This is a genomic window from Acinetobacter sp. NigerLNRRAM0016 (assembly GCF_054112845.1).
On record NZ_JBSYVT010000015.1, the window covers coordinates 1 to 57,671 of the forward strand.

The window sequence follows — 57,671 nt, forward strand, 5'->3', positions numbered from 1 at the left end:
CCCTGCGCTTCTCACTCATTTTATGCTAAATCTGATGAATACAAAAATTATAAGCTGAGATTTTATGAAAGTAACAAACATATTTGATTCACTTCCGCATGATTTAAATAAGGAGGTTTTCGAAGAACTAGTCTGTTCTTCTGTAGTCAGAATTGAGCGTATCGTATCAAGAGGGCAAAGTTCACCTGATGAAGGTTGGTATGATCAAGAGGAAAATGAGTGGGTCATAGTTATGAAGGGGAGTGCCTGTTTGGAATTTGAGGATGGTTCTAAAAGTAATTTATCCGCTGGCGATTTTATTAATATTCCAGCGCATATCAAACATAGGGTGCTTTGGACAGATTCTCAACGGATTACAATCTGGCTTGCAGTCTTTTATTCTTCCTAATAACTCCGAATAGACTTAAAAGATTCGACTTCGACATGTGAAGTACCCTGAGTTTGTAGAAACAACTTATCGCAGACTTACTTGGTATAAATATTTAAGGTTTAAGCATTAGCGGCCCTGCCAATATCACCTCATTTATCTACTTTAAATTACTCAAGTAATAGTCTGCTTAGCCTTATACATATTATTTAATTGTTAATTTGGGGGCACAGTGATGATAAAGAGAACTGCTGATTACATAAATTATAGATAAAACTTTGTATGATTTTTAATAAAACTATGCTATAAAATTATAAAGCGGCATAAAAATTGCTTATATTTTATGATTAATAATGAGTAGGGTTGTATGAAGTTATCGGTTGGACTTAAAGTTGCGAACTCATTGTCATTGACACCTCAATTGCAACAAGCCATTCGTTTGCTTCAATTATCAAGTTTAGAGTTAGAACAAGAAATTCAAATTCAACTCGACAGTAACCCATTATTAGAAAAAGTAGAAGAGCAAAATAGTGTCGAAAGTTTATCGAACTTAGAAAAAGAACAAGATAATAGTGATTTAACCAATGAATTAAATGCAGATCATTTGCCTGACGACTTACCTGTAGATACCGATTGGGATGATGTCTATACCCATCAATCAACCAGTTTAGGCAGTGCTGAATTTGAAGAGCGAGAGGATAATCGCCAAGGACATCTCGGTTTAAAAGAGCATATGCTGGAACAGATTAATCTGCTGCATTTCTCTCAAATTGATCGTTTAATTGCTTACTGCATCATTGATTCTTTAGATGATAAAGGATTTTTAGATGTAGAAATTTCGGAAATTACTTCGTCTGTTCAGCATCTTTTAGAAAGTATGGAGTATGACGAAGAAATCGAAGATGATGAAGTACTTGTAGTCTTAAAGCATATTCAGCGTCTTGACCCGATCGGGATTGGTTCACGAAATCTGGCTGAATGTTTAATGGTGCAACTGGAAAGCTTACCGGTACAAACGGCTTATCGAAATGAGGCGATTGTTCTACTAAAACATTATGAGCTGTTGATTTCGAATGAACTCGCCAAGTTACTTAAACAAACAGGTCTAAATACTGACCAGTTAAAGTCTGCTGTGAATCTATTAAAAACCTTAAAAGCACATCCAGGACTGGAATTTGAAGACAAGGATTCTGATTATCAAATTCCTGATGTGGTGGTCATGAAACGTAATGATCATTGGCAAGTTCAGTTGAATCCAGATGTAATGCCAAAGCTAAGAATCAACTCTTTCTATGCCAATATGATTCGTCGGGCAGATCAAAGCGATGAAAATCAATATTTGCGTAATCAAATGTTGGAAGCTAAGAATTTTATTAAAAGTGTTGATGAACGACACAAGACTTTGCTGAAAGTGGCCTCTTGTATTGTCGAGCATCAAAAAGCATTTTTAGAGATCGGAGCTGAAGGCATGAAGCCTTTGGTGCTGCGTGATATTGCGGAAGAAGTGGAGTTGCATGAGTCGACCGTTTCGCGTGTAACGACCAATAAATATATGTTAACCCCGCGCGGTTTATTTGAGTTGAAATACTTTTTCTCAAGCCATGTGGGAACGACTTCTGGTGGTGAAGCATCTTCAACTGCGATTCGTGCAAAAATTAAAAAAATGATTACTGAGGAAAATGTACGTAAGCCTTTGTCAGATAATGCGATTGCGAATATGTTGAAGGAAGAGGGGATTGATGTGGCTCGACGGACGGTGGCAAAGTATCGTGAATCGTTACATATTCCGTCATCTTCAGAGCGAAAAGTCTTGATCTAAAATTTAAAGTATGACTATTCTAGAGATTCATTATGACGAAATAATGAATCTCTTTTTTTATTTTAAAGGATGGTTGAAATGATTTAATCAGATTGTGCAGATTCTTTTTCTGGCTGTGAAGCATTTCGGCTGTACCTTTGCTAATCCTAAAGAAGGTGAGGGATAGAATTATGCAAATAACAATTCGTGGTCATCATTTAACTATCACCCCTGCAATTGAAGAAAATATTCGTGAAAAATTTGCCCAAATGACGAAGCATTTAGATCAAGTTAACAGTATGCAGGTGAAGCTGTCTAAAGATCATCAAATTGATAAACATTCTAAAAAAGGTAGTGCGAATCATATTGCGGAAGCTATTATTCGTTTACCTGGTATAGAGTTGTTCGCACAGGCCACGGCAGATGATATGTACACTTCAATTAAAAAATTAACGGAAAAATTAAAACGACAATTACATAAACATCGTGAATTACAAATGGATCATGCACCAGTTTTAGCTTAATCTGGATTCCGATCAGAGGAGGTTTTGATAAACCTCCTTTTTTTATCTATAAAAATTGTGCGATGACTGCTGTATTTTACTTGATTTATAGTAAAATGGCGGGTTTTACACCATTGGTCCTGTATTGAGGTCTTTGTCATGAATAGTGAACAGCTCACTGAAATTTTAAAAGCTGCTTTTCCTGAAGCTGAAGTTGCAGTTAGTGGGCAAGCTGGCAAGTTTGATCTTCGAATTGTTGATGATCAGTTTGAAGGTAAGCGTCCTGTTGCGCGTCAACAGACTGTTTATGCTCCCTTGAACTCTTATATAGCCAGTGGTGAAGTGCATGCTGTGACCATCCGCGCAATGACAAAAGAAGAATGGCGCAAAGCAAGCCTTTTTGGAGCTTAAGATTTAATGGATAAATTTTTAATTCAGGGTGGTACCAAGCTCGAAGGTGAAGTTCGAATTTCAGGTGCAAAAAATGCTGCACTGCCTTTGCTTGCCGCCATGATTTTGGCTGACTCTCCAATTACATTAACCAATGTCCCGCATTTAAAAGATGTAAATACGTTGGTGAAGTTGATTGCAGGCTTAGGCATCACAATGACTTATGAAGGTGATACGGTTACTGCGGACACCTCGACTTTAGACAACCAGTTTGCACCTTATGAATTGGTTAAAACCATGCGTGCATCCATCTTAGTGCTGGGTCCTTTGGTTGCTCGCTATGGTAGTGCGAAAGTTTCCTTACCGGGCGGTTGTGCAATTGGTTCACGTCCAGTAGATCAGCATTTAAAAGCTTTAGAAGCATTGGGTGCTGAAATTGAAGTTGAAAATGGTTATGTTCATGCCAAAGTCGACGGTCGCTTAAAAGGTGGCGAAGTTGTCTTTGATATGGTGACCGTGGGTGGTACTGAAAATATTTTAATGGCGGCAGTTTTAGCTGATGGTGTTACCACCATTCGTAATGCCGCACGTGAACCTGAAATTACCGATCTTGCGAAAATGCTGATTAAGATGGGTGCAAAAATTGAAGGTTTGGATACTGATACCTTGATCGTGACGGGCGTAGAAAGCCTACATGGCTGTGAATATGCAGTCGTTGCGGATCGTATCGAAACAGGTTCATATTTGGCTGCCGCTGCGATTACGGGTGGACGTGTGAGAACCACACATACCGATCCATCTTTGCTTGAATCTGTCCTAGACAAGTTCGAGGAAATGGGCGCAGAAGTAACCCGTGGTGATGACTGGATTGAACTGGATATGATGGGCAAGCGTCCGAAAGCCGTCAGTTTCCGTACCCTACCACATCCTGAATTTCCAACCGACATGCAAGCACAGTTGATGGCTGTAAATGTGATTGGTCGTGGATTTGCGACAATTTCTGAAACGATTTTTGAAAACCGTTTTATGCATGTGCCTGAATTGTCTCGTATGGGGGCAAATATTGAAGTTGAAGGCAATGATGCAATTGTGACAGGTGTTGAAAAACTTTCTGCTGCACCAGTAATGGCAACAGATTTACGTGCATCTTTTTCTTTGGTATTGGCGGCATTGGCTGCTGAAGGCGAAACCTTGATTGACCGTATTTATCATATTGATCGCGGTTATGAAGAGGTTGAAGCAAAATTACAAGGTTTAGGTGCTCAAATTAAGCGAGTAAGTGCATGAGTGACATGAGAAACGATGATCCTAATTTCAACGTAATGGGTAATTTTGATCATGGTTTAACATTGGCATTAAGTAAGGGGCGTATTCTCAAGGAAACTTTACCTTTACTTGAAACAGCGGGTATTAATTTACTCGAAGATCCTGATAAATCACGTAAATTGATTTTTCCTACCACACATAAACAAGTCCGTATCTTAATTTTACGTGCTTCTGATGTGCCGACCTATGTGGAAAATGGGGCAGCGGATTTAGGTGTTGCGGGTAAAGATGTTCTGATGGAACATGGGGCACAAAATGTCTATGAACCATTAGATCTTAAAATTGCCAACTGTAAGTTGATGACCGCAGGTAAGGTTGGTATGGAACGTCCGAAAGGCCGTCTGAAGATTGCCACCAAATATGTTAACTTAACCCGTCAATACTATGCCAGCCTAGGTGAGCAAGTCGACGTGATTAAGCTGTATGGCTCTATGGAACTTGCACCTTTGGTGGGTTTAGGTGATTACATTGTTGATGTAGTGGATACAGGAAATACCTTGCGTGCCAACGGCTTAGAGCCATTGGAAGAAATTTGCAAAGTGTCTTCGCGTTTGATCGTGAATAAAGCCAGTTTTAAACGTAAACAAGCCTTGTTAAATCCAATTCTTGCGCAGTTAGAAACAGCAGTTGAAGATCGTCAAAAGGCCAAACAAGCCTAATTAAAACGATATTCTAAAACCGTCCTTTGGGGCGGTTTTTTTATTTTATTAGAATTAGAATAAAATCATGAAGTCAAAATAACTGGCTTAATTAGCTATGAATGGTTGAACGCCACAGAATTTTTTATTGATCAAAGTCATTTCTGATGGGACTAAGTTGAATTGCTGATGTTATCTTGCCCACAACCTCATGGAAACAAGGTAAACTAACGCTTTCTAACTCAAACCTTGTGGGTAAATTGATGCGACGTTTATCGACTCAAGATCAAAACTTCAAGCAAGCTTTTGCTAACTTGTTAGCTTTTGAAACTGTAAGTGATCCTGAACTTTTAAAAACCGTAGACCAAATCATCGCTGATGTCCGTCAGCATGGTGATGCTCATGTTCTTAAACTTACCCAGCAGTTCGATCGACATCCAGCGCATCAATTTTCAGATCTAGAACTGACCCAAGCAGAACTAAAAACAGCATTTGAAGGCTTAGACTCGGAAGTGCGAGAAGCACTTGAGTTTGCGGCAGAACGTATTCGTGAATTTCACCAAGCGCAAAAACAAGAAGGCTGGACTTATGTTGATGCTTTAGGTAATACACTTGGGCAAAAAGTTACGCCTTTAGATCGCGTGGGGATTTATGTTCCAGGTGGTTTAGCCTCTTATCCATCTTCAGTGTTGATGAATGCGGTGCCTGCACATGTGGCGGGTGTGCCTGAAATTATTATGGTGGTTCCCGCGCCGAATGGTGAATTAAATCCATTGGTGCTCGCGGCTGCTTATTTAGCGGGAGTGACGCGTGTATTTACCATTGGTGGTGCACAAGCGGTTGCTGCTTTGGCCTATGGTACAGAAACCATTCCTTGCGTAGACAAAATTACTGGTCCTGGTAACCGTTTTGTAGCTGCTGCAAAGCGTGCGGTGTTTGGTCAAGTCGGCATTGACATGATTGCGGGTCCTTCAGAAATTCTAGTTTATGCTGAAGGCGAGAATGATGCAAAATGGTTGGCGATGGATGTCTTGTCTCAAGCCGAGCATGATACGGTTGCACAAGCCATCTTTATCACCCCAGACGAACAGTTGCTGAATGATGTGGCCCGAGCTGTCGAAGAGCATTTGGCCGTTTTACCAAAAGCTGAAATTGCGCGTACTTCGATTGCAAATCGTGGTGCATTGGTCTTGGTTAAAGATCGCCAAGAAGCGATTGATTTGATTAATCAGGTAGCGCCAGAGCATTTAGAGTTGTGCTTGGATGAAGCACAAGAGATGTCTGAAAGCATTCGTCATGCAGGCGCAATTTTTATGGGTAGATATACCCCAGAAGCCATTGGTGACTATTGTGCAGGTCCGAACCACGTCTTACCAACATCGGGTACGGCACGCTTTTCGTCTCCACTCGGTGTATATGATTTCCAAAAGCGCTCAAGTCTGATTATGTGCTCTCAAGCTGGGGTCAAACCTTTGGCGAAAACCGCGGATATCTTGGCACAACAAGAGAATCTGGATGCCCATGCTCGCTCGGCACGTTATCGCTACCAATAATCCAATTACATGTGTATATGCTTAGCTGGTGAGTTGTATTGAATACATCTGAGCTAAGCTTATCACACCCCGAATATCTCAGTTTGGGATAGGTTTTCACCTTTCCCAAATCTTCTTCAAAGAGAGGAAGACTTACGCCAGTAAGTTGAAAAAAAGAGATTAATAATGTCTACAATTACAACAGCACAAATGCGTTTTTGGAGTCCTGAAGTACGTGAGTTAGAACCTTATGTACCAGGTGAACAACCAAAAATTCAAAACTTATTAAAATTAAACACCAATGAGAATCCTTATCCACCATCTCCTAAAGTGGTGGAGGCAGTACAAGCGGTTTTAGCCAATTCTGCGGATGCATTGCGTTTATATCCTGATCCAGATGCTTCGGCTCTAAAACAGGCGATTGCAAAACAACAGCAGGTGGATGCTGCTCAGGTCTTTGTAGGCAACGGTTCAGATGAAGTTTTGGCGCATATCTTTAAAGCCTTTTTTATTCAAGAACAGCCAATTCTTTATCCTGATATTACTTATAGTTTTTATCCGGTGTATAGCCAGTTCTTCGGGGTGAAAACGCAAGTTCTCCCTTTAAATGATGACTTTGAAATTGTCGTTGAAGATTATAAGCAAGCCAATGGCGGCATTATTATTACCAATCCAAATGCACCGACCAGTATTGCCTTGGGTCTAGTAGCGATTGAAGAAGTATTGCAAGCCAATCCGGATTCGGTGGTGGTGATTGATGAAGCCTATGTCGATTTTGGTGCTGAATCTGCTGTGAAATTGGTGGAAAAGTATGAAAATTTGGTGGTCTGTCAAACCACATCTAAGTCACGCTCTTTGGCGGGGTTACGTGTTGGTTTTGCGATTGCCCAACCGCATTTGATTGCTGCTTTAGAAGCCGTGAAAAATAGCTTTAACTCATATCCGATGGATCGTTTTGCGATTGCAGCCGCAGTGGCTTCATTTGAAGATCAGGCTTATTTTGAACAGCAATGTGAAAAAGTGATCAGTAGCCGTGAAAAATTGGTGAGTGAACTACAAGCGATTGGTTTCGTGGTGTTGCCATCTAAAGCCAATTTTATTTTTGCATCCTTACCGGGTAAAGATGCGGGTGAATTGGCAGCTGAATTGCGTGCCTGTGGCATTATTGTGCGTTATTTCAATAAGCCACGGATCAATCAATTCTTGCGTATTACTATTGGAACAGATGAGCAAAATCAGCGTTTGGTTGAAACCTTGAAGCAAGATATTCTGCCTTAAGACTCCGTTTTCTGCCATGTATTGAGTAAATTCAACATGGCAGAAACCTTATCGAAACATTCCTGATATTCTGCATCACAGTTCGAGGCAATAGTGATTCCACCGCCTGCCCACAAAGAAATCTCTTGTTGATATTTCTGAATAGAACGAATCAGAATATTCCATGAACCCGTTCCATCAAAATTAAAATAACCCATCGAGCCACAATATGCACCGCGTGGTGCACCTTCTAGTTCTTCAATAATTTGCATGGCCCGAATTTTGGGTGCGCCTGTAATGGAACCACCTGGCAGAGCCGCGAGTAACACATCCAAGGCTTTTACCTCAGGTTGAAGTGTTGCAGTGACTTCACTGACCATATGATGCACTTGATTAAAGGATTCAATGGCAAACAATTTGGGGGTTTTGACGCTTCCCGTTTCGGCATACACACTTAAATCATTACGCAGTAAATCTACAATCATCACATTTTCAGCCTGATCTTTGGCGGAATGCTGTAATTGTAATTTGGATTGCAGATCTTGCTCTTGATCTGCGTAGCGCGGCATGGTGCCTTTAATCGGTTTGGTGACCAGTTGCCGCTCGGCAAGAAACTCAATAAATAGCTCAGGTGAACAACTGAGTAGCTCGAATGCTTCTGTTTTTAAATAGCCAGAATAAGGCGCATCGGTCAGTTGCCAGAACTCTTGGGCTACAGAAAGTAAGCCACCTTTAGCTTGTCCAACAAACTCTTGAGTCAGGTTAATTTGATAACAATCACCTGCTTTAATATATTCCTGAACTTGTGCAAAAGCAGTTTGATATTGTTGCTTATTCCATCGTGCTTGGCAGGGTTGAGTCAGTTGTAATGGAGCTGTTTTAGGCCAAGCCTCTAACTTACTTTGAATCAAGTCATAGATGTGATCTGCTTCAGGTTCATCGCTATAAAAATACCAACCATCCTCTGTCAATTTTAAATAGCTTTTAAATAAACCCAGCCAAAAAGATGGTTGATCTTTTGAGTGAATTTTCACTTGCTGCGCGCTGGCATAGTCATAACTGACAAAGCCCATGACACCACCACAAAAACCAGCAGTATTTTCCAGAGAATGCTCAGTTTGCTCGAAATTCAGATGCGATTGAATTGCAAGATATTCGTATACATCATTCCTTTGATACGTGTGACGAATACCTTGTTGGACATATTCAAATTGCAGGGGGAGAAATGCAATCACGGGCGCTGAATTATTTTTTAAATAAATTAAATGAGGCAAATCATCAAGGCGAGCAAGAATTTCTTGAGCATTAAGATTTTGATCAGAAATAACTTTTTTGAAAAAAGAGGGGGTGGTCATACGCTTAGGAAAAGCTGGCATTAAAACTATATTTTACATTTTACTCGAATGTGAATGAAACAACACGGTAAATACCGTTTGTCGGTAAGATTCATATTGCGACCAACAGCAGTTGAACAAAAAATAACAGACATATAACGTTGTCAATGCCAACGGATCGCTCAAGGAAAAATGTTGCGCTGTCGAAAAACAAATAAAACAGCGGGTACATCGAGTGGTTGACATTAAAGAAAAATAATACTCTTGGGAGAGTGGAACATGAAAAATTTGACTAAACTTGTTTTAGTTTCTTCGATGGCTATTAGCGCGAATGCGATGGCTATGCAAGCAATGGATGATGCTGCATTAAGCGCGGCAACAGGTCAAGATGGTTTAAATATCGGTATTGGCATTTCTAAAGTTGAAATTGAAAAACTCTTCATTCATGACAATGATGGTTTGGCAACGGCAGCTTTGGGTGGTACTTCTACTGCGGGTGCAATTGTGATTAAGGGCAATGCTAAAACGGGTGATGCCAATGAAACCAAAGGTATTGTGATTGGTGCGAACTATGACAATGCTGGCGCCTACTTACTTGCTTCACGTAACTTGGCAGATTTAACGATTGATACTGATGCAGGTACGACGGGAACTGGGGGGGCATTCCTTAACATTGGTGCACAAGTTTCTGGTTTAGATATCAAAATTGGTGAAATTGGGGTAACAGGTTCAGGTGCTCTTCCAACTGCAGCTTCAACTGACATTCGTCGTGGTGGAGATGATGCAAACTACAACGCGATCTTGTCTGGTTTATCTTTAAAAACGGGTCCAATGTCAGCCAATATTCAATTGGGTGCAGCACCTCAAGGTGCAATGGTGAAATTGAATGCGCAAATGATTGGTGGTTTAGAAATTACTAATTTAGGTATCTTAGATAACTCAACCAAACAAGGTAATGGTGATGGTACTGCGGGTAACCGTGCAGCAGGTCAAATCTTTGTGGATAGCATTAAAGTTGCAGATGCAAATGCCAAAAACTTGACTTTGAACCAAGCGATCAGCGTGATTGGTGCTGAAGGCACATCTAAAGGTTATTTACGCATTATCAGTTCTAGTGGTGCTGTAGATAACTATGTGAAAGGTGTACATTTAGGTAGCCAAGGTGCGGCATCAATTGGTGATGTTGAAGTACAAGGTTTACAGACGTATTACAGCCCTTCAATGGGTGTATATAACCAAGGTGCAGTGATTACGATTTCTGGTCACTAAGTTTCTGATTTTAAAAGCGCGTGAATTCACGCGCTTTTTTTACAAAAAAATATTCAGTCATCGAAAAATGTAAGAAAAAGCTGTTTCTTTTAAAAAAAACAGGTATCTTTCAAAAGACAAGGAAGTATAGAGTTTTTACTCTAGAAAAATAATAAAATTCGGGCACATCATGCCGAAAACTTAAAAGTTAGGGAATATGTTAGAGATCGCATTAGGCTCGGCATTGATGTATTATTTTGCCACACAAGCCTTTGAAATAAAAGAAAAATCACCTGAAACAGTCTATTATACGGAAACCTTAGATTCACGGCAGGACTCCTTTACCCGCATGCATCGTGAAACCGTAGAAATTCAACCCGCACTTATTGATCAATTCCGTGGCATTGTCCGTCAAGCCTACGATTACAGTTGTGGCTCCGCTGCATTAACAACCTTGCTCAATGGTTATGTCGGGACTCAACTGACTGAGCAACAGACCATGACAGGTCTGCTTAAATTTGGTGAGTCAGAGCGAATTATCGAGCGTCGTAGTTTTTCTTTGTTAGACATGAAGCGCTTTGTGGCTGCTTTAGGACTCGAAAGTGGTGGCTATAAGGGGGCATTTGAAGATCTGGTTGCACAGGGGCAACCTGCGATTGTTCCTATTTCCTATGCAGGTTTTAAGCATTTTGTGGTGTACAAGGCGTACAAGGATGGCCGTGTTTATGTGGCAGATCCAGCCCTCGGTAATATTAGTTTTGATGAAGAACGCTTTAAGCAGGTCTGGGAAAATAACACCTTATTTTTAATTAGTGTGCCGCCAGAGCAACGTAAAAATTTATTGGCATTACAGGAAAGTGATATGCGTCATGTGGAGGATGCAACAGTGAATCGTTATGCACTGGTTGATATTCAGTATCCTCAGTTTTATATGGAAAAACTGGCGGATCGGGGGGCAACCACCTCAAGAATTGTCAATAATAACCCTGAATCCGAGATGAACGGCCAATATGTCGATCGACATTTACGCCTATATTACAAGAGCAAATAGCACGGTTTAAAGCAAATAAAAAAAGAATAGAGTGGACGGAAATGAAAAATCAATGGATGAATAAAACATTATTGCTACTGAGTATCCAAGTCTTGATGGGGACTGTTTATGCAGCGGATACCGTAACAGAGGCGCAAGGAACGACAGCTTCAGCAAATGTGGAAAATGAGAGTGTTGCCAATCCTCAAGAGGCATCAACGGCCTTGCAGCAACAAGAGGGAGATGCCACTAAACAGACGAATTTGGAAGAAGTTTTCACCTCAAATGAGCGTCAATATTCCTTGATTAAAAGAGGGGATATTTCTGCATTTTATGATGTGGATTATACCTATTACCGCGATACCCAGTTAGATTTAGAGATGGCTCAAGGCAGTCTTTATCAGTTACGGGTACAGGAAAATGCCAGCCATACTTTAACCAATACCTTTACCGTACAGTACGGGGTTTTGGATAACTTGACTTTTACCGCATCCTTACCGTTGGTCGCGAAAACTGACAATTTAAAAGATACCTCTACCGCTGGTTTAGGTGATATCTCATTCGGCACACGTTGGGAACCCTTTCCGTTAAAAACAGGTCGTTTACCTTTAATTTTATTTGGCAATGTATCGACCAAAACTGGGGATAGTCCTTATGAAATTAATCCCACGACAGACTTGGCAACGGGCAAAGGCTATTACTCTGTTGGTGTAGGCGCGAGTACACGTAAGTATATTGATCCTGTGGTCTTGTTTGCATCTGTTTCTGCTAACTATGGATTTAAAGAAACGGGTTTAGATCAGCGTCGCGGTCCACGAGTAATTGAAGAATTTGATCCTGGTATGAGTGGTGGCTTTTCATTTGGTTTCGCCTACTCCTTTAACTATGATGTTTCTATGACCATGTCATATCAACAAAGTTTCAATACTGGGGCAGAATTCTTATATACCTCGGGTGAAAGCTATTCTCCTGCAGACCAAACCAGTTCAACCTTTGCCATTTCATTGGGTGTACGCGTTTCACCTGAAACCATTGTGAATGGCACCTTAGGCATTGGCTTAACGGAAGATGCACCAGACGTATCTTTAGGCTTGTCTTTCCCATTAGATATTGCAGGTTTCGGTAAAAAAATTAGCTAAGAGGGCAGTCGCATGTACAAGGTACGACTTAGCCCGTTAGTTTCAGCGATAATTTTATCGGGCTGTTCAAGTATGGCTTTTGCTCAACTTGGGCAAAATTTATCAGTAGATATTCGATCATTGGCCATGGGGAATGCGGTTACAGCCGATCCTCCAGGGGTCAGTGCAGTCCATTATAACCCAGCAGCACTCACCAAAATTGAAGGGCTGCAAACCGATGTGCAGGGTATTTTGGCTGACTTCAACATTAAACGTCAGTATTCTGCACCTGAAGGCTATAACGTTTTTGGCTATTCAGATGATCCTTTGGTTTGTAATGATGGTCCAGAAGTCGCTTCAGATTTATGTACTGACTACAAAGGTGCGGTAAATGGCGATGTAGAATACATCAGCCTGTATGTGCCTATTTTAAAAAAAGTGGTGGATTTAGGTGAGGGTATGCCAATGCTGGCACCAACAGCAGGTGCCGCCTATAAGCCGCCAGGTTCAAAAACCACGTTTGCAACAGCCTTCTATGCACCGTTGGTTGCGGGCTTTGGTGCTGAAAATGGTAATCCCAGTAATTTTATGGGGCAACAAGTTGCCTTAGAACGTTTTACCTATTTATCACCATCCATCGCTTATGAAGTGAATGATGAACTTTCGATTGGTGCTTCGGTGGGAATGTCCTATCAAGCCTTTGCTTTAAAAACCGATTTACGTTTTCCCAATGAAATGATTGGGATGCTGCGTATGATTGATGAGGTGGTGTGTACCCCGTTTAAAGACAACTCTGATGTCATCACCGACATTTTATTGCTCGGGATTTGTAATGCCGAAGAAGGCATGAATCCATTTGGCCGCTTTGGACGGATGGAAGTCGCTATGGAGCAGTCGCTGAGTCCGAGTTTTAACCTTGGGGTCATGTGGGAACCAACCGATGAGTTTAGTTTTGGTATGGTGTATCAAAGTGCAGCAAAAATGCGCTTAAAAGGTAAATACACCATTGATAACTCGAAGGCGCCCCGCGAGCTCATCAATGGTTTGATGTCTTCACCGACAGGACAGATTCTTGCGGCCATTCTTGGTTTTCCACAGAGTATTCCTGCATCAGAGTCTGGTCTGGTTTCGATGGATTTTGAATATCCACAACATATTCAGGCCGGGATCAAATATAAAATTTTACCTGATTTACAGGTCAATTTTGATGTGGGCTGGACGGATTATCGCGCTTGGGACAAATTCAAGTTTGAATTTGACCGCTCTATATCAGCTTTAAAAATTGCGAAATTGTTGTCGCCAGATATTACCGACAACAGTTTAGCCTTGCCGTTGAAGTTTGACTCACCTTGGAACTATGGCATCGGGATTGAATATTCAGCAACGGATCGTCTGAAATTACGTGCAGGATATGAGCCCCGGACCAGCGCGATTCCAGATGATAAGCGCAATACCATGGTCCCAATTAACAATGCCCAATTATTCGGTTTAGGGGTTGGTTATCGTTTTGATGCCGATACGGATCTGGATTTATCCATTGGTTATTTACGCAGTAAAGATAGTATTCCTGCAAATACCAGTAGCTTATCCAACCAAACTGGGGTGAACAATATTCTGCTGAATCCTTATGCAGGATTAAACGTAAAAACTGAAACCAGTATCACAATCTTAGGCTTGAGTTATCGTACGAAATGGTAAAACACAATAACAAGAATCAGCTTTTCGCATGGGTGTCATCTTCTACGTGGGTATTATGTGGAATGCTGGCATTGCCTGCGCATGCGGGTGAGTTTTATACCATTATTGGTCCAGATGGTCGCCCAATGGTGATTCCGCGTGTACCCTCGGAAACCAAGCAAGTTGAAACCAAAACTCAGTTGGAACCTCAACAAGTAGAGAAAATTGAATCGAGGTTAAGTCAAACCCAGCAGACACCGTCTGTTCAGACTGCTGTACCAGTAGCAAAAGCTCAGATATCCCAACCACAAAACGCAGCAAAAGTTAAAGAAGAAACAGCACCAAAACCCCAGCCGCAATCGCTCAAGGGAAAACCCTCAATTTTCGCTCAGCCGTCGGAAGTCGTAGAAAATGTTCCAGCTAAAACTGTTGCACATCCAGCCAAGCTTAAAACTCAAGTTGAGTCATCAGTTGCTGTAAGTGTGCAACCTGTAGAGACTCCGAAACAAGCATCTCCTGTGCTTGTGACAAATATGAGTCCTCAAGAAGTTAGCTCATCAGCGCCAGCCAAAGACCTTACGCTGAGCAATAAAAATACTCAAACGACCACAACCGCTAAACAGGTAGATCGTGCACTCCATAAGATTGAGGCCAATACTGCAATCGAAAAAGCCACACGCCTAGCAAGTCCTCCAACTGCTGTTCCTGTCTCATCGAAGTCGACTTCGGATGGATTTCTTGAAATCAATGGCGATCGTTATGTCAAAAATGAATATCTAGAAGGGCAAGAGTTTAATTTAGAAAATAAAAAACGCTTTTACGTGATGCCAGAAGGGGTGGTGGACAAAGAATTAGGTGCACCGCGCTTACAAGTGGTGGAGCGTGAAAAAGGTGTGAACCAAGGTGTGCTGGATCGACTTTTTAAATCGACGCAACCTACTGAAAATATAGTCATTACTTTATCAACCCAATATTACCCGATTGCCAAAGATCAAGTGGTGCAGAGTCTGGGACAAGCGTGTTATAGCGATAAAAAAATCAAAAAAGCCAAAATTCTGAAAGCACAGCAGGATGTCAATGTCTGGCCTCGGCAACCGTTGAAGGATCAGTTTGATTATGAAGTAGTTGCTGTTCAGGCAGGTATCAAAAATGTACAGCTCAGTTCTTATGCTTCTAGTCAGGATCAGCCGAGTTTTTACTGGCCATTCGTAGCATTTCTAGACGAATCAGGATGCGTGATTGAAGGGGTGACGGGCTTTAAAAATCAGAATCGGGAAGAAAACAAGTATCACTATGCGGTGATGGACGGCATGTTACAACTGCCGACACAGACCCGTTATATTTTGATGACGCCTTTACTTTCGGCAGTAGATGTTGAAGACCAAATATTAAGTAATCAAGGACAAATCAAACTAACAGCCATTCGTTAGTTGAGAATTAGAGTGATAGGAATGAAAAATAAATATTTATTAACTTTGGCACTTTCGACGTTGGTAGCAGGACTCACAGGCTGTGGTGGTGAAAGTGCGAATGTTATTCCTGAGAAAAATAATAACAGCACGGTCAATGGTAGTTGTAGTGCTGGCGCCAATAATTGTATTGAATTCGCACTTGATTATCCTTTGGATGGACTGAACTTTTCTTGTAGTAGTGATACGCAAAACACCTTTGTCACTTTGATGGATCTCGATAATGGAGTGGCAACAGGCACCTGTAATTATAGTGATACGGTGAATGTATTTTTGTTGGGTAAAGCGGACAAGCGTATTGCTTTGGGATCGTTCCCAATTAGTAATATTGCCTTGGTCAGCACCAATCAAATTCCACGCTTAACTGTATTGGACATTGCAGTGGGAATGACCAACCGTAATGCGACTGTGTTAGATCCAAGTGATGTCACGGTCAAGACTGCCATGAATTTGGTCAAAATTATTCAGGCTCTGGCACTACAGCAGAAAACCATTAACACGAAAACGGATATTCAAGCGCTGTATATGAATGATTCGATTCGTGAAGGTCTAGATAAAATTACCAATTCTGTCACGGCGCAGCAGATGGTGAATGGCGATTATGCGGCAATCCTTAAGCCATGGTTAGATGTGTCGGTCATTTCAGATGCTGAGGCATTTGAGGTGGTCAGCAAGTTATTAAATATTAGTAATGCCGCCGTGTATCAACCTGAATTTTCTTTGTTTTCAACTTCAGGTAGTGTCATTAGCAGCTTAACGGGTTCTGATGGTTTAACAGGCTGTAATAAGGATGTGTGTGAAGCCAATGACACCACCACCAAACATTTGTTTGGGCACTTTATGTTACTGACCGATCGTCAAGGCTATACTTTCGGTAGTGGTTTGCAATGGCGGGGTTTGGCAAAATCGGGACTCACGTCTATTGCAGGGGTGAATGCGGAATTAATTCGCAGCTATAAACCCACCCAAATGACGGCCTTACCGCAAAATCACTGGATTAATCCACTGAACAAACGCATTGATCAAAATTATTATATTGGTGTGAATGATCCAAATTCAGAAGATCTGATTATCAATCAGGGCAAGCTGTATAACGATTATATGATTGCGGGTAAGGAAAAGTTCTACAAGCTGCTCACGCAAAAAACCACGGTAACTTCTGAAGACCTCAAAGATTTGGGGCAGTGGCAACAACGTTATGGAGTGAGCGATACCTATAAAGGCTCTCTGGATATTTTTAAAGTTTATCCAATTACTTATCTAGACAAGCAAGTGTTTAAATCTAACAGCAATGTTGCGACAGGGGAGAGTTATATTTTTCCACTCTACGCCGATCTGACTTTCAAATTTAGCGAGAGCAGTGTGCCGAGTCTAAAATTGGGGATCGTGATTGATGAAAATGGTGATATCCGCACCAACATGAAAGCTGCTGCTACCGATACAGATATGAGTACAGGCAGTTGTAGTCTAAGCGTTGCAAGTAATTTAAAAGACAGTAATGGCGTACAGCAATACCGCATTGGTACGACTTCACGAGCTTTTATTGATGATCGTGCAATTTCAATCCGCATGATTTTGGGGGATGAAGCATTAAAATCGGTGAATGGTGCATTGGTTGGGGTCAACTCCACCATTCAAACCTCGGCTGCAGGTGAAAGTATTGTGGTCGGTGGTGCACTGATTCATTTACAGAATTTGTTAAATGCTTCGGCAGGTGGTACAGGACGGATTAGCTTTACCGATTCGGCGGGTGAAACTGTGAAATGGGCAAATAGTTATGCCAGTTTCCAGAAGGTTTATAATGCCAACAATACCGATGAAACCGCAGATGACACCGCCTTGGCAAAATTAAGTGGGGGAACTTTGGAAATGAGTCTAGCCTCTTGCTACGCGGTGAAGATGAAAAGCTAAATCCTTTTCATACAGACTAAAAAGCCGATTCAATTGAATCGGCTTTAATCTTTAATACATTGGTTAAAACTGTTTAACCGGTATGATCCAGACGTGTACCCAAGGTTTCTAAATGGGTGATAAATTGATTGCTTTGACGATCGGCAAAATAATGTTTTAAGGTTTGTTCTACGCTTGGGAAAGCCAGTTCCATCCATGGAATTTCATGTTCTTCAAATAGACGGCATTCAATACTTTCTTCACCAGCACCAAAAACGCCATCAATCAGTTGACCTTTAAACAGCACATAAATTTGCCCAATACGGGGAATATTGTACATACAATAAAGTTGTTCGATGTCTACTTCTGCTTGTGCTTCTTCACGAGTTTCACGTGCAGCACCTTGCTCCATGGTTTCAAATAATTCCATGTAGCCTGCTGGCAAAGTCCATAAACCATAGCGTGGCTCAATGGCACGACGGCAAAGCAGGACTTTATCTTCCCAAAGGGCTAAAGCACCACAAATAACTTTGGGATTTACATAATGAATCTGACCACATTCTGTGCAAACGCGACGTAATTGATGATCGCCAAGCGGGATTTTTTCAGTCGTTTTGTGTCCACAATTTCCACAGAAGTTCATATTCATCATCAATGATAAAGGTGCCACTCAGCATAACTGAAAAAAACAAGTTTGACATCTATTCTCTCCAATCCGATCAAAATTCAGCTATGATGAAATCAAGAAGAATAGAGGTGAGTGATATGGATGATCGTTCATTAACACATGTATTACAGCAGCATTTAAGATTTTCAACCCGTAAGCGGGAAGCTGAAGCTGCTGTGTTAATTGCGATTACCGATGAAACAGACCCTAAAGTATTATTAACCCGCCGTTCTGTGTATTTATCTAATCATGCTGGTGAGGTTTCTTTTCCGGGGGGAAAACGCGATCCGCAGGATACCAGTAATATTGTGGTGGCACTCCGAGAAGCTCAAGAAGAAACCGCTTTAAATCCGTTTGATGTGCAGCTACTGGGTGATTTACCCATGCAAAAAGCGCGTAATGGCATGTTGGTCAAACCGATTGTTGGACTGATTCCACCTCAAGTTGAACTGATTGCTCAACCTTCCGAAATTGATCGTATTTTCTTTGCCTCATTACGACATTTAATGGATGCACCGCCTACGCCACATGAAGTACGTTATGCACAGCAGTCTTTGTATTTTCCCAGTATGCGGGTTGAAGATGAAATTGTCTGGGGACTTACAGCCAGAATGCTGATTTCACTGTTTCAGTATGGATTGAATTATCAAAAGGAATGGCCGTTTTTATTAAATTCGCCATTATTTTATGCCCAGCAGGCATTATTAAAAACCAAAGGACGTAATTAAACATGATGTACAAATTTGCAGGACATGCACCGAAAGCCACGCATGCTCCCTTTGATGGCTGGGTGGCAGACAATGCCACTGTGATTGGTCAGGTGGAATTGGGACAACAAGTGAGTGTCTGGTTTGGTGCAGTAATTCGTGCAGATAATTGCAGCATTCAATTGGGGGATTTTACCAATGTGCAGGAAAATGCGGTTTTACATACCGATGCAGGCATTCCCATGCAAATTGGCAATTATGTGACCATTGGGCATCAAGCCATGCTGCATGGTTGTACCGTTGGCGATAACTCTTTGATTGGCATCAATGCCGTGATTTTGAATAATGCAGTGATTGGTAAGAATTGTATTATTGGCGCGAATGCTTTAATTCCAGAAGGTAAGGTGATTCCAGATAATTCCTTGGTGATGGGTTCCCCAGGGAAAGTGGTGAAAACGCTAGATGCTGATGTTGAAGCCCAGTTGAAACTGAGTGCTTTGCATTATGCCGAGCATTATAAGAAGTTTACGCAATTGGAAGTTTTTGAGTTTTAATTCAATAGCATGTTTAAAACCAAGCAGTTGCTTGGTTTTTTTGTATCTGTGCTTGGAAATTCTCGCGTCCAAGATATGAGTGGAGTATCATAGCCCTCGTTTTTTAAGATTAAATTGAAGCAAGGTTGAGCATGAAATTGCTGGCATTAGAAACAGCCAATGAACAGTGTTCTGTTTCTATCGTAGATGAAAATCAAGAACTGTTTTTCCAATTGGATACGCGTGCAAAAGCTCAAACGCAAACCATTTTGCCGATGGTCGAGCAGGGCTATGCTCAACTCGGTCTGAATACCGCAGATTTAACCGCGATTGCATTTAGTCGCGGACCGGGCTCTTTTAGCGGTGTTCGTATTAATGCTGCGGTGACGCAAGCGCTGGCTTGGTCACATGATTTGCCCGTGATTCCTGTTTCAACCTTACAAGCTTTGGCGCAAGCTGCTTATCGACTGCATGGTTTAACTGCCGTGACTGCCGTGCTGGATGCCCGCATGAATGAAGTCTATATCGCCAGTTTTCAGTTAAATGAACAAGGCATTATGCAGGCGGTTGATACAGAACAGCTTTTAGATTATCAACAAGCGGCTCAAGTTGCTCAATTTACTTTAGTCGGTTCAGGTTCAGCTTTAATTAAGCCAGAAGCATTAGAATTCAAAGACATTATGGCAACCGCACAAGATATTGCACAGATTGCTCGTGTTGCTGCAAAACAGCAACAGTGGGTGGCAGCCGAACAAGCACTTCCGGTGTATTTGCGTGATAATGCGTGGAAAAAAATTCCAGAACAAGGCAAATCATAATTAGGATTTTGTATGGATCTTTTACTGCTGCTGAAAGCAGCGATTATGGGTATCGTTGAAGGTATTACCGAGTTTTTACCCATTTCGAGTACAGGACATTTAATTCTGGCATCAGAATTGATGAACTTCTGGACCAAAGAAAAAAGTGATGTATTTGTGGTTGCTATCCAGATGGGGGCAATTGCAGCAGTGATTTATGAATACTGGGCTCGCCTATGGGGTGCGGCAACGGGGATGTTCACGGGTGAACCGAAAGGTCGTCATTTGGGATTCAACCTGATTATAGCGTCTATTCCCATCATTATTATCGGTCTAACCTTTGGACAAATGGTTAAAGAATTATTATTCAATGACATTACCGTGGGGATGGGGCTAATTATTGGTGGTTTGATTATCATGTGGATTGAAAGAAATCCACCGAAAGTCAATGCACAAGAAGTGGATAACATCAGCTATAAAGAGGCGATCTGGATCGGTCTGATTCAGGTACTGTCTTTAATCCCGGGTACTTCGCGTTCAGGAGCCACCATTATTGGGGCAATGTTCCTTGGCGTGTCCCGTAAAGCAGCGACCGAGTTTTCGTTCTTTCTCGGTATTCCCGTCATTGTTGGCGCAGGCTTACTCGATCTATATCAAAGCTATGATGTGTTCCAAACCACCGAAGATTGGACCGTGCTTGCTGTTGGTCTGATTGTTTCATTCATCTCGGCGTTAATTTTAATCCGTGCTTTGGTGGCTTATGTTGCGAAACGTGATTTCATGGTCTTCGCTTGGTATCGCATCCTTTCAGGCTTGGTGATTTTATTGTTTGCCTTTACAGGTTGGAAGTTATGGTAAGCGTAATGCGCTTATATGTGGAAACCCAGTTTCAGGAACAGGCACAGCACTATGCTGCTGTGCTCGCTTCACGTGGTGTTGCCGTTCAAATTGAAATCGTAGAAAAACTCAATGCACGTTTTCTACGTTTAAATCCTGAATTGGCACTTTGTGTAGATGAAGCTGGACTGTGGTTATGTGCCAATGGCATGAAAATGCAGCCTGACTGGCAAGCCGAAATTCCACGTTTGAAACGTGCGTCGCTCAAATCTGAGATGATTGCACGTGCTTGCAATTTGGCTGAAAAGCCTAATTTGATTGATGCTACCGCAGGTTTGGGGCACGACACTTTGTTGTTGGCAACGCTCGGTGCCACCGTAACTTTGGTTGAACGACATCCGATTTTGTTTAGCTTGCTCGAAGATAGTCAGCAGCAAGCACTGAAAGATGCTTATCTTGCGCCGATTGTGTCGCGGATTCATTTGGTCTTTGCAGACTCTGCGGATTATTTAAAGCAATGTGCTGTGCAATCCCACTATCGTGATGTGGTGTATTTAGATCCAATGTTCCCACAACGTGATCAAAATCAGCAGGCTATCAAAAAGCAAGCGCAAGTCAAAAAGCAGATGCAATTGCTGCATATGCTTTTACCTGAAGATGGGGAAATGGATCTGGGCGATCAGTTGTTACCCTTGGCTCAACAGATTGCAAAACGGGTGGTGGTCAAGCGTCCTCGTTTGGCAGTATTTCTGAATGATCAGCAACCCGATACCCAATGGCAGGGCGATGCCTGTCGTTTTGATGCTTACTTTCAGCTCGATCATCAGACCTTAGGATAATTGCTTCATTATTGGGCAAAGATTTGTTATATAGTGAAAAATAATATTGATAAAAACCCGATCAAGCATAAACTAACTATGCGATGAAGCGAGTAGCACTAGCCACCTGAAAACCTTATGAAGATTGATTTCAAACCCTCCATTAATTTTTGGCACGATTTTAAAAGCAACCAAACGGCGGGACTGTGGCTATTCTTAGGTTCGCGACGTGCATTACAAATTGTCCATCCCTCGATCCTACAGCTGATTTTCTGGGGCATCTTGGGTGGTTGTGCCAATACCTTATTTAGCTGGCTAGGTGCAGGTGAAGTCGGTGACTTTAACTCGCAAGGTTTAGTCAGTTATGCACTATGGCCGTTTATTGCGTTAATCGTCGGGATTTTTCTGTCGCAACGGGTGAATAACCCGCGTTTGATGCTGGTTCCCGCGTTATTGTGGCTGGTGTTGGACACCCATATCGCCTTGCTACAAAGTTTAATCCAGTATTTGGGCATGATCGATGTCTTGCCATATGCCTTTTATGACTACCTGCCAACTATTTTTATGGTGCTGTTTGTTTGGCAGAGTTTGGCGGTGGTCTGGGTCTTTGCGCGAGAATTAAAATGGCCATGGTGGGAACGTGCGCTGATTATGCTGGCAACCCTGTTTACGCTGGTGGTGTGGCAGATGTCAGTCAAAAGCCAACCAATCTGGAAAGTTGAAGAGGTTGCCCCAACTTTTGCCGAAGATGCCTTTTATGCACAAAGCCGATTATTGAATAAGAATTTACAAGCCATTGAATATGGTGAATTTGCGCAGTCTCATTGGTATTTCTTGGGCGTGGCGGGTGCCAGTTACCAAGATGTGTTTATGTCTGAAGTAAAACGCATTCGTGAACAGTTTGATACGCGTTTTGGCACCTTTGGGCGCTCGTTGATCTTGGTGAACAATCCAGCGACACGCACCGAAATTCCAATTGCCTCACGTACCAGTATGGAGCTGGCGCTCAAACGGATTGGGCAACAAATGAATCGTGAGAGTGATGTACTGTTTCTTTATATGACTTCACATGGTTTACAGAACGAATTTGAGATGGAGAATGCGCCACTGGATTTGGCGCAGGTGGATCCGAAATGGTTAAGAGAGGCTTTAGACCGTTCTGGCATTCGCTGGCGAGTAATTGTGATTTCTGCCTGCTATTCAGGTAGTTTTGTGTCTGCCTTACAGAATGATAATACCTTGATTATTACCGCTTCTGCTGCGGATCGCGCATCCTTTGGTTGTTCCAATGAAGCAGACTATACCTATTTTGGACGTGCCTTCTTTGATCAGGCCATGCGTGAACAGCACTCCATGAAAGATGCCTTTGCACAAGCCAAAGACACTGTGGCGCAATGGGAAAGTGCTCAAGGTTTTGAGCCTTCAGAGCCACAATGGTCGATTGGTAAAAATATGGATTTGATGCTGCCACAACTCGAGCAGCGTCTATTTCCGCCTACCACAATGACTCCACCCGTTCAAGCGCAAGCGGTTGCGCATACACCCTAAAAAAGGAAACCAAGATGGAATTATTACAACAAAATCGCTGTTTTGATGGTGAGCAACGTATTTACCGTTTTAATTCCAACGTGCTGAAAGGCGATAGCCGTTTGGGTGTGTACTTGCCGCCTCAGGCACTTGACGGTGAGGCATGTCCTGCCTTGTTCTATCTTGCGGGTTTAACCTGTACCGAAGAAACTTTTGCGATTAAAGCGCATGCGCAACGTTTGGCTGCACAATTGGGGTTGATTTTGATTATGCCTGATACGTCACCACGCGGGGATCAAGTAGCGCAAGGCGATCATTGGGATATCGGTCAGGGTGCTGGCTTCTATATTAATGCCACGCAAGCGCCGTGGGCTGAGCATTATCAAATGGAAAGCTTTATTGCGGATGAACTTTACACTTTAGTGTTGCAACAGTTCCCGATTCAGCAGCATCGTGTAGGTATTTTCGGACACTCTATGGGTGGACATGGCGCATTAACACTGGCATTTAAATATCCAGAGAAGTTCAAATCAGTTTCTGCCTTTGCCCCGATTTGCGAACCAAGCCAATGTCCGTGGGGAGAAAAGGCCTTTTCAAACTATTTAGGCAATGATCAATCGGTTTGGAAGCAGCATGATGCGACGGCTTTGGTGGGTGAGAAAGGCGCCTTGTTTAATGAAATTCTGATTGATCAGGGCTTACAAGATCAGTTCTATGCACAGTTACATCCTGCTGCATTTCAGCAAGCCTGTACGCAAGTCGGTCAAGCCCTGACTTTGCGTGAGCATGCAGGCTATGATCACGGTTATTACTTTATTCAAAGTTTTATGGATGATCATCTGCAATTCCATGCGGTACAACTTGAATCATAAGTTCGCCTGAAAAGCGGAGTTTTAACTCCGCTGCCATACTGCTTCAAATTCCTGCTGTGCCATACGGCTTAAATGATCCAGTACCACCTTTTCTAAATGATCTAGCTTTTCTGCGGCTGCAGTAATTTCTACAGCTAAGTATTCCGTCTGTGGAATCAGGCTTACCTGTGCTTCTGGCATGATAATTTCAAATTGCTGCTCAGATTCTTTCACTTCAAATTTATGTTTCCAGTGATTATATAAACGCTTGGCGATACGGGCAGATTCTAGTGTGGCAATTTGACTGCTGCTTTTCATTTTTTTCGACCATGATGTAGGACCTTTACCATAACAAATTTACTGCGCTTGAACAGTAGTCCATTGCAACGCAACGTTGCAAAAATGAAATGTCACAGACCTGAGTCACAGTTTGCTATAATATCCGCATTAAAATCATGAACTCTCAGGTTGACCCATGTCTAAGCCTTATTTAATCGCTCCTTCAATTTTATCTGCTGACTTTGCACGTCTGGGCGAAGATGTTGAAAAAGTATTAGAAGCGGGCGCTGACGTGGTGCATTTTGATGTAATGGATAATCACTACGTTCCAAATTTGACATTTGGTGCAGGGGTTTGTAAGGCATTAAAAAACTACGGCATTAAAGCACCGATTGATGTGCATTTAATGGTTTCACCAGTCGATCGTATGATTGGTGATTTCTTGGAAGCTGGTGCAGATATTATTACGTTCCATCCAGAAGCGTCTGAGCATATTGACCGTTCTTTACAGTTGATTAAAGCGGGTGGTGCAAAAGCGGGTCTGGTTTTCAACCCTGCAACGCCATTGCATTATCTTGACTATGTGTTGGATAAAGTCGATCAAATTCTTTTGATGAGCGTGAACCCAGGTTTTGGTGGGCAGAAGTTTATTCCAATGACTTTGGAAAAATTGCGTCAGGCACGTAAGATCATTGATGCTTCTGGTCGTGACATTCGTTTAGAAGTGGATGGTGGCGTGGGTCCTACCAATATCCGTGAAATTGCGGAAGCGGGCGCAGATATGTTTGTTGCTGGTTCAGCGATTTTTGGTAAGCCAGATTATAAAGCTGTGATTGATGATATGCGTGCTGAATTGGAAAAAGTCGGTTCAGTGAACGTCTAAGTCCTGTGAATAAATGCTATACGAGTTGTGGATAACTTTGTGGGTAAGCTTGTAGATATCTATGTAGATAACCTTATGGATATCTCGTTTAAACAATAAACAATTTCACATCAAGCGTTTATAGATTAGACTTATTATGTATAAAAAGAGTACATTTGTGCTCTTTTTTATTACAATTACTGCTTGAAAAAATTGTTGTTTTATTCAGCAGGGCTTAAAAACCACACAGATTAAAAAGTAATTAATCTCGAAAAAATGATTTGGCTGAATGTCAGATGAAAGTGGGGATTTGTTAGAAAAAATTGTGCAACACTCATTTCTTGGTTATGCTGTATAGATGCATTTTGCTGAATTGACCTTGTTGATATAGGGTATATAAGGTGTCCACTACGCTCCGCAGACAATCTTGGTTTGTTTGCCTGATGGCTTTTGTCATGGGGTGGAGTGGTCTTGTCTATGCATCAAGCATGCCGATGCATGCAAAAATGATGCAACAACAATGGTCAGAGGTTCAGCAGCCGTCCACGCAAAATGTTGCAGAACATCAGCAGCATCAAACTGTGCCTCAGGCTCAGCCCGATTGCCATGCCGCTGCGCCTATGCAGCATCAACAGCATCTGGCACAAATGGATTTACAAAAGCCCTGCGATAGTCATTCGAGTAGTAGTACGCCTGTAAAGCAATGTGCTGATTGTGCGCAATTGCATTGCCAGACTTTAAGCGTCTGGCTGGATACCGCAGTGGCAGATCCACTCCTTCATTTTTCATCAGACCCAGCAACCAATTTGCATGGCCGTTATACAGCGCAGCACTTGATTGGTTATTGGCAAGAGATTCTTCGACCGCCCAAAGCTTAACTTTATTCAAAACAAATTTTTATTAATTTCATGAATAAAGGTATAAGTCATGTCTATTATATTTCGTCAAAGCCTCATGCTTGGGCTATGTCTATTCTCATCTTCATGGGCACTTGCCGCAGTCAAAGAATATCATTTGACTATTGATGAAGGAGTGGTCAATGTTACAGGGAAACCGTTAAAACGAATTACCGTGAACGGAAAATTTCCAGCCCCATTACTCGAATTTGAAGAGGGTGATGAGGCGGTTATTCATGTACATAACAATCTAAAAAATCAGGACTCTTCATTGCATTGGCATGGTTTATTGTTGCCAGGTTTAATGGATGGCGTGCCTGGATTTAACGGTTTTAAAGGCATTAAACCGAATGCAGATTTTGTCTATCGTTTTAAAGTTCGTCAAAATGGTACCTACTGGTATCACGCGCATTCCAAAGGTCAGGAACAGGATGGTCTTTATGGCGCCTTGGTGATTTATCCTAAAGGCAAACAACCAGTTGCAGAGCATGAGCAAGCGCAACGTGATTATGTGGTGATGCTGTCCGACTTTCATGAGTCGAGCAGTGAGCAGATCATGAAAAATCTGAAAAAGTCGGCAGAGTATTACCAGAATCAGCGTGAAACTGTGGCAGATGTGTTCAAGCAAACACAGCGTGAAGGCGTAAAAAATACTTGGCAAGACCGTTCCATGTGGAACCAGATGCGTATGCTCAAGACCGATTTGTCTGATGTCACGGGTTATACCTTCTTGGTGAATGGCAAAACGCCTGAACAAAACTGGATAGGTGCATTCCAGCAGAATGAAAAAGTGCGTTTGCGCTTTATCAATGCTTCCGCGATGTCATTTTATGATGTCCGTATTCCCAACTTAAAAATGATCGTGGTTAGTGCTGATGGACAGCCTGTCAAGCCTGTCGCTGTAGATGAATTCCGTATTGGCACGGCTGAAACCTATGATGTTATTGTAGAGCCGAAACAAACGAAATATCAGATTGAAGCGGAATCGATAGACCGTACAGGTTTTGCAATCGGAACTTTACAGCCTGAAGGCAGTGCTAAAACTCCCATTACGATGCCCACTCCGCGATCACGTGCATTATTGACCATGGAAGATATGGGACATGGTTCAAATCATGCAAGCATGCAAGGTATGAATCACTCGCAAATGAATCATGTAGGCATGCAAGGTATGGATCACTCGCAAATGAATCATGCGGGCATGCAAGGTATGGATCATTCCAAAATGAATCATGCAGCTATGCAAGACATGGATCATTCGAATATGAGTTCTGCATCATCACCAAACCAATCCCAATCGCCTACGAATGCTCCAGTGCAAGGTTGGGCGAATGCAGCAACACCACAAGGGCAAAAGGCCTTGCAATACTCGGATTTAGTTTCTTTGGAGCCACAGAAAGACACCCGACCTGCCGAACGCGAATTGGAAATCCGTTTGGGGGGAACTATGGAGCGTTATATCTGGACTATCAATGGCAAGAAATTTACCGACATGCAGCCCTTGCAAGTGAAATATGGTGAGCGTGTCCGTCTGAAATTTATTAATGACAGCATGATGGCGCACCCAATGCATTTACATGGCATGTTTATGCAACTGGAAAATGGACAAACTGCTGCCAATATGCCGAATAAGCACACCTTGATTGTTCCGCCAGGCAAAACCGTGACCGCATTACTGACTGCTGATGAGTTAGGTGAATGGGCCATTCACTGTCATCTGCTGTATCACATGTCTGCGGGCATGATGAGTAAGTTGGTGGTCGCAACTGTTGATGAGCAACAAGCCCAAGGAGCCAACACGCAAACGACACAACCATCAAAGCAAGGAGTTGAACATGCGCACTAAATTTTCTTTTATGGCGGTCAGCTCATCACTCTTGCTGCTTAGCTCAATGACTTGGGCTGAAACTGAGCATTCGATGGTTCATCAACATGAGCATGCTACGATGTCGATGCCTATGGAGACAGTGACTATGCCTGTGGAGGATGCAGGGATGGAACACAGTCAGATGCAGCATCAGTCTATGGTGATGTCATCTCCAGAGATTGATGCTGACCACAGTTCACATGCCAAAGAGCATGGTGGACAGATTTATCAATCGACTACGCTGGAAAGTCGGTGGTTACGTAATGAAGATGGTGAAGGTACTTTAAAATCCGAGTTGGAAACCCGCATCGGCACAGATGAAAACAAGCTGTTTATTAAACTGCATAGTGACAAAGCCGAATCGCATCGTGCCGAGACCGAAGCCAAGGTACTCTATAGCCGCATGATTTCAGACTTTTGGGATGCGCAGGCAGGGATTCAGTACCGTAATGATCCGAACCGTGAGGTGGATGAAAACCAACTGGATGCGGTTATCGGCTTACATGGTATGGCACCGTATTTCTTTGAAACGGATGCCTATCTATATGCAGGTCAAGATCAGCAATGGCGTTTTAGCTTGGAAACCGAGCGAGACCTGTTATTGACGCAAAAACTGATTCTCAAACCTTATCTGGATCTGGATGTGGTTTTCAGTGACGACTCAAAATATGCCAAGAAAACAGGACTGAGCCGTATTGCGACAGGGCTGGAAACCCGCTATGAAATCAGTAAGCAGATTATGCCGTTTATTGATGTGTCTTACGAATACCAAAAGGGGAATGAGGAAACAACTTGGCAGCAGCTTACTAATTCTGAACAGGGCTGGCTCTATGGTGCAGGGATTCGCTTTAAATTCTAATTAAGATCTTTAGCTTTAATCTTAGTTAAATGGACCGGGTTGATTTTGTATCTAGTGATATAGATTCGGGATCAACTCGGTCTTTTTTATGGTGGAGATAAATCAGATTTGAAAATGTGTATTTGCGCTATTTTGAGGCAAATTTGCATATAATACAGTCCAGTTTTAGGAGGAACGACCTCCCTTGAGGCAAATTGAAAGGTTTTTGCACCAAGAAAATTCGTCAGGACGACCTGACTCTAATTGATTGGAGGAAGGCAAATGGCCTGGATTGTGTTGGTGTTGGCGGGCATGTTCGAAGTAATTTGGGCATATTCCATGAAAATGTCTGAAGGCTTTACACGTTTCATCCCGAGTGTAATCACCCTAATTTTTATGGTGCTGAGTTTTGCTTTGTTGGCGTATGCGATGCGCACTCTGCCCCTTGGCACAGCCTATACCATTTGGACGGGCATTGGGGTTATCGGCTCTTTTCTGGTAGGCATTTTTATTTTGGGTGAGCCTGCATCTGCACTGCGTATGCTAGCCGCCGTGCTGATTATTTCAGGGTTGGTGCTGATGAAAGTGGCATCCAATTAATTTCTGCTTTTTATCTATATGTCGCAGCACAGGAGTAAGCTATGCAACTTTCATTTATGTATATGCCCACGCCTGTGGGGCAACTGAAACTGGTTGCGCATGAAACCGCACTGGTAGCAGTACTCTGGCAAAATGAAAATCCAAAGCGTGTGCGTTTAGCTGAATTAGTTGAACAACAGGATCATCCAATTTTATGCGCAGCGCAGCAACAATTGGCTGAATACTTTGCAGGAACACGCCAGCAGTTCGATTTGCCTTTGGACTTTGAAGGAACGGATTTTCAAAAGCAGGTCTGGCAAGCGTTGTTACAAATTCCTTATGGTGAAACCCGCAGTTATAAACAGATAGCGGAACAATTGGGCAATCCCAAAGCAGTACGTGCTGTAGGTGCTGCCAATGGCAAGAATCCGATTTCAATTATTGCACCGTGCCATCGGGTGATTGGCGCGAGTGGAAAATTGGTGGGTTTTGCGGGTGGGTTGGACAATAAACAGATACTTTTAAAACTTGAGCAACTTCAATAAACTCATTATTAAGTAAAAAATGATTGCACAGATTTTTGCACCGCTATGGTCCACATTCGGGTGGATACTCTTACTGTTTATTGCCATTGCTCTATTCAAAGCATTCAAACCCTTTTTAAAAGGGAAAATGGGAGAGTTTGCAGTGAGTGCCCATGTCAAACTGTATTTAGATAAAGACCATTATATTTTATTGAATGATTGTACTTTGCCTGATGAGCAGAACCAGACCACGCAAATTGATCACATTTTATTGAGTCCATTCGGAGTGTTTGTGATTGAAACCAAAAACTACAAAGGTTGGATTTTTGGTGGAGAACGTCAAAAAATGTGGACACAAAAAATCTATAAAAAGAGTTTTAAATTTCAAAATCCCTTGCATCAAAACTATAAGCATCAGAAAGTTTTAGAAGCGGTTTTGGCGGATATTTTAGACTCAGCACTGATTCATTCTGTGGTGGTGTTTATGCCCGATTGTGAGTTTAAAACCCAGATGCCACAGAATGTGTTTCGGGGTGCTGCTTGGACAGATTACATCAAGAGCTTTGCTGATCCTGTTATTTCGCCAATGAAGTTAAAACGGATTCAATTACGGATTGAAAAAGAAGTGCTGGAAAAGTCGTGGAAAACCAATCGTCAGCATGTCGAGAATTTAAAGACCTATCGTGGTGAATAAAAATAACCCCGCAATGTCACTTGGTCATTGCGGGGTGAGTATATCCTTTTAGAAACGCTTTGGAATTTTCTGTCCATTCGGGACAGGGGTTTCAGCTTGTTTTAACACGCTAAACAACCAAGTTTCTGCATGTTGCACTGCGATTTTGAGTTCATCGCCCATCGCCAGACGACCCGCAATAAAGCTGGCAAGTGAGCAACCTGAGCCGTGGTATTCACCAGCCAAACGCGGGCAGTGACTTTCAGCGACAAATTCACCATCCACATATAAAACATTACGAATATAGTCGGCAGTCTGTTCATGTCCACCTTTGACCAATACCGCTTTGGCACCCATTTCAAACAATTTCTGGGTCGCAGCTTCGAGGTCTTGTTCACCTGTGAGGGCGCGTAATTCCACCGTGTTTGGCGTAATGATGGTTGCGAGGGGAATCAATTCGACAAAGGCTTTGACCAGCGTGGCTTGATCCCCCAATGAGCCGCCACTATTGGCAACCAAAACCGGGTCAAGTACATAACGGTACTCAGGATGTTCACGCAAAAACTCAGCCAACGCGGCAATATTGTCGGTTGTACCCAACATGCCAGATTTCACGCACTGAATAGGCAAATCGCCCACTACGGCATGTGCCTGTGCCAAAAGCAATTCTTTCGTAGTTGCCTCAAAGCCAAACACTTGTTGTGAGTTTTGAATCGTCAGTGCGGTACACGCAATTGCGGCATGCGCACCACTTTGACCAATCGCCTCAATATCTGCTTGTAAGCCAGCACCGCCAGAAGGGTCTAAACCCGAAAAGCAAAGTACAGTAGGGCGCATGTACATTTCCTTAATACATTAAATTTGCGATAGTATAGGCAACTTTGAGCGAAGTCTCGAGCGTAATTTTTCGGGTTTAGGGTCGGGTTGTGATTAAGAATATATTGATTGATTTAGATGGAACACTAACAGATCCCAAAGTGGGTATTACCACCTCTGCACGTTATGGTTTGGCAAAAGTGGGGCATCCAATTCCAGAGTCGGAGAATATCGACTGGATTATTGGCCCACCGTTAAAAGCCTCTTTGGCCAAACTACTGAATGTCGACAGCAATGATGTTTTGGCAGATCAAGCTTTATTTGGCTATCGGGAACGTTTTGCGGTCACTGGGCTATTTGAAAATCATGTGTTTGACGATGTGGCTCAGACTTTAGCGGCTTTGAAGAACAAAGGTTATCGTTTGTTTTTGGCGACTGCGAAACCAGAAGTCTATGCACGTCAAATTTTAGATCATTTTGAACTGTTGCAATATTTTGACTATCCTTATGGTAGCGAACTGAATGGCGATCGGACCAATAAAGTCGAGTTGATTGCCTATATTTTAGAAAAAGAACAGCTCAAGCCTGAAGAATGTTTGATGGTGGGTGACCGTGAACACGATATTTTCGGTGCACGCAGCAATGGCATTGAAACCGTTGCGGTGGAATATGGCTATGGTTCTGCAACCGAACTGGATCAGGCTCAACCGAAGGCACGTATTCAACGTTTTGCCGATTTGTTGAACCTGATTTAATTTTGCAGTGATTGATAGCGTAGCCCCACTTTTCAGTACATAGCAAAGTGGGGTTATGTATTTTTAAATGCCGAGTGTTCTGCGGATTTCATTGGCGAGAACAGCAGGATTGGCCTGTTGATGCGGAATGGTCAAACTTTTAAAACCATCGCCTCGGAATTTACGATCTACTTCTAACAGCACATGGGTTTGATGTTGTTCTGCGACGAAGGACACTTCAACTTCATTGATACCACTAAACAACTGTGCAGGTTTAAACTCTAATTCTTGGTAGCAGCCAAGGGTAGAGTAAAAGCCGTTGCCACGCAGTTGACCCTTTTCCACATCCGCCGTGATCAAATGTAAACCGCATTGCTGCATGGCTTGAATAAAGGCATGCATGGTGGGTGTAGGGCTAATTTGTAGATAATCTTTATCGGTTGCATCTAGTCCCCAATCTACATCTAAATGGGTGTGTAACCAAACACGGGTTTTATTCATTCGGCAGGTTATGTCCGTCAATGGCGTTTCAAAAGGCAATTGAATTGAAAACGGGAAGCTATGCGTCTGGTTGGCAAGTAATTCAAACGCACCACTAATATGCCATTCGGCAATGCTCAAATTGGTGTTGTATTCCGAGTCATTCGATTCTACTTCTGCGCTGGTCATTAACTTTAAGTAGATGCCATTGATGTGTTTGTTCGAAGCCGCACCCTTAAAAATCACTTCACCATTCAGCACTTGCCCTGCTTGTAATTGGCTGTTGTGGAGACGGGTGTCCACCTGAATGCCTTGCAGACCTAAGCTCGACATGAGTTTATTTAACATGATGTAAAAAATCCAAAAAGATCAGAAAACTAAGAAAGATCAGAAAATGAAAAATAAATGATTTCTAAAATAAAGCAGCTCGAGATTAGCACAGTTCAGCTAAGCCTTAGCGCATATCTAAATACAAAGTTTCTTTAATTTCTTCCATCACAATATAGCTATGCGATGAAGCGGAAGAGGGCAATTTTTTCAGTAAATCACCCAATAAGCGTCGGTATGCACTCATTTCTTTTAAGCGGGCTTTGACCAGATAATCGAACTCGCCTGAAATTAGATGACACTCTAAAACCTCAGGAATTTCGACCAAATCACGTGCCACTTGGTCAAACACATCCCCCGATTTTGCGGAGAGTTTAATCTCTAAAAATACCAGTAAATTTCGATCCACCAAGGCAGGATTGAGCCGTGCATGATAGCCAGTAATAATGCCGTCCCGTTCCAGTCGCTTGACTCGTTCTGAGCAGGGAGTGGTGGATAAATTGACCCGAGATGCCAATTCACTAATCGCAATGCGGCCTTCCATTTGCAGAATATCCAAAATCAGGCGATCTACACGGTCTAATTTACGCATAAGCTTTTCTCTGTTTTTTGCCTTTCTTTAGTGAAAATTTCATGAATATCTCTTAACTATACCTATTAAATCAGTCAAATTCACTATTGATGTAGAAATATACTAGGTAAATAAACTGGCGGCATCAGTGAGAGAAAGGAAATGCGCGTAATCGTTTTAGGTAGTGGTGTAATTGGTGTAGCAAGTGCATATTATCTTGCGCAGCAGGGAGCGAAAGTCACTGTGTTGGATCGCCAAGCAGGTCCAGCAGAAGAAACAAGTTTTGGTAATGCAGGTCAAATTTCACCAGGGTATTCGACCCCTTGGGCAGCACCGGGCATTCCGTTTAAAGCAGTTAAGTGGATGTTCCAGCATCATGCGCCATTAGCCATCAATATGGATGGTAGCATGTGGCAGTTACAGTGGATGGCACAAATGCTGAAAAACTGTAATGCGCAAAGTTATGCAGTCAATAAAGAACGTATGACCCGTGTGGCGGAATACAGTCGTGATTGTTTACGTGACTTACGTAAAGACACAGGCATCAGCTACGAAAACCGTTCAAAAGGCACATTACAGGTGTTCCGTAATGAAGCGCAATTAGAAGCGGTACAACGTGATATTCAAGTTTTGAAAGAGTGTGGTGTGCCGCATGAGTTGTTATTGAAAGACGACCTTGCGCGTGTAGAACCTGCTCTGGGTTTTGCCAAAGATAAATTAGTCGGTGGTTTGCATCTGCCAAATGACGAAACTGGCGATTGCTACAAGTTTACCAATTCACTGGCAGAGATTGCCAAAGCCAATGGTGTAAATTTCCTGTTTAACCAAAACGTAGAACGTTTAGTGGTTGAAGGTGATGAAATCAAAGGTGTGGTGGTGAATGGCAAAGTCTTGACTGCAGACCGTTATGTGTTGGCGTTCGGTAGTTATTCACGTGATTTCTTAAAACCACTTGAGTTGAATTTACCAGTTTATCCAGTCAAAGGTTATTCATTGACGGTGCCAATTGTAGACCCTGCATTTGCACCGCAATCTACCGTTCTAGATGAAACTTACAAAATCGCGATTACCCGTTTTGACCAACGTATTCGTGTCGGTGGTATGGCAGAGTTAAGCGGTTTTAACTTGAAACTGAATGATGACCGTCGTGGCACGCTGGAAATGGTGACCAAAGATTTGTTCCCAGGCGGTGATTTACCGAATGCGACTTTCTGGACAGGCTTACGCCCGATGACGCCAGACAGCACGCCAATCATTGGTGCGACACGCTTCAAAAATCTGTTCTTGAATACAGGACATGGCACCTTAGGTTGGACCATGGCATGTGGCTCAGGCAAGCTAATCAGTGACTTGGTGATGAACCATAAACCAGACATCAGCATTGATGGTCTATCCATTGAGCGTTATTTGCACGCAGCATAATTCCTGAAATAAGGAAGTGATTTAGATTTTAGGGAAGAAGGATTATGCCACGTCCAATTACCGCAGTGATTCATCAAGCTGCACTCAAACATAATCTGGCTGTTGCGCGTGCCGCAATGCCTGACAGCCAAGTTTTTGCCGTGGTCAAAGCCAATGCCTATGGGCATGGCATTGAACGCGTGTATCAAGCATTTAAATCTGCCGATGGTTTTGCTTTACTCGATATTGAAGAAGCAAAACGCGTGCGTGCCTTGGGCTGGACAGGGGAAATCCTGTTGCTGGAAGGTATTTTTTCAGCGCAAGATTTATATGATTGTGCGCAGTATCAACTCAGCTTTACCGTGCACAATGAGCTGCAAATTCAATGGTTACAGCAGTTTCCTGCTGCAGCACAATTCAAAGTATTCGTAAAAATGAACAACGGCATGAATCGTTTAGGGTTCACGCCAGAACGCTATGTGCAGGCTTGGCAACAGCTGCAAAATTTGGCATCCGTTCAAGAGCTGGTGCATATGATGCATTTCTCTGATGCTGATGGCGAGCGCCAAGGGCAGGCGGGAATTGAATACCAACATCGAGTGTTCCAGCAGATTGTAGAGCAGTATCCAGCGCCTTGTTCAATCAGCAATAGTGCGGCCATTTTAAGATACTCGACCCAGCTACGCTCAGATTACGCACGTAGTGGCATCATGCTGTATGGAAGTTCTCCAGATTTTCCAAGTCATAGTATTCAGGACTGGAACTTACAGCCCAGCATGAGCTTGCGCAGTGAGCTGATTGCGATTCAACAGTTAAATCCAAACGACAGCATTGGCTATGGCTCAAGTTTTGTTGCAGACCGACCAATGCGCGTCGGGATTGTGGCATGTGGCTATGCCGATGGCTATCAACGCATTTCACCGACAGGTACGCCTGTACTGGTGAACGCTATTCGTACCCGCACTCTAGGGCGTGTCAGCATGGACATGCTTGCGGTTGATCTCGACCCGATTCCCGATGCGCAAATTGGCAGTGAAGTGGTGTTGTGGGGTCAATCGAGTTCGGGTGCCGTATTACCCATTGATGAAGTGGCAGCAACCTCTGGCACAGTCGGCTATGAGCTGATGTGCGCAGTGACTGCACGCGTCAATTTTTCAATTCAGGAATAAGGAATTTTAACCATGTCACAACAAGATATTCAGCGCTTCAATACCACGCCGGTGATGAGCGCCGTAACCGTTTTTAACAACGTGGTGTATTTGTCGGGCCAAGTGCCTAAAAATCCTGATTTGGATATTACGGGTCAAACACAAGATGTGTTGAATACCATTGACCAGCTTCTGGCTCAAGCCAATAGCGATAAAAGCCGTATTTTGTCGGCACAATTATTTTTGAAAGATTTGTCTGATTTTTCTGTCGTGAATGAAATCTGGATCGACTGGTTGAAAGATCATGCAACACCTGCACGTGCCACCATTCAAGCCGATTTGGTGAATCCAAAATGGCTGATTGAAATTGCAGTGGTTGCAGCACAAAAGTAAGGCATCTAAGGACGGAGGAAGTACCGATGGTCAGTGCAGGCATTGTATCAACCAAGAAGGTTTAGATTGCACTGACAAGGACGAAGGTTTGGTTTTATTTCAATAATGATTGCTCGTGAGAGCGAGATAAAGCCAAGCCATGGAAAGGAATAAAAAAAGGATGTTGAGTTATGACCACGACGCGTCAGCCACAAGCAGAACAGGCAACTCATGAGTTGCAACGCAAGCTCTCCAATCGTCATTTACAATTGATCGCAATTGGTGGAGCTATTGGTACAGGCTTATTTATGGGTTCAGGGAAAACAATCTCCCTAGCTGGACCTTCAATTTTAATTATCTACATGATCATTGGCGGTATGTTCTTTTTCCTGATGCGTGCATTAGGTGAAATTCTGCTGTCCAATCTGCATTACAAATCTTTCATCGATATGGCGCACGATTTAATCGGTCCCGCTGCGGGCTATTATATCGGTTGGTCCTATTGGCTCGGTTGGATCTTGGTGGGTATTGCCGATCTCGCTGCCATCATCAATTATCTGAATTTCTGGTTACCACCTGACATGGCGTTTACCCCAATCGGGCAGGCCCTGATTAGTGCAGGCTGTGTATTGCTGGTTCTTGGTCTGAATCTGTTAACTGTTAAGCTCTTTGGTGAAATTGAATTCTGGTTTGCATTAATCAAAATTCTCGCCATTTTAGGCTTGATTGTGATTGGTGGCTTTATGGTATTCAGCCATTTCCAAGCACCGCAAGGTTCAGTGGCCAGCTTTAGTAATGTCTGGGCAAATGGCGGCATGTTCCCGAAAGGCACCAGTGGCTTCTTGGCAGGCTTTCAAATCGCCTTGTTTGCGTTTGTCGGTGTCGAGTTAATTGGTACTATGGCGGCAGAAGCCAAAGACCCTGAAAAGAACTTACCTAAAGCTGTAAATGCGATTCCAACCCGCATTATTTTGTTCTATGTATTGGCGTTATTTATTGTGATGTCGGTCACCCCATGGAATGAAATTCCAGCGGATCAAAGCCCATTCGTGAGCTTATTCTTGCATGCAGGGATTGGTGGTGCAGCAGTGATTATGAATTTGGTGGTGTTATCTTCAGTAATGTCATCCATGAACAGTGGTGTGTTCTCGACCAGCCGTATGCTCTACGGTCTATCTAAAGGACATCAGGCACCAAAAGCGTTGGGTGAATTATCCAGCCGTGCTGTTCCTGCCAAAGGCTTACTTTTCTCCTGTATCTTCATTATGGCGGGTGCGGCATTGCAGTATTTCGTTCCGAATACTGTAGAAGCATTCACTTTGGCAAGTTCATTGTGTGTGATTCTGTTTATCAGTATTTGGAGCCTGATTATGGTCTGCTATATCCGCTACCGTAAATTACGCCCTGAACTACATGCCAAGTCGAAGTTCAAAATGCCGGGTGGTGTCTGGATGTCCTATGTGGTGTTAGTGTTCTTATTCTTCACCTTGGTCATTTTAAGTCTAGAGCCAGATACTTTACGTGCCTTAATCATTAGTCCGATTTGGCTGATTATTTTGGCAATTACCTATCGCGTGTTGTATTTACCTCGCGTGAAAAAGAGCATGTTAAAGCAACAACTGGATAGCTAAGCGATCCATCCTTGATGCTCCGAATGATCAAGAAAGCCCTGTGTAAACAGGGCTTTCTTTTTGTCTAAACGGACTCAATAACTTCGAATGATGTGTTCGATAATTGTATGATTTTATGCTTAAAAGCTATTTAAATCGTGTGCTTTGACTTTTAATGAAGCACTTTAAAATTTTAACAATCGTTTATGCGTAATTATAAAATTGATCTCCTGCGCGGGGTTTCTATTCTCTTGGTGCTGATTCACCATTTCAATATTCCTTATAAATTGCAGGATACATTTTTGGGTATCCAGATTGGCGGTGAAAGTCTGAGCACCTTGATTGCACGAAATGGCAATTATGGTGTGACCATGTTTTTTGTTATTTCTGGTTTTTTAATTACTCAACACAGCATCCAGCGCAGCGGGTCTTTGGCACAGATTCGGCTGAAAGACTTTTATATTCGGCGTATTGCTCGAATTCTACCGTGTCTGGTGTTATTGGTTGCAATCGTCACCGTACTGGGGGCTTTGGGAGTGCCACCTTTTATCAATCAGTCACCTAATGGGGTCGAGATGCCTTATGCAGTAACCGTACTCTCTGCTTTTAGCTTTTGGATGAACCTGCTGATTATTGAATACGGTTGGGTCAATTATGCCTTGGGGGTATTGTGGTCTTTATCGGTTGAAGAAGTTTTCTATTTAGCATTTCCTGTGCTGTGTTTGGTCCTTGGTCGAGGCAAAGGCTTTATTTCTTTTCTGCTCATTATCATCGTCTATGCACCGTATTTTCGTGCCCTGCATTTTGGAGATGCAAGCGGTGCTTATCTTTATCATTATTTTTCTAGTTTTGATGGGATTGCTATTGGCTGTCTCACTGCAATTTATGCGCAACATTTTAAAGCTGCCATTTACACTCCTAAAGTGATCGTTGTTGTGACAGCATTTCTGATGATGGCTTTATATTTTTATGCGCCAATCAAAGAAGTAAGCACTTGGGCGATCAGTGTGTTTGCATTACTCACGGCATTGTTATTGTTGTGCTTTCAACAGAACCAAAATCATAAACCTACTTCATTTGTGGCAAAGGGTTTGATCTGGATGGGGCAGCGTAGTTATGAAATGTATCTGTTTCATTTGATTGTTTTGGGTTTAATCAAAGCGGTGTATTTCCCCAAAGAAACACTCACAGCTGAAAAGTTGATGTTGCTGCCGCTTTATTTTATAGCGGTATTCATCTTGAGTTGGGCGATAGAAAAGTATTATTCGGTTCCGCTGAATGTAAAAATTCGTCGCTATTGCTTAGGTTCATCATCCTGATTACTCAAGATGCGGTTGATTTGTGCAGACATAAAAAAGCCCCAAATCAATCGGGGCTTTTTAATTAGATGAATTTTAGAATGTCGGTTTAACCACCACCAAAATAACCACGGCAAATAAAATCAAGGTTGGCATTTCATTAAAGAAGCGCCAGAACTTGTGTGACTTGTAATGGGCATTGCCAATCAGTTTTTTACGGTAGTAACCACAGACAAAGTGGTAAATCACCAATAGGCCAACCAAGCCAACTTTCAAGTAAAACCAGAGCGCTTCGTGATAGTGACGCGTCGCATCACCCCAATCTACCAAGAAATGTGCCGTAATCAGCGTAGCGATCATCGAGGGCCACATAATACCGCGGTATAACTTGCGTTCCATCACTTCAAAGCGCTGATGACTGACAGCATCTTCACTCATCGCGTGATAGACATATAAACGAGGGAGGTAGAAGAGCGCAGCAAACCAACAAACGACTGCAATGATATGTAATGCTTTTACCCAAAGGAAAGCATCAGAAGGAGCATCCATCAATTCACCCTTTTAAGGGCAGTGTGGAAAGTTGATCATTCACTGCATGGGCAATGAATGATCAAGATTTCTTAAATTAGCCTTCCCATTTTTTGAAAATGAGACAAGCATTTACACCGCCAAAACCGAAACTGTTACTCATCACAGTATTCAATTTTGTATCGCGTTTTTCAAGTACGATATCAAATGGTTTTGCGCCTTCATCAAGTTCAGTCACGTTGATGTTTGGTGCAATGAAGTCATTTTGCATCATCAATACAGAGTAAATTGCTTCTTGTACGCCAGCAGCACCCAAGCTGTGACCAGTCATTGACTTGGTTGAGCTGAGTGGAGGAACTTGACCTTCACCAAATGCACGTTCCATTGCCAACAACTCTGTTACGTCACCAGCAGGAGTAGAAGTACCGTGTGTATTCACATAGTCAATCTTGTCTACGCCGTGTTGTTTCGCTTCTTCAAGTGCCATGAGTACACAACGTGTAGCGCCTTCACCAGATGGTGCAACCATGTCAGCACCGTCACTGTTCGCAGCATAAGCCACGACTTCAGCTAAGATGTTGGCACCACGTGCTTGAGCGTGTTCAAGTGATTCAAGAACCACGAAACCACCACCGCCAGCAATTACGAAACCGTCACGGTCAGCAGAGTATGGACGAGAAGCAGTTTCAGGTGTGTCGTTGTACTTCGAGCAAAGCGCGCCCATCGCATCAAACAACAAGCTTTGTGACCAGTGATCTTCTTCACCGCCACCCGCAAGCATGAGGTCTTGTTTACCGAGTTGAATCAGGTTGTACGCATAACCAATCGCATCTGCAGAAGTTGCACAAGCGCTGGTAATGGTGTGTGCAACACCTTGCATTTTAAATGCAACGCCAACGTTCGCTGTAATCGTGTTCGACATGTTACGTGGTACGAAGAACGGACCAACTTTACGCGCACCTTTAGTGTCAAGGAGTTCTTTCATTTCAATGACAGAAGCTGTTGAACCGCCACCTGAACCACCAGCAATACCGTAGCGTGGGTTACCGCCAATTTGTTCTGCTGTCAAACCAGCATTTTCAACTGCAGCCACTGCCGCATTGTAGGCATACATCGCACACACGCCCATAAAGCGTTTTAATTTACGGTCAATGTGATCGAAATCTTGTTCTGCTGCTGCACTGATGTGACTTTTGAAATTAAGTTCAGCATAAGTCGGGTTGAAACGTGTTCCAGAAATCCCGTTTTGCAATGAATGAGTGACATCTTCTAAAGTGTTACCGATACATGAGTTGATGCCCATACCAGTAATAACAACACGTTTCATCTACAGATCCCTTATATGGTGATATTTTGCGTGACTGTATGCAGTCAGGGGAGAGCCTTTATGCTACAAGTCTTCATATGTTTGATTTGAACTCATAATAGCAGAAAGATTTTTGAATTCTTATGGCAAATATGATGCGTATTTGGAACAGCGGAAAAAAGCCGATTTCGACAAAGTTCTTAACTAAAAGAAACAGTTTGATGTTGAGATAAACTTAGACTATACCTAGTATTTAGCGAGAAATGAAAGAATTGAACAAGAAGGGTCAAGAATGACAGAAGCTAATAATAAACAATCAACAGGATTCCTCTCAAATGCCTTTGGGGTGGCTAAAAAGCTCAGCCAAACAGGAATTGATGTTTTGCAACATGTTGCACCAGGCTCTGTGGCTGCCTATCCGCAAGGTGCGGGAAATTCAGCTTTTATTGAAGGAAAAGCGCATTCAAAGTCTGCTTTTGACAAGAAAAAATATCAAGATGCACAGCAGATTTTACGCGAACACTTTCCGCAAGTTTCTCGCCAACTTTTAGGTCGACACTATTCTAGAGTGAACAATGTGGCGAGTTTTGTGGCACCCCAATATACCGATAAAATTAGTGATTACTTTTTTGAACGTTTAAATGCTTTTAGTTCTGATATTAGCTCGGTGGATGATGTTCTGGATCAAGCTGGGGTAAAAGATCTTGAAACTCTGACTCAAGATATTGATCGATCAAAACGGATCAGTCAGGCTTTGGCTGAACAGAATAAATGGATCGCTTCTTTACAAGGCATGCTGACAGGAGCTACGGGTACGCTTGGTTCCAGTGTCGATATTCCATTGTCGTTAATTTTATCGTTACGCACCATTTATCAAGTGGGGCGTGCTTATGGTTTTGAGCTAAATAAAGATACCGAGCAAGATATCGTCCAGTTCATTTTTAAACAGATTGACCTCGGGCTGATTGCAGAAAAGCAAACTTTGTTGATGGCGTTAAAAGCGTTGTCACAGATGTTGCAAACGCATGATCTTGGACAGTTACAATATCTCCTTGGTTCGAGTAACGATATTGAGGCATTGAAAAAGTGGCTGCACAATGAACAAGGCGACTACAAATGGGCTTGGATGAATAAAATTCCAAACTATGCGTTCTTAAGTAAATTAACCCCTGTTGCAGGCGCAACGTTAAGTGCGGTATATAGCTGGAAATTGATTGAAGATGTCAATCAAAAAGCCCAAGTCGTATTTGCACAAGCGCGACAATACATTCAACAGCATAAAGATGTTGAACTTTCGGTGGTAACGGCTTACGAGCGTTCATTGGCTTTGTTGGCGCAGGCAGCACCTAAACTACTCACTGAAACCGTACAGCCAAGCTTGGTGGAAGCTGAGTCATTCAATGATGCAACAGAGGTGACACTGGACCATCATCAAAATATTGCCAAGGTTCAGGTCAAGCGAAAAACTGTCGCCAAACCAAGAGATGCAACTGCTCAACAACAGCAAATTGAGCAAGGACTGGAAAAATTAGCCGGTGATTGGGTTGAACCGCATGACAAAATGCAGCAACAATCGGCATTAACATCTCAAGCCGTCGAGGTTCTTGTGGATGGTGCTGTAGAGCAGATTGAAAATCCTTTGGCAGAGCCAGTTGTTGCAGCAAAACGCCCGCGCAAGACGTCTGCAAAAAGGGTTACAAAAAAGACTACGCCACCGACTGAACAGTAAACACCGAAAAGTGTTTAAAAAATGGCAAGAAAAACTGAAAGCCTGATGGATTGGTGCTTTGCTTAGGTTGACCATTTTTGCATCTTGACTTATAATTGCATGCCCTCAAAAAGTAGTATTTTTTGGGGCTTTTTATTAACGGGAGAATTGCCATATGGCAACAACAAATCAGTTGATCCGTAAGGGTCGTACGACTTTAGTTGAAAAATCTAAAGTTCCTGCGTTGAAGGCTTGTCCACAACGTCGTGGTGTTTGTACACGTGTTTACACAACTACACCTAAAAAACCTAACTCAGCAATGCGTAAAGTTTGCCGTGTTCGCTTAACTTCTGGTTTTGAAGTTTCTAGCTACATCGGTGGTGAAGGCCATAACCTACAAGAGCACAGTGTTGTTCTTATCCGTGGTGGTCGTGTTAAAGATTTACCAGGTGTACGTTACCATACCGTTCGTGGTTCTTTAGACTGTGCTGGCGTTAAAGATCGTAACCAGTCACGTTCTAAATACGGTGCTAAGCGTCCTAAGAAATAATCTTTCGAGATTAGCTTCTTAGTTCTCTAGAACTGCAATCCTTTATCGTCTCGCTTGTCTGATTTCTGCATTTATTTTGTGAAATTCAAGCGACGTGTAGTAAGGCCAGCGAAAGCACATGACACTTTGTGCTACGGCTGGATTAACCTGAAGTGTCATATATATAGGTAGTTTAAAATGCCAAGACGTCGCGTAGTTGCTGCTCGTGAAATCCTTCCGGATCCTAAGTTCAGTAGCCAAACAATCGCTAAATTCATGAACCACGTAATGCAAGATGGTAAAAAATCTATTGCTGAAAGTATCGTTTACGGTGCTTTAGACCGCGTTCAAGAAAAAAACAAAGTAGACCCAGTTGAATTTTTCGAGACTACTCTTGAAAAAGTTCGTCCTATGGTTGAAGTAAAAGCACGCCGTGTTGGTGGTGCTACTTATCAAGTACCTATGGAAGTACGCCCATCCCGTCGTACTGCCTTGGCTATGCGTTGGTTAGTAGATGCTGCTGCTAAGCGTTCTGAAAAAACTATGGCTTTACGTCTTGCTGGTGAGTTGCTTGATGCAGCTGAAGGTAAAGGCGCAGCGGTTAAAAAGCGTGATGACGTGCATCGTATGGCTGAAGCCAACAAAGCATTCTCACACTACCGCTTCTAAGCGACTAAAACAGCCCCTATTCAGGAGGGTGACAAGCTGGCTTACGCTAAATTGTCATCGAATCGCTTTAAGCTGTTCGCCAGCTTAAAGCGTCCTGTTTTAAACAACAAAATTTAGGAATGCTAGAAATCATGGCTCGTCAAACCCCAATTTCTCGTTACCGTAACATTGGTATCTCTGCGCACATTGACGCAGGTAAAACAACTACCACTGAACGTATTTTGTTCTACACAGGTGTATCTCACAAAATTGGTGAAGTACACGATGGTGCAGCAACAATGGACTGGATGGAGCAAGAGCAAGAACGTGGTATTACCATTACTTCTGCTGCTACGACTACTTTCTGGTCTGGTATGGGTAACCAATTCGAACAACACCGTATCAACGTAATTGATACTCCGGGACACGTAGACTTCACAATTGAAGTTGAACGTTCTATGCGTGTTCTTGACGGTGCTTGTATGGTTTACTGTGCTGTAGGTGGTGTACAACCTCAGTCTGAAACTGTATGGCGTCAAGCGAACAAATACCAAGTGCCTCGTTTAGCATTCGTGAACAAGATGGACCGTACAGGTGCAAACTTCTTCCGTGTTGTTGAACAAATGAAGACACGTTTAGGTGCATCTCCTGTACCTGTAGTGATTCCTATCGGCGCTGAAGAAAACTTCCAAGGCGTAATCGACTTGATCGAAATGAAAGCGATCATTTGGGATGAAGCTTCACAAGGTATGAAGTTTGAGTACGGTGACATTCCTGCGGAGCTTCAAGCTTCTGCTGAAGAATGGCGTACAAACATGGTTGAAGCGGCTGCTGAAGCTTCTGAAGAGCTAATGGACAAATACCTAGAAGAAGGCGATCTTTCTAAAGAAGATATCGTTGCTGGTCTACGTGTTCAAACTTTGGCTTGTCAAATTCAACCAATGCTTTGCGGTACAGCGTTCAAAAACAAAGGTGTTCAACGTATGTTGGACGCAGTAATTGAATTCTTACCATCGCCTACAGAAGTTAAAGCGATTGAAGGTATTCTAGACGACAAAGCTGAAACTAAAGCAGTTCGTGAAGCGTCTGACGAAGCACCATTCTCTGCACTTGCGTTCAAAATCATGAACGACAAATTCGTAGGTAACTTAACATTCGTACGTGTTTACTCTGGTGTACTTAAACAAGGTGACTCTGTTTATAACCCAGTTAAATCTAAACGTGAACGTATCGGCCGTATCGTGCAAATGCACGCGAACGATCGTCAAGACGTTGAAGAAATCCGTGCGGGTGATATCGCTGCGTGTGTAGGTCTTAAAGACGTTACTACAGGTGATACACTTTGTGATGAGAAAAATGTCATCACACTTGAGCGTATGGAATTCCCAGAGCCAGTAATTGCATTGGCTGTTGAACCAAAAACTAAAGCTGACCAAGAAAAAATGTCAATTGCTTTAGGTCGTTTGGCTAAGGAAGATCCATCATTCCGCGTTCGTACTGACGAAGAATCTGGTCAAACAATTATTGCTGGTATGGGTGAGCTTCACCTTGACATCATTGTTGACCGTATGAAGCGTGAATTCGGTGTTGAAGCAAACATTGGTAAACCAATGGTTTCTTACCGTGAAACGATCAAAAAGACAGTTGAACAAGAAGGTAAATTCGTACGTCAAACTGGTGGTAAAGGTAAATTCGGTCACGTATACGTACGTTTAGAGCCAATGGATCCTGAATCAGAAAAAGATTACGAATTCGTTGAAGAAGTTGTTGGTGGTGTAGTTCCTAAAGAATTCTTCGGTGCGGTTGACAAAGGTATTCAAGAACGTATGAAGAATGGTGTCTTGGCTGGTTACCCTGTTGTGGGTATCAAAGCGACATTATTTGACGGTTCTTACCATGATGTCGACTCTGACGAATTGTCGTTCAAAATGGCTGGTTCTTACGCATTCCGTGACGGTTTCATGAAAGCAGATCCTGTTCTTCTTGAGCCTATCATGAAAGTTGAAGTAGAAACTCCAGAAGACTACATGGGCGATATCATGGGTGACTTAAACCGTCGTCGTGGTATGGTTCAAGGTATGGACGATCTTCCTGGTGGAACTAAAGCAATTAAAGCTGAAGTACCTCTTGCTGAGATGTTTGGTTACGCGACTCAAATGCGTTCTATGTCTCAAGGTCGTGCGACTTACTCAATGGAATTTGCTAAATACGCTGAAACTCCACGTAACGTGGCTGAAGGCATTATCGCTAAATTCCAATCTGGCGGTAAAAAAGGTGACGACGAGTAATCTTTCGATTACTATAAGCCCAAACTAATTTTTTAGTTAATAACCAGTTGCTCATGCAGTGATCCTGCATGAGTAGTTTAAAAAGGAAAATCAAATGGCTAAGGCTAAGTTTGAACGTAATAAGCCACACGTGAACGTGGGCACAATCGGTCACGTTGACCATGGTAAAACTACTTTAACTGCTGCGATTGCAACGATCTGTGCAAAAACTTACGGCGGTGAAGCTAAAGATTACGCAGCTATCGACTCTGCACCAGAAGAAAAAGCACGTGGTATTACAATTAATACTTCACACGTAGAATACGATTCTCCAACTCGTCACTACGCTCACGTAGACTGCCCGGGCCACGCCGATTATGTTAAAAACATGATTACTGGTGCTGCTCAGATGGACGGCGCGATCCTTGTATGTGCTGCGACTGATGGTCCAATGCCACAAACTCGTGAACACATCCTTCTTTCTCGTCAGGTAGGTGTACCTTACATTCTTGTATTCCTTAACAAGTGTGACCTTGTTGATGATGAAGAATTACTTGAATTAGTAGAAATGGAAGTCCGTGAACTTCTTTCTACTTATGACTTCCCAGGTGATGACACTCCAATTATCCGTGGTTCTGCTCTTGCTGCGCTTAATGGCGACGCTGGTCAGTATGGTGAGTCTTCAGTTCTTGCTCTTGTTGAAGCGCTTGACTCTTACATCCCAGAACCAGAACGTGCTATCGACAAAGCATTCTTAATGCCAATCGAAGATGTATTCTCAATCTCTGGTCGTGGTACTGTGGTAACAGGCCGTGTTGAGTCTGGTATCGTTAAAGTAGGCGAAGAAGTTGAAATCGTTGGTATCAAAGATACGGTTAAAACAACTGTAACTGGCGTAGAAATGTTCCGTAAACTTCTTGACGAAGGCCGTGCGGGCGAGAACTGTGGTGTTCTTCTTCGTGGTACTAAGCGTGAAGACGTACAACGTGGTCAAGTACTTGCTAAACCAGGTACAATCAAGCCACACACTAAATTCGACGCAGAAGTATACGTACTTTCTAAAGAAGAAGGTGGTCGTCATACTCCGTTCCTTAACGGTTACCGTCCACAATTCTATTTCCGTACGACTGACGTAACTGGCGCAATCCAATTACAAGAAGGCGTGGAAATGGTAATGCCTGGTGACAACGTTGAAATGTCAGTAGAATTAATCCACCCAATCGCAATGGACCCAGGTCTACGTTTTGCGATCCGTGAAGGTGGTCGTACAGTAGGTGCTGGTGTTGTTGCGAAAGTAACTGCATAATCACTTTATTGTGTGAAAAAAGCGCTCCTTTGGGGCGCTTTTTTTATATGTATAGATTTCATAAAACGAATTTTTTATTGGATTTTGATTTATTAAACATAGTTGTAATTGTCAGACAATTTCCCCTTAAAACTGTCCTTAACTGATAGTTCCTTGACCCTATCTGCCCTTATCGCTTGTGGTGAAAAACGTAATATTAGAAACAAGAAAAACAAGCATAAAGCAGGTTAGACCGTAGGGGTCTATAGGAGTCTCAGGATGAATGCTAAGGTAAAAATTACCAATCGCGCAGGTGCAAGTTTCCCTGTACGCCATATGAATTTTAATTTTGAAAATGTGCCTGAATATTGGATGAATGGTTCTGCAGGGCTGACACATTTTATGACCGCATTATCGGCACTATTTCCAGCAGGTGAGCAATTCTTTATTGATAGTGTACGTGCAGTTCGTTATCACCCCGCCATTAAAGACAATCAGGCTTTGCAAAAAGAAATCAGTGCCTTTATTGGTCAAGAAGCCATGCATACCCAAGAACATGTGGGCTTTAATGCTTCAGCACAAAAGTACGGACATGATGTCGCGCGTTTAGAACAGCAAACTGATCAAGTCATTCAAGGTTTTCGTAAAACCGCTGCTATTTTGTTTAAGCCTCTAGGTGTTACCCAAGAAATGATCGACTTGATGGGAACTACCGCGCTGGAACACTTTACGGCAACCATTGCCTCGCAATTACTGATTAATCGACATATTCAGGAATTGATGACTGATGAAACCATGTCGACCATGTGGTACTGGCATGCAGTCGAAGAGAATGAGCATAAAGCCGTAGCTTACGATGTCTTTGAAGGGGTTTTTGGAACGGGTATGAAAGCTTATTTCGCGCGTTGTGGCTCTTTAATTGCGGCCATGGCAACCTTATTTGTCGTGCAAAGCTATTTTGTCTTACGCTTATTAAAACAAGACAAGCAACTTAATTTTAAGGCTTTAAAAGACATCTACATTTATGGCTATAGTCCGTCCAAAGGCATTATTACAGGAATGGGACGTGAAATGCTGGCGTACTTTAAACCAGGCTTTCATCCAAATCATTTGGATACCATCAGTTTATTGGCGAACTGGAAGGCGAAACTAGGTTTGTAGCGCTAGATTCTAAACTTGAAACAGCATGGGGAGATTAAAAATATCCCTGTTGTTGTTCGTTTCTAGGCAAAAAATTTTTATAATGCCTGTTCATATAGATCAGTAAGATGAACAGGCATGATTCGTTTAATGCAGCACAGCGATGTCAATGCTGTCGCTCAAATTGAAAAATTGGTGCAAAGCCATCCTTGGACAATCACGCAATTTCAGGATGCAGTAGAGAGTTACCAAAGTACGGTGATTGAGCAGGCTGGGCAAGTGGTGGGGTTTTGCATTTTACAGCCTGTCTTGGATGAAGCGAATTTACTCTTGATGGCGGTTCATCCGAATCAGCAGGGCAAAGGCTTGGGCTATCAGCTATTAGATCAATCGATTGCACTCTTAAAAAATCAACCTGTACAAATTTTTTTGGAAGTGCGGGAAAGTAATCAGGCTGCAATAGCATTGTATGAAAAATCGGGTTTCCATCAGATTGATTTGCGTAAAAATTACTATCCCTGCCCAAATGGCGGACGCGAGCATGCCATTATTATGGTCAAAGCCTGTACCGATGATTTTTCGCAATTGTTTAAATAGCCTTGGGTGGAGCCAATTCGCTCCATCTTATATGGGCTTATTTAATAATCGAGTTGTTCCAGCCTGAGGGGAGTGTGGTCATTAAGGAGTTTCCCAACAGCTGGATTTCTTCGGTACTGAGGGAACGATTAATGCGACGCCATTGCCCATCCAGTAACAGTTCTAACGGGGTGTATTGCGATTTATAGTTCATTTTATTGGAATGTGGCACCCAGTAACCCAAATAGACATAGTCCAGCTGTTGCTGTTGAGCATATTCAATTTGTTTCATAATGGCAAAAGCTCCCAAAGAACGGCGGTTTTCATCGGGATCAAAAAAGGTATATACCGCAGACAAACCATCATCCAGTTGGTCACAGGTAGATACACACAGTAATTGTTCGTCTTTCCAAAGTTCTAGGAAAAAGCTTTCACTACAGCTATGAATCAGGAATTTTTCAAACTGATCATAACTTGGGGGGAACATATCGCCATCGGCATGTCGTTCACGGATGTAACGTTCATACAAGGCATAATGTACATCACTGGCATCTTTGGGCTGGCTAATTTTTACGGTCAAATCTTGATTGCGCTTCCATGCTTTCTTTTGCTGACTGTTCATCTGAAAGTCTTGTACAGGCACACGGCAAGACAGACACTGTCGGCACAGGTGACATTCGGGACGATAGACAAAGTCACCGCTACGGCGGAATCCAACCCGAGAAAGTTCGGATAAAGTCACCACATCAATCCGATGTGCTGGATCTAGAAAAACCATCCGTGCTGATTTTTTTTCAAGGTAACTGCATTCATGTGGTGGTGTAATGTAGTACTGCAAATCATTGAGCAGGGACTTCGGGTGATAAGAATTCATAAAGATCCCTCTATTGTTCTCATTCGATTAACTGCGCAGATAACGCTATTCTTTTACTTGAAAATACACCCTCTTGATACTTTTTCCAATCGATAGGGGGTTGTTTTATAATATCTTGTAACGAATTTAAGTACTCTTGTCGAGAAATCGTACAGGCACCGAGACTGAGCAAATGCTCATTGACCAGCTGACAATCAATCCATGCGAGTTTATTCTCCTGACCGAGCAGCATGAGGGTGTAAAACGCCATTTTCGATACGTCGCTACGAGTGCTAAACATGGATTCCCCAAAACAGCCCTTGCCAATGCTGACGCCATATAGTCCGCCGACAAGCTGCTCCTGCTCCCAGACTTCCACGCTATAGGCATAGCCCGCAGCAAACATGCCCAAATAGCCTTGAATGATGTCTTCTGAAATCCACGTTTCATCGGCATAGCTACGCGGCAGGGCACAAGAGCGAATCACAGATTCAAAAGCATGATTGATGGTAATTTTATAGTCATGCTTCTTCATGTTACGCAGTAGGGATTTGCTTGGATGATACTGTTCAGGTCGAATAATGCAACGTGGCTCTGGGCACCACCAGCAAATTGGTTCATCGGCTGAAAACCATGGAAAGAGACCGTGGGTATAGGCTTCATACAAGGTGGAAGGGGAGAGGTCTGCACCAATACAAATCAGTCCATGTCCTTCTGGGTCAGAGGCAATCGGATCAGGAAATAAAAATTCAGAAGGCGCTAAAGTGTGTGGCATGATGTCATTCAAAGTGTCATTCTTTGCTCTATCATACATAAAAAAACCGCCCAAATTGGGCGGTCTTGTTTGATGTAAAAGATTATGAACCTAGTGCATCTAAATATTTTTCAGCATCGAGTGCAGCCATACAGCCTGAACCTGCAGAAGTAATGGCTTGACGATAAATACTGTCTGCAACGTCACCCGCTGCAAATACACCAGCAACTGAAGTTGCAGTGGCATTACCTGAAGTACCGCTTTGTACTTGAATATAGCCATCACGCAAGTTGAGTTGACCTTCGAACATGCCCGTATTTGGTTTGTGACCAATGGCAATGAATAAGCCCTGAACGTCTACATCTTGTGTGCTTTCATCAGTCGTTGATTTTAAACGTACTGAAGTCACACCCGTGTTGTCACCCAACACTTCATCGACTTGATTGTTCCAAAGAATGCTAATTTTGCCTTCTTTTTCTTTTTCAAATAAATGGTCTTGTAGGATTTTTTCAGAACGTAAGCTGTCACGGCGATGAACCAAAGTCACATGTGAAGCAATGTTAGACAGATAAAGTGCTTCTTCCACAGCAGTGTTACCACCACCCACGACCATGACTTTCTGGTTTTTATAGAAGAAACCATCACAAGTTGCACAAGCACTCACGCCTTGCCCCATGAATTTAGCTTCAGATTCTAAACCTAAATACTGGGCAGTCGCACCTGTTGAAACGATTAGCGCATCACAGGTGAACTCTTCCATATCACCTTTAAGCACAAATGGACGAACACTCAGGTCCACTTCATTAATGTGGTCATACACGATTTCAGTGCCAAAACGTTCTGCATGGGCTTGCATACGTTCCATCAACGCTGGACCTGTTAAACCTTCAGGGTCACCCGGCCAGTTATCGACTTCGGTTGTTGTGGTCAATTGACCACCCAATTGTAAGCCTGCAATCAGAGTTGGTTTTAAATTAGCACGTGCAGCATAAACCGCAGCGCTGTAACCAGCAGGGCCAGAACCTAAAATAATTAATCGTGAGTGACGAGCGCTCATTCGCGACATCCTTTTTTTCTTTCAAAATTTATGAAATTATACGTGAAAGTGTATAACAGTTGTGTGTGATCAATGTGGGTAATATTGATCATGCAAATCGATTTGAGCTATATAGAATAAAGTTAACAACAAGCCCTCATAATCTTGCATCTTTTTTACTTGAACAGGTGCATAATATCAGGTTTTATTAAGAAACAAATTCAGGTTGTTTTCCAGAAAAACATGAATGAAAAAATGCCTACAGGACAGAGTATGACTGCGGTGTCGGGTGCTTATGCACAGCGCTTAATGATGACATTATTTTTAGTCTCATTTGGGATTTATCTGTTCCTTGCAACAGTCACTTATACGCCTTTTGATCCAGGTTGGATGCATATTTCGAGTGACACTCAACAGGTGTCAAATGCAAGTGGTGTTGCAGGAGCATGGATTTCAGATTTATTGTTTGGATTTTTAGGCTGGGCAAGCTTACTCATTCCAATTTTTTTATTTATTGAAGCAATTCAGGTCTGGTGGCCACGTAGCTTTTTGAACCGACCATTTCGTTATGCTGCCCAATTTTTTATCCTGTTGGCAACGGCAACTTTATTGTTTTTATTCTGGGAAGTGCCTGCGGACACTTTAGCCAATGCCTCTGGTGGCATTATTGGTTATGAGTTGGGGCAAAGTTTAAGTCAGCTTCTGACCATCTATGGTGCAGCAATTTTCTTGATCGTCTTCTGGCTGGTATTGTTTACCCTCGCTTTTGGCGTGAAGTGGAATAAGACTTGGGAGACACTGCAAGCGACACCTGCTTACTTACAAGATTTATTCTATAAAAATGTGCCTGAAAGTGAGTCGGATTTTGACCGTACTACACCACAGGTGAAAAAACAGGTGGTTGCCGTTGCACCGAGCAAGACTTCTGTAGCTGTAGAATCCACAGCTGAAACTCAGCCGCAAATACCTGTAGAGCAACCTTTCGTTGCAGGCGCTGCAGCAGAACGTTTGTTTGATGATATGGTGCAGAAAGAGTCAACCACGACTCAAGATATGGCGATTGATTTAGATGATGACGAAGAGTTTGAGAAAACTTTAGCCAAAGCACACCAACTCGAACAAGACAGTCAGCGTAAAATTGCGACAGGTGAAGTGTGGCGTGCGCTGAATACCCATAATGATCATCAGCACAAACAAGATATTGAGGCATTACTCAAAGCAGCCGAAGATGAAACGGTCATTCCCAAGCATGACTTTGGTTCGGTGGTTCAGCGAGAGCATCCTGCTGATGTCCAGCTTGACGTTCCAGCCAACAAAGCCAAAAGTAGTGTCGATTGGGACGACGACGAAATTTTTGATGATTTGCTCGCGGCCGTACCAAGTGGCAAAACGGCAACTGATATCCATACTCCATTTCAACGTCCTGAACTGCAAGTCATTCAACCTGTTGAATATGCGGCTGATCTCGCGATTGCTGAATCGGCAGTTGTGGGTGTAACCGTAGCGACAGCAACAACCGCTGGCGTTGCGGAAGGTGCAGTCAAAGCACGTTTATTGAATGATGAATTAGATCGTTTTCTGGATGATTTTGATGCGGAAGAGCAACAGGCTGAAGCTGCTGCTGTAGTAACGCAGCCGACGACATCATCCTATGCGCAATCTTCTGCATTTGTACAAGCACCGATTCAACATGCTTCGCCAGCAATTGCTGCAAATACTGCCGCACAGAGCAAAGCTGAGTTATCGAAAGAAGAATTTATCGAAGCGTGGCAAGAAACTGCTGGCAAACCACAAGACGAAGATGAATTCGATTTTGATGCGCCATTGACGGATGCCGCTGGACGACCGATGTCACGTGCCATGCAGGTGGCACAAAAACGTCGTGATTTACCAACCTTACCGGGTTTGGAATTGCTGGATCGTGTCGATCCGAATAAAAAGGTCAATTTTACGGCCGAGCAATTGGCGCGCCTGTCTGAATTACTCGAAATTAAGCTGCAAGAGTTTAATGTCAAAGCCAAAGTGGTGGAGGCTCAACCGGGTCCAGTCGTGACACGTTTTGAGCTGGATCTAGCGCCAGGGGTGAAAGCTTCTAAAGTGACCAATATCTCTAAAGATTTGGCGCGTTCTATGTCGATGGCGTCAGTGCGCGTGGTCGAAGTCATACCAGGCAAACCGTATATTGGGATTGAAGTGCCCAATAGTGCACGTGAAATGGTGCGCTTGATTGAACTCTTGGAAACACCTGCATATCGTGACCCAGCGGGCTTACTGTCTATGGCAATGGGTAAGGATATTTCCGGTAATCCCGTGATCACGGACTTGGGCAAGGCACCACATATGTTGGTGGCGGGGACAACAGGTTCGGGTAAATCTGTTGCAGTGAACTCGATGATTTTGTCGATGTTACTGAAATATACGCCAGATCAATTGCGCTTAATCTTAATTGATCCGAAGCAGCTGGAATTGGCGAACTATAACGATATTCCGCATTTGCTCACGCCTGTAGTGACCGACATGAAAGATGCGGTAAGTGCTTTAAACTGGTGTGTCAATGAAATGGAACGCCGTTATAAGCTCATGTCCTTCTTGAAAATTCGTAAACTTGCGGACTATAACCGCAAGGTTGAAGAAGCACTGGCGAATGGCGAAGACTTAATTGACCCAACGTGGAAAGCCAGTGATTCCGTAGTAGGTGAACGCGCACCGCGATTAACTCCTTTACCTTCAATTGTGATTGTCGCGGACGAATTTGCAGACATGATTATGCAGGTCGGGAAAAAAGCGGAAGAAATGATTACCCGTTTGGCACAAAAATCACGTGCAGCAGGGATTCATTTACTCCTGGCGACACAGCGTCCATCGGTTGATGTGATCACCGGTTTGATTAAAGCCAATATCCCAACCCGTGTGGCTTTACGTGTGAACAGTAAAATTGACTCGCGTACCATTCTGGATGCTGGCGGCGCCGAGGATATGCTGGGGCATGGTGATATGCTGTTTTTAGGACCTGGTAAAATTGAGCCTGAACGTGTGCATGGTGCCTTTATTTCTGATGATGAAGTTAACCGGATTTGTGATGCATGGCGCGAGCGTGGTGATCCAGACTATATCGATGAAATTTTAACCCCGTATGATGAAGAGCCAACTTCACGTGGTTTCGAAGAGGGGGATGCAGGTTCTGATCGAGATGCCTTGTATGACCAGTGTGTTTCTTTTGTTTTAGAAACCCGTAAAGCTTCTACCTCGTCTTTACAGCGCAAGTTTAGTTTGGGTTATAACCGTGCTGCTCGTATCATTGACCAGATGGAAGAAAATGGCATTGTGAGTTCCATGGGTGCCAATGGCAAACGTGATATTCTGGTTTAATGTTGCTTCTCAAAAAAGCCTGCTTTCTAGCAGGCTTTTTTATTGGATCTAATCATAGAACATGGTCTGTGCAAGCTCGATAAAGGCGCGTGTTGCGGGGCTCATCAGTTTTTGATTGCGGACTGCCAGTCCAATCTCGCGTTGTGTATTGGGAAGCAAGGGTCTTTTCACAACGTTGGGATGTAGCGCCAGTAATTCAGGTGTCATCGCCATATCCGCCACAATAGAAATCCCTTCGTGCTGATTGACCATATTTAAAATGGTTAACAGTTGCGACAGTTGATACTGAATCTTGGGCTGAATTTCATATTGTTTGAGCAGTTTTTCAATATGCGTTTGACTGCCCGCTTTGGTCAAAATAAAGGGATAGTGTTTGAGCTGGGTAATATCCACCTGACTCATTTGTGCAATTGGGTATGAGTTGGGAATCAGCGCAATAAAAATATCTTTAATCAGCGGGAAGGTATCCAGTTGATGATTGGGCAGGACCGCAAACCCGACATCCACCTGCTGATTTAAAATCCATTGCGTGACTTCATCATCGGTGCCTTCTTCAACAAAAACCTCGATGTTTGGATATTGTGTTCTAAAAGCCTGTAGCAGTTCAGGCAAAAGGTGAATTGATGCGGATGCGCCAAAGGAACCAATTCTCAAGCTGCCTTGCTGTAGCCCATGCGTTGCTGCGACTTGCTGTTGCATCACTTGTGCTGTATTTAAAATTTCTTGAGCATGAATACGCAGCTGCTGTCCAATATCGGTGAGTAGTACAGTGTTCTGTTCACGACTAAACAACTGCACACGCCAAAAATGCTCCAGACTTTTAATGGCATGTGAAACGGCAGACTGAGAAATTCCCAGTTGTTTTGCCGCATTGCTAAAACTTTGGTGCTTTGCGACCAATAAGAAAATTTCAAGCTGGCTAAAAGTCATTAGAGGTATGAGTAAATACTCATTTTATTATGAGTGTAGATTAGGATTATATTCTGATTGCAACGCGAGTCAAAGCAGACTTGTGTACAGGAATTGGAACATCACAATGAACATGATTTTGGCACTCTTCCCATTGGTCGGTTTGATTGGGATGGGATACATCTTTAAACGAACTCGCTTTTTACAAGATGAATTTTGGGGAAATTCTGAGAAATTAAACTATTACATTTTATTCCCAGCGTTGTTGTTTAGCAATTTGGCGGATGTGAAGTTAGAGCTGAGTTCAATCCTGAGTCTCTACATCTGCTCGCTGCTGGTCATCCTGCTGGTTAGTGTGTTTTTACTGATTCTTAAGGTCTATGTGCGCATTCCCGTACGCCGTTTTGGTGTCTACCTACAAAGCCAGATCCGCTTTAATACCTATATCGGGCTTTCTTTAATGGGGTTGATGTTTGGTGCAACAGGGATGCACTTATTTGCCATGATCATTGCAGTGGCCATTCCTGTGGTGAATGTGCTTTCGGTGTGGTCGTTTAGCCAGAGTGCAACGGGGCAGTTTCGCCAGACCTTGATCTCGATTGGCAAGAATCCCTTAATTCTGGCGTGTGTGGCGGGAATTTTATTTAATTTGTCGGGATTGAGCTTGTATGCAGGTGCTGCGCAATTATTGAAATTACTGGCAAGTACCAGTTTACCCTTGGGGCTGATTTCGGTTGGCGCTGCACTGCAATTTAGCCAGTTAAAACCTGATTTCTGGCGAGTGATGTGGAATAGCCTGTCGCGATTGCTGCTGGTGCCTGTTTTGACTTATGCGATAGGGAAAGGTTTGGGGCTAGAAGCATTGCATATTCAGGTATTGGTGGTATTTTTTGCTTTACCTACGGCTTCGGCATCGTATATTCTGACCCGATTCTTTAATGGTGACAGTCAACTCATGGCCGCGATTATCAGCATGCAAACCCTGTTATTTGCATTGAGTTTTCCTGTGCTGATGCAATTTTTGTTTTAGCGTCGAAATAAAAAAGCCTACACGAGGTAGGCTTTGAAGCTTAAGCAAATTTTGCCAATACTTCGAGAAATTCAGCACGTTGGCGCGGGTATTCAGCAATCACATCATGAATACGCTGACCTTGCGGATTGGTTGCATTTACAT

56 protein-coding genes (1 of these 56 running past the window's edge) are annotated in these 57,671 nt (G+C 42.9%); 43 read left to right on the forward strand and 13 right to left on the reverse strand.

The window, feature by feature from the left end:
* Positions 1-64 precede the first annotated feature (64 nt).
* The 8 genes from ACWQ4X_RS10740 (at position 65) to hisC (ending at position 7,832) form a co-directional block, all read left to right on the forward strand.
* Positions 65-388 (forward strand): cupin domain-containing protein, encoded by a 324-nt coding sequence (locus tag ACWQ4X_RS10740; protein WP_457903633.1) that lies wholly within the window; start codon positions 65-67, stop codon positions 386-388.
* Positions 389-734: 346 nt separating this feature from the next.
* On the forward strand, positions 735-2,186 hold the full coding sequence (locus ACWQ4X_RS10745; protein ID WP_457903634.1) for an RNA polymerase factor sigma-54: 1,452 nt from the start codon (positions 735-737) through the stop codon (positions 2,184-2,186).
* Positions 2,187-2,356: 170 nt separating this feature from the next.
* Positions 2,357-2,689: a ribosome hibernation-promoting factor, HPF/YfiA family gene (gene hpf / locus ACWQ4X_RS10750; protein WP_100242922.1), complete on the forward strand. Its 333-nt coding sequence runs from the start codon at positions 2,357-2,359 to the stop codon at positions 2,687-2,689.
* A 138-nt stretch (positions 2,690-2,827) separates the two neighbouring features.
* The gene (gene ibaG / locus ACWQ4X_RS10755) at positions 2,828-3,079 is read left to right on the forward strand and encodes a BolA family iron metabolism protein IbaG (RefSeq protein ID WP_100242923.1); all 252 of its coding nucleotides are present in this window, start codon (positions 2,828-2,830) and stop codon (positions 3,077-3,079) included.
* A gap of 6 nt (positions 3,080-3,085) precedes the next feature.
* Positions 3,086-4,345 (forward strand): UDP-N-acetylglucosamine 1-carboxyvinyltransferase, encoded by a 1,260-nt coding sequence (gene murA / locus ACWQ4X_RS10760; RefSeq protein WP_457903635.1) that lies wholly within the window; start codon positions 3,086-3,088, stop codon positions 4,343-4,345.
* Positions 4,342-5,043: an ATP phosphoribosyltransferase gene (hisG, locus tag ACWQ4X_RS10765; protein WP_100242925.1), complete on the forward strand. Its 702-nt coding sequence runs from the start codon at positions 4,342-4,344 to the stop codon at positions 5,041-5,043. The genes murA and hisG overlap by 4 nt, the downstream gene beginning before the upstream one ends.
* Before the next feature lie 230 nt (positions 5,044-5,273).
* Positions 5,274-6,575 (forward strand): histidinol dehydrogenase, encoded by a 1,302-nt coding sequence (gene hisD, locus ACWQ4X_RS10770; protein WP_457903686.1) that lies wholly within the window; start codon positions 5,274-5,276, stop codon positions 6,573-6,575.
* 165 nt (positions 6,576-6,740) lie between these two features.
* Positions 6,741-7,832 carry a histidinol-phosphate transaminase gene (gene hisC, locus ACWQ4X_RS10775; RefSeq protein ID WP_457903636.1) on the forward strand — a complete coding sequence of 364 codons (1,092 nt, stop codon included), beginning with the start codon at positions 6,741-6,743 and terminating at the stop codon, positions 7,830-7,832.
* On the opposite strand, the gene ACWQ4X_RS10780 is transcribed toward hisC, so the two are convergent.
* A complete protein-coding gene (locus ACWQ4X_RS10780) occupies positions 7,829-9,166 on the reverse strand; it encodes an anthranilate synthase component I family protein (protein WP_457903687.1) in 1,338 nt (445 codons plus the stop codon). The two genes, hisC and ACWQ4X_RS10780, sit on opposite strands and share 4 nt — an antisense overlap.
* A 258-nt stretch (positions 9,167-9,424) precedes the next feature.
* Here ACWQ4X_RS10780 and filA point away from each other — a divergent pair, with 258 nt between their 5' ends.
* The 6 genes from filA (at position 9,425) to filF (ending at position 17,598) form a co-directional block, all read left to right on the forward strand.
* A complete protein-coding gene (filA, locus tag ACWQ4X_RS10785; protein ID WP_457903637.1) occupies positions 9,425-10,414 on the forward strand; it encodes a putative pilus system protein FilA in 990 nt (329 codons plus the stop codon).
* A gap of 196 nt (positions 10,415-10,610) precedes the next feature.
* A complete protein-coding gene (gene filB / locus ACWQ4X_RS10790; protein ID WP_457903638.1) occupies positions 10,611-11,444 on the forward strand; it encodes a putative pilus system C39 family peptidase FilB in 834 nt (277 codons plus the stop codon).
* Positions 11,445-11,485: 41 nt separating this feature from the next.
* Entirely contained in the window at positions 11,486-12,562 is a 1,077-nt protein-coding gene (gene filC, locus ACWQ4X_RS10795) for a putative pilus system protein FilC (RefSeq protein WP_457903639.1), read from the forward strand.
* A 12-nt stretch (positions 12,563-12,574) separates the two neighbouring features.
* A complete protein-coding gene (filD, locus tag ACWQ4X_RS10800) occupies positions 12,575-14,239 on the forward strand; it encodes a putative pilus system OmpP1/FadL family transporter FilD (protein ID WP_457903640.1) in 1,665 nt (554 codons plus the stop codon).
* Positions 14,233-15,648 carry a putative pilus assembly protein FilE gene (filE, locus tag ACWQ4X_RS10805; RefSeq protein ID WP_457903641.1) on the forward strand — a complete coding sequence of 472 codons (1,416 nt, stop codon included), beginning with the start codon at positions 14,233-14,235 and terminating at the stop codon, positions 15,646-15,648. The genes filD and filE overlap by 7 nt, the downstream gene beginning before the upstream one ends.
* A gap of 21 nt (positions 15,649-15,669) precedes the next feature.
* On the forward strand, positions 15,670-17,598 hold the full coding sequence (filF, locus tag ACWQ4X_RS10810; RefSeq protein ID WP_457903642.1) for a putative pilus system protein FilF: 1,929 nt from the start codon (positions 15,670-15,672) through the stop codon (positions 17,596-17,598).
* Between the two features lie 73 nt (positions 17,599-17,671).
* Here the strand turns inward: filF and ACWQ4X_RS10815 are convergent, their stop codons facing one another.
* On the reverse strand, positions 17,672-18,220 hold the full coding sequence (locus ACWQ4X_RS10815; RefSeq protein ID WP_457903643.1) for an NUDIX hydrolase: 549 nt from the start codon (positions 18,218-18,220) through the stop codon (positions 17,672-17,674).
* A gap of 122 nt (positions 18,221-18,342) precedes the next feature.
* Here ACWQ4X_RS10815 and ACWQ4X_RS10820 point away from each other — a divergent pair, with 122 nt between their 5' ends.
* The 7 genes from ACWQ4X_RS10820 to fghA all read left to right on the forward strand — a co-directional run bounded on the left by ACWQ4X_RS10820 (position 18,343) and on the right by fghA (position 24,335).
* Positions 18,343-18,972 carry an NUDIX hydrolase gene (locus ACWQ4X_RS10820; protein WP_161933689.1) on the forward strand — a complete coding sequence of 210 codons (630 nt, stop codon included), beginning with the start codon at positions 18,343-18,345 and terminating at the stop codon, positions 18,970-18,972.
* A gap of 2 nt (positions 18,973-18,974) precedes the next feature.
* Positions 18,975-19,505 carry a gamma carbonic anhydrase family protein gene (locus tag ACWQ4X_RS10825; protein ID WP_457903644.1) on the forward strand — a complete coding sequence of 177 codons (531 nt, stop codon included), beginning with the start codon at positions 18,975-18,977 and terminating at the stop codon, positions 19,503-19,505.
* Positions 19,506-19,636: 131 nt separating this feature from the next.
* Complete coding sequence (gene tsaB / locus ACWQ4X_RS10830) at positions 19,637-20,302, forward strand: tRNA (adenosine(37)-N6)-threonylcarbamoyltransferase complex dimerization subunit type 1 TsaB (RefSeq protein WP_457903645.1); 666 nt, start codon at positions 19,637-19,639, stop codon at positions 20,300-20,302.
* Positions 20,303-20,314: 12 nt separating this feature from the next.
* Positions 20,315-21,139 (forward strand): undecaprenyl-diphosphate phosphatase, encoded by an 825-nt coding sequence (locus ACWQ4X_RS10835; RefSeq protein WP_142767885.1) that lies wholly within the window; start codon positions 20,315-20,317, stop codon positions 21,137-21,139.
* Complete coding sequence (locus ACWQ4X_RS10840; RefSeq protein ID WP_457903646.1) at positions 21,133-21,957, forward strand: class I SAM-dependent methyltransferase; 825 nt, start codon at positions 21,133-21,135, stop codon at positions 21,955-21,957. The genes ACWQ4X_RS10835 and ACWQ4X_RS10840 overlap by 7 nt, the downstream gene beginning before the upstream one ends.
* A gap of 117 nt (positions 21,958-22,074) precedes the next feature.
* Positions 22,075-23,484 carry a C13 family peptidase gene (locus ACWQ4X_RS10845; protein ID WP_374529679.1) on the forward strand — a complete coding sequence of 470 codons (1,410 nt, stop codon included), beginning with the start codon at positions 22,075-22,077 and terminating at the stop codon, positions 23,482-23,484.
* 14 nt (positions 23,485-23,498) lie between these two features.
* Entirely contained in the window at positions 23,499-24,335 is an 837-nt protein-coding gene (gene fghA / locus ACWQ4X_RS10850; RefSeq protein ID WP_457903647.1) for an S-formylglutathione hydrolase, read from the forward strand.
* A gap of 21 nt (positions 24,336-24,356) precedes the next feature.
* Here fghA and ACWQ4X_RS10855 read toward each other — a convergent pair whose 3' ends face one another.
* Positions 24,357-24,632 carry a DUF2218 domain-containing protein gene (locus tag ACWQ4X_RS10855; RefSeq protein ID WP_100242942.1) on the reverse strand — a complete coding sequence of 92 codons (276 nt, stop codon included), beginning with the start codon at positions 24,630-24,632 and terminating at the stop codon, positions 24,357-24,359.
* Positions 24,633-24,789: 157 nt separating this feature from the next.
* Between ACWQ4X_RS10855 and rpe the strand changes: the two genes are divergently transcribed.
* The 7 genes from rpe (at position 24,790) to ACWQ4X_RS10890 (ending at position 30,853) form a co-directional block, all read left to right on the forward strand.
* Positions 24,790-25,476 (forward strand): ribulose-phosphate 3-epimerase, encoded by a 687-nt coding sequence (gene rpe / locus ACWQ4X_RS10860; protein WP_457903648.1) that lies wholly within the window; start codon positions 24,790-24,792, stop codon positions 25,474-25,476.
* Positions 25,477-25,856: 380 nt separating this feature from the next.
* Entirely contained in the window at positions 25,857-26,333 is a 477-nt protein-coding gene (locus tag ACWQ4X_RS10865; protein WP_457903649.1) for a hypothetical protein, read from the forward strand.
* Between the two features lie 49 nt (positions 26,334-26,382).
* Positions 26,383-28,197, forward strand: a complete 1,815-nt coding sequence (locus tag ACWQ4X_RS10870; protein ID WP_457903650.1) for a copper resistance system multicopper oxidase — start codon at positions 26,383-26,385, stop codon at positions 28,195-28,197.
* Positions 28,187-29,077: a copper resistance protein B gene (locus ACWQ4X_RS10875; protein WP_457903651.1), complete on the forward strand. Its 891-nt coding sequence runs from the start codon at positions 28,187-28,189 to the stop codon at positions 29,075-29,077. Before ACWQ4X_RS10870 ends, ACWQ4X_RS10875 begins: the two co-directional genes overlap by 11 nt.
* A 261-nt stretch (positions 29,078-29,338) precedes the next feature.
* Positions 29,339-29,656, forward strand: a complete 318-nt coding sequence (locus ACWQ4X_RS10880) for a DMT family transporter (RefSeq protein WP_457903652.1) — start codon at positions 29,339-29,341, stop codon at positions 29,654-29,656.
* A gap of 41 nt (positions 29,657-29,697) precedes the next feature.
* Complete coding sequence (locus ACWQ4X_RS10885; protein ID WP_457903653.1) at positions 29,698-30,180, forward strand: methylated-DNA--[protein]-cysteine S-methyltransferase; 483 nt, start codon at positions 29,698-29,700, stop codon at positions 30,178-30,180.
* Positions 30,181-30,199: 19 nt separating this feature from the next.
* Positions 30,200-30,853, forward strand: a complete 654-nt coding sequence (locus ACWQ4X_RS10890) for a nuclease-related domain-containing protein (protein WP_457903654.1) — start codon at positions 30,200-30,202, stop codon at positions 30,851-30,853.
* Between the two features lie 48 nt (positions 30,854-30,901).
* Here ACWQ4X_RS10890 and ACWQ4X_RS10895 read toward each other — a convergent pair whose 3' ends face one another.
* On the reverse strand, positions 30,902-31,669 hold the full coding sequence (locus ACWQ4X_RS10895) for a hydroxymethylpyrimidine/phosphomethylpyrimidine kinase (RefSeq protein ID WP_457903655.1): 768 nt from the start codon (positions 31,667-31,669) through the stop codon (positions 30,902-30,904).
* Positions 31,670-31,758: 89 nt separating this feature from the next.
* Between ACWQ4X_RS10895 and ACWQ4X_RS10900 the strand changes: the two genes are divergently transcribed.
* A complete protein-coding gene (locus tag ACWQ4X_RS10900) occupies positions 31,759-32,403 on the forward strand; it encodes an HAD-IA family hydrolase (protein ID WP_457903656.1) in 645 nt (214 codons plus the stop codon).
* Between the two features lie 63 nt (positions 32,404-32,466).
* Here ACWQ4X_RS10900 and ACWQ4X_RS10905 read toward each other — a convergent pair whose 3' ends face one another.
* Together ACWQ4X_RS10905 and ACWQ4X_RS10910 are read right to left on the reverse strand one after the other, a co-directional pair.
* A complete protein-coding gene (locus tag ACWQ4X_RS10905; RefSeq protein ID WP_457903657.1) occupies positions 32,467-33,210 on the reverse strand; it encodes a sporulation protein in 744 nt (247 codons plus the stop codon).
* A gap of 106 nt (positions 33,211-33,316) precedes the next feature.
* Positions 33,317-33,781, reverse strand: a complete 465-nt coding sequence (locus ACWQ4X_RS10910) for an Lrp/AsnC ligand binding domain-containing protein (protein WP_100242952.1) — start codon at positions 33,779-33,781, stop codon at positions 33,317-33,319.
* A gap of 141 nt (positions 33,782-33,922) precedes the next feature.
* Here ACWQ4X_RS10910 and ACWQ4X_RS10915 point away from each other — a divergent pair, with 141 nt between their 5' ends.
* From ACWQ4X_RS10915 to ACWQ4X_RS10935, 5 genes are all read left to right on the forward strand, one after another.
* Positions 33,923-35,182 (forward strand): D-amino acid dehydrogenase, encoded by a 1,260-nt coding sequence (locus ACWQ4X_RS10915; protein WP_457903658.1) that lies wholly within the window; start codon positions 33,923-33,925, stop codon positions 35,180-35,182.
* Positions 35,183-35,226: 44 nt separating this feature from the next.
* Positions 35,227-36,330 (forward strand): alanine racemase, encoded by a 1,104-nt coding sequence (gene alr / locus ACWQ4X_RS10920; protein WP_457903659.1) that lies wholly within the window; start codon positions 35,227-35,229, stop codon positions 36,328-36,330.
* A 12-nt stretch (positions 36,331-36,342) separates the two neighbouring features.
* Positions 36,343-36,702 carry a RidA family protein gene (locus ACWQ4X_RS10925; protein ID WP_142767898.1) on the forward strand — a complete coding sequence of 120 codons (360 nt, stop codon included), beginning with the start codon at positions 36,343-36,345 and terminating at the stop codon, positions 36,700-36,702.
* 170 nt (positions 36,703-36,872) lie between these two features.
* Positions 36,873-38,312: an amino acid permease gene (locus ACWQ4X_RS10930; RefSeq protein WP_457903660.1), complete on the forward strand. Its 1,440-nt coding sequence runs from the start codon at positions 36,873-36,875 to the stop codon at positions 38,310-38,312.
* A 185-nt stretch (positions 38,313-38,497) separates the two neighbouring features.
* Complete coding sequence (locus ACWQ4X_RS10935; RefSeq protein ID WP_457903661.1) at positions 38,498-39,610, forward strand: acyltransferase family protein; 1,113 nt, start codon at positions 38,498-38,500, stop codon at positions 39,608-39,610.
* Between the two features lie 75 nt (positions 39,611-39,685).
* On the opposite strand, the gene hemJ is transcribed toward ACWQ4X_RS10935, so the two are convergent.
* Both hemJ and ACWQ4X_RS10945 read right to left on the reverse strand, forming a co-directional pair.
* Positions 39,686-40,138, reverse strand: coding sequence for a protoporphyrinogen oxidase HemJ (hemJ, locus tag ACWQ4X_RS10940; RefSeq protein ID WP_142767901.1), 453 nt, complete (start codon positions 40,136-40,138; stop codon positions 39,686-39,688).
* Between the two features lie 76 nt (positions 40,139-40,214).
* A complete protein-coding gene (locus ACWQ4X_RS10945) occupies positions 40,215-41,444 on the reverse strand; it encodes a beta-ketoacyl synthase N-terminal-like domain-containing protein (RefSeq protein ID WP_100242959.1) in 1,230 nt (409 codons plus the stop codon).
* A gap of 271 nt (positions 41,445-41,715) precedes the next feature.
* Here ACWQ4X_RS10945 and ACWQ4X_RS10950 point away from each other — a divergent pair, with 271 nt between their 5' ends.
* From ACWQ4X_RS10950 to rimI, 7 genes are all read left to right on the forward strand, one after another.
* Positions 41,716-43,152: an EcsC family protein gene (locus ACWQ4X_RS10950; protein ID WP_457903662.1), complete on the forward strand. Its 1,437-nt coding sequence runs from the start codon at positions 41,716-41,718 to the stop codon at positions 43,150-43,152.
* Positions 43,153-43,306: 154 nt separating this feature from the next.
* The gene (rpsL, locus tag ACWQ4X_RS10955) at positions 43,307-43,681 is read left to right on the forward strand and encodes a 30S ribosomal protein S12 (protein ID WP_000246374.1); all 375 of its coding nucleotides are present in this window, start codon (positions 43,307-43,309) and stop codon (positions 43,679-43,681) included.
* A 177-nt stretch (positions 43,682-43,858) separates the two neighbouring features.
* Positions 43,859-44,329 (forward strand): 30S ribosomal protein S7, encoded by a 471-nt coding sequence (gene rpsG, locus ACWQ4X_RS10960; protein WP_004694929.1) that lies wholly within the window; start codon positions 43,859-43,861, stop codon positions 44,327-44,329.
* A gap of 131 nt (positions 44,330-44,460) precedes the next feature.
* Positions 44,461-46,596 (forward strand): elongation factor G, encoded by a 2,136-nt coding sequence (fusA, locus tag ACWQ4X_RS10965; RefSeq protein ID WP_457903663.1) that lies wholly within the window; start codon positions 44,461-44,463, stop codon positions 46,594-46,596.
* A 94-nt stretch (positions 46,597-46,690) separates the two neighbouring features.
* A complete protein-coding gene (gene tuf, locus ACWQ4X_RS10970) occupies positions 46,691-47,881 on the forward strand; it encodes an elongation factor Tu (protein WP_457903664.1) in 1,191 nt (396 codons plus the stop codon).
* Between the two features lie 258 nt (positions 47,882-48,139).
* Positions 48,140-49,021 (forward strand): metal-dependent hydrolase, encoded by an 882-nt coding sequence (locus ACWQ4X_RS10975; protein ID WP_457903665.1) that lies wholly within the window; start codon positions 48,140-48,142, stop codon positions 49,019-49,021.
* Positions 49,022-49,138: 117 nt separating this feature from the next.
* The gene (rimI, locus tag ACWQ4X_RS10980; RefSeq protein WP_457903666.1) at positions 49,139-49,597 is read left to right on the forward strand and encodes a ribosomal protein S18-alanine N-acetyltransferase; all 459 of its coding nucleotides are present in this window, start codon (positions 49,139-49,141) and stop codon (positions 49,595-49,597) included.
* A 37-nt stretch (positions 49,598-49,634) separates the two neighbouring features.
* Here the strand turns inward: rimI and ACWQ4X_RS10985 are convergent, their stop codons facing one another.
* The 3 genes from ACWQ4X_RS10985 to trxB form a co-directional block, all read right to left on the reverse strand.
* Entirely contained in the window at positions 49,635-50,450 is an 816-nt protein-coding gene (locus ACWQ4X_RS10985; RefSeq protein WP_457903667.1) for an arginyltransferase, read from the reverse strand.
* 19 nt (positions 50,451-50,469) lie between these two features.
* The gene (gene aat / locus ACWQ4X_RS10990; RefSeq protein WP_161933665.1) at positions 50,470-51,204 is read right to left on the reverse strand and encodes a leucyl/phenylalanyl-tRNA--protein transferase; all 735 of its coding nucleotides are present in this window, start codon (positions 51,202-51,204) and stop codon (positions 50,470-50,472) included.
* Between the two features lie 82 nt (positions 51,205-51,286).
* Positions 51,287-52,240 (reverse strand): thioredoxin-disulfide reductase, encoded by a 954-nt coding sequence (trxB, locus tag ACWQ4X_RS10995; RefSeq protein WP_100243036.1) that lies wholly within the window; start codon positions 52,238-52,240, stop codon positions 51,287-51,289.
* A 252-nt stretch (positions 52,241-52,492) separates the two neighbouring features.
* Between trxB and ACWQ4X_RS11000 the strand changes: the two genes are divergently transcribed.
* A complete protein-coding gene (locus tag ACWQ4X_RS11000; RefSeq protein WP_457903688.1) occupies positions 52,493-55,588 on the forward strand; it encodes a DNA translocase FtsK in 3,096 nt (1,031 codons plus the stop codon).
* A 48-nt stretch (positions 55,589-55,636) separates the two neighbouring features.
* On the opposite strand, the gene ACWQ4X_RS11005 is transcribed toward ACWQ4X_RS11000, so the two are convergent.
* The gene (locus ACWQ4X_RS11005; protein WP_457903668.1) at positions 55,637-56,518 is read right to left on the reverse strand and encodes a LysR family transcriptional regulator; all 882 of its coding nucleotides are present in this window, start codon (positions 56,516-56,518) and stop codon (positions 55,637-55,639) included.
* Between the two features lie 106 nt (positions 56,519-56,624).
* Between ACWQ4X_RS11005 and ACWQ4X_RS11010 the strand changes: the two genes are divergently transcribed.
* Positions 56,625-57,527: an AEC family transporter gene (locus tag ACWQ4X_RS11010; RefSeq protein ID WP_457903669.1), complete on the forward strand. Its 903-nt coding sequence runs from the start codon at positions 56,625-56,627 to the stop codon at positions 57,525-57,527.
* A gap of 40 nt (positions 57,528-57,567) precedes the next feature.
* Here ACWQ4X_RS11010 and ACWQ4X_RS11015 read toward each other — a convergent pair whose 3' ends face one another.
* Positions 57,568-57,671: the final stretch of a PA4642 family protein gene (locus ACWQ4X_RS11015; RefSeq protein WP_100243032.1), read on the reverse strand. 184 nt of this gene lie beyond the right edge of the window; only the last 104 of its 288 coding nucleotides appear in the window; its start codon lies beyond the right edge, outside the window — the gene reads right to left on this strand; the stop codon is at positions 57,568-57,570.

Coding starts and splice junctions, on each gene's coding strand:
- ACWQ4X_RS10740 (WP_457903633.1), top strand. CDS start 65: ATGAAAGTAACAAACATATTTGATTCACTTCCGCATGATTTAAATAAG.
- ACWQ4X_RS10745 (WP_457903634.1), top strand. CDS start 735: ATGAAGTTATCGGTTGGACTTAAAGTTGCGAACTCATTGTCATTGACA.
- hpf (WP_100242922.1), top strand. CDS start 2,357: ATGCAAATAACAATTCGTGGTCATCATTTAACTATCACCCCTGCAATT.
- ibaG (WP_100242923.1), top strand. CDS start 2,828: ATGAATAGTGAACAGCTCACTGAAATTTTAAAAGCTGCTTTTCCTGAA.
- murA (WP_457903635.1), top strand. CDS start 3,086: ATGGATAAATTTTTAATTCAGGGTGGTACCAAGCTCGAAGGTGAAGTT.
- hisG (WP_100242925.1), top strand. CDS start 4,342: ATGAGTGACATGAGAAACGATGATCCTAATTTCAACGTAATGGGTAAT.
- hisC (WP_457903636.1), top strand. CDS start 6,741: ATGTCTACAATTACAACAGCACAAATGCGTTTTTGGAGTCCTGAAGTA.
- ACWQ4X_RS10780 (WP_457903687.1), bottom strand. CDS start 9,166: ATGACCACCCCCTCTTTTTTCAAAAAAGTTATTTCTGATCAAAATCTT.
- filA (WP_457903637.1), top strand. CDS start 9,425: ATGAAAAATTTGACTAAACTTGTTTTAGTTTCTTCGATGGCTATTAGC.
- filB (WP_457903638.1), top strand. CDS start 10,611: ATGTTAGAGATCGCATTAGGCTCGGCATTGATGTATTATTTTGCCACA.
- filC (WP_457903639.1), top strand. CDS start 11,486: ATGAAAAATCAATGGATGAATAAAACATTATTGCTACTGAGTATCCAA.
- filD (WP_457903640.1), top strand. CDS start 12,575: ATGTACAAGGTACGACTTAGCCCGTTAGTTTCAGCGATAATTTTATCG.
- filE (WP_457903641.1), top strand. CDS start 14,233: ATGGTAAAACACAATAACAAGAATCAGCTTTTCGCATGGGTGTCATCT.
- filF (WP_457903642.1), top strand. CDS start 15,670: ATGAAAAATAAATATTTATTAACTTTGGCACTTTCGACGTTGGTAGCA.
- ACWQ4X_RS10815 (WP_457903643.1), bottom strand. CDS start 18,220: ATGAACTTCTGTGGAAATTGTGGACACAAAACGACTGAAAAAATCCCG.
- ACWQ4X_RS10820 (WP_161933689.1), top strand. CDS start 18,343: ATGGATGATCGTTCATTAACACATGTATTACAGCAGCATTTAAGATTT.
- ACWQ4X_RS10825 (WP_457903644.1), top strand. CDS start 18,975: ATGATGTACAAATTTGCAGGACATGCACCGAAAGCCACGCATGCTCCC.
- tsaB (WP_457903645.1), top strand. CDS start 19,637: ATGAAATTGCTGGCATTAGAAACAGCCAATGAACAGTGTTCTGTTTCT.
- ACWQ4X_RS10835 (WP_142767885.1), top strand. CDS start 20,315: ATGGATCTTTTACTGCTGCTGAAAGCAGCGATTATGGGTATCGTTGAA.
- ACWQ4X_RS10840 (WP_457903646.1), top strand. CDS start 21,133: ATGGTAAGCGTAATGCGCTTATATGTGGAAACCCAGTTTCAGGAACAG.
- ACWQ4X_RS10845 (WP_374529679.1), top strand. CDS start 22,075: ATGAAGATTGATTTCAAACCCTCCATTAATTTTTGGCACGATTTTAAA.
- fghA (WP_457903647.1), top strand. CDS start 23,499: ATGGAATTATTACAACAAAATCGCTGTTTTGATGGTGAGCAACGTATT.
- ACWQ4X_RS10855 (WP_100242942.1), bottom strand. CDS start 24,632: ATGAAAAGCAGCAGTCAAATTGCCACACTAGAATCTGCCCGTATCGCC.
- rpe (WP_457903648.1), top strand. CDS start 24,790: ATGTCTAAGCCTTATTTAATCGCTCCTTCAATTTTATCTGCTGACTTT.
- ACWQ4X_RS10870 (WP_457903650.1), top strand. CDS start 26,383: ATGTCTATTATATTTCGTCAAAGCCTCATGCTTGGGCTATGTCTATTC.
- ACWQ4X_RS10875 (WP_457903651.1), top strand. CDS start 28,187: ATGCGCACTAAATTTTCTTTTATGGCGGTCAGCTCATCACTCTTGCTG.
- ACWQ4X_RS10880 (WP_457903652.1), top strand. CDS start 29,339: ATGGCCTGGATTGTGTTGGTGTTGGCGGGCATGTTCGAAGTAATTTGG.
- ACWQ4X_RS10885 (WP_457903653.1), top strand. CDS start 29,698: ATGCAACTTTCATTTATGTATATGCCCACGCCTGTGGGGCAACTGAAA.
- ACWQ4X_RS10890 (WP_457903654.1), top strand. CDS start 30,200: ATGATTGCACAGATTTTTGCACCGCTATGGTCCACATTCGGGTGGATA.
- ACWQ4X_RS10895 (WP_457903655.1), bottom strand. CDS start 31,669: ATGCGCCCTACTGTACTTTGCTTTTCGGGTTTAGACCCTTCTGGCGGT.
- ACWQ4X_RS10905 (WP_457903657.1), bottom strand. CDS start 33,210: ATGTTAAATAAACTCATGTCGAGCTTAGGTCTGCAAGGCATTCAGGTG.
- ACWQ4X_RS10910 (WP_100242952.1), bottom strand. CDS start 33,781: ATGCGTAAATTAGACCGTGTAGATCGCCTGATTTTGGATATTCTGCAA.
- ACWQ4X_RS10915 (WP_457903658.1), top strand. CDS start 33,923: ATGCGCGTAATCGTTTTAGGTAGTGGTGTAATTGGTGTAGCAAGTGCA.
- alr (WP_457903659.1), top strand. CDS start 35,227: ATGCCACGTCCAATTACCGCAGTGATTCATCAAGCTGCACTCAAACAT.
- ACWQ4X_RS10925 (WP_142767898.1), top strand. CDS start 36,343: ATGTCACAACAAGATATTCAGCGCTTCAATACCACGCCGGTGATGAGC.
- ACWQ4X_RS10930 (WP_457903660.1), top strand. CDS start 36,873: ATGACCACGACGCGTCAGCCACAAGCAGAACAGGCAACTCATGAGTTG.
- ACWQ4X_RS10935 (WP_457903661.1), top strand. CDS start 38,498: ATGCGTAATTATAAAATTGATCTCCTGCGCGGGGTTTCTATTCTCTTG.
- hemJ (WP_142767901.1), bottom strand. CDS start 40,138: ATGGATGCTCCTTCTGATGCTTTCCTTTGGGTAAAAGCATTACATATC.
- ACWQ4X_RS10945 (WP_100242959.1), bottom strand. CDS start 41,444: ATGAAACGTGTTGTTATTACTGGTATGGGCATCAACTCATGTATCGGT.
- ACWQ4X_RS10950 (WP_457903662.1), top strand. CDS start 41,716: ATGACAGAAGCTAATAATAAACAATCAACAGGATTCCTCTCAAATGCC.
- rpsL (WP_000246374.1), top strand. CDS start 43,307: ATGGCAACAACAAATCAGTTGATCCGTAAGGGTCGTACGACTTTAGTT.
- rpsG (WP_004694929.1), top strand. CDS start 43,859: ATGCCAAGACGTCGCGTAGTTGCTGCTCGTGAAATCCTTCCGGATCCT.
- fusA (WP_457903663.1), top strand. CDS start 44,461: ATGGCTCGTCAAACCCCAATTTCTCGTTACCGTAACATTGGTATCTCT.
- tuf (WP_457903664.1), top strand. CDS start 46,691: ATGGCTAAGGCTAAGTTTGAACGTAATAAGCCACACGTGAACGTGGGC.
- ACWQ4X_RS10975 (WP_457903665.1), top strand. CDS start 48,140: ATGAATGCTAAGGTAAAAATTACCAATCGCGCAGGTGCAAGTTTCCCT.
- rimI (WP_457903666.1), top strand. CDS start 49,139: ATGATTCGTTTAATGCAGCACAGCGATGTCAATGCTGTCGCTCAAATT.
- ACWQ4X_RS10985 (WP_457903667.1), bottom strand. CDS start 50,450: ATGAATTCTTATCACCCGAAGTCCCTGCTCAATGATTTGCAGTACTAC.
- aat (WP_161933665.1), bottom strand. CDS start 51,204: ATGCCACACACTTTAGCGCCTTCTGAATTTTTATTTCCTGATCCGATT.
- trxB (WP_100243036.1), bottom strand. CDS start 52,240: ATGAGCGCTCGTCACTCACGATTAATTATTTTAGGTTCTGGCCCTGCT.
- ACWQ4X_RS11000 (WP_457903688.1), top strand. CDS start 52,493: ATGACTGCGGTGTCGGGTGCTTATGCACAGCGCTTAATGATGACATTA.
- ACWQ4X_RS11005 (WP_457903668.1), bottom strand. CDS start 56,518: ATGACTTTTAGCCAGCTTGAAATTTTCTTATTGGTCGCAAAGCACCAA.
- ACWQ4X_RS11010 (WP_457903669.1), top strand. CDS start 56,625: ATGAACATGATTTTGGCACTCTTCCCATTGGTCGGTTTGATTGGGATG.